This window comes from Dokdonella aquatica, assembly GCF_051987395.1.
GTDB lineage: Bacteria > Pseudomonadota > Gammaproteobacteria > Xanthomonadales > Rhodanobacteraceae > Dokdonella.
In genome coordinates, this window is record NZ_CP197094.1 from 1656486 (window position 1) to 1714156 (window position 57671).

General features: G+C 68.3%; 36 protein-coding genes and 1 CRISPR repeat array (2 of these 37 cut by a window edge). Of the genes, 16 read left to right on the forward strand and 20 right to left on the reverse strand.

The window, feature by feature from the left end; all coding sequences use genetic code 11:
* Positions 1-1102, reverse strand: partial view of a hypothetical protein gene (locus ACQQ2N_RS07475; RefSeq protein WP_440225077.1) — the 5' portion only. 143 nt of this gene lie to the left of the window's left edge; the window shows 1102 of its 1245 coding nt (coding positions 1-1102); it begins with the start codon at positions 1100-1102; its stop codon lies beyond the left edge, outside the window.
* A 168-nt stretch (positions 1103-1270) separates the two neighbouring features.
* Here ACQQ2N_RS07475 and ACQQ2N_RS07480 point away from each other — a divergent pair, with 168 nt between their 5' ends.
* Positions 1271-2092, forward strand: a complete 822-nt coding sequence (locus ACQQ2N_RS07480) for a rhodanese-like domain-containing protein (protein WP_440225078.1) — start codon at positions 1271-1273, stop codon at positions 2090-2092.
* 7 nt (positions 2093-2099) lie between these two features.
* On the opposite strand, the gene ACQQ2N_RS07485 is transcribed toward ACQQ2N_RS07480, so the two are convergent.
* On the reverse strand, positions 2100-4460 hold the full coding sequence (locus ACQQ2N_RS07485; RefSeq protein WP_440225079.1) for a protein kinase domain-containing protein: 2361 nt from the start codon (positions 4458-4460) through the stop codon (positions 2100-2102).
* Positions 4461-4660: 200 nt separating this feature from the next.
* Between ACQQ2N_RS07485 and ACQQ2N_RS07490 the strand changes: the two genes are divergently transcribed.
* Positions 4661-5233: a sigma-70 family RNA polymerase sigma factor gene (locus ACQQ2N_RS07490; RefSeq protein ID WP_440225080.1), complete on the forward strand. Its 573-nt coding sequence runs from the start codon at positions 4661-4663 to the stop codon at positions 5231-5233.
* Here the strand turns inward: ACQQ2N_RS07490 and ACQQ2N_RS07495 are convergent, their stop codons facing one another.
* On the reverse strand, positions 5234-6565 hold the full coding sequence (locus tag ACQQ2N_RS07495) for an APC family permease (RefSeq protein WP_440225081.1): 1332 nt from the start codon (positions 6563-6565) through the stop codon (positions 5234-5236).
* Positions 6566-6758: 193 nt separating this feature from the next.
* Here ACQQ2N_RS07495 and ACQQ2N_RS07500 point away from each other — a divergent pair, with 193 nt between their 5' ends.
* Positions 6759-7127: a GFA family protein gene (locus ACQQ2N_RS07500; RefSeq protein WP_440225082.1), complete on the forward strand. Its 369-nt coding sequence runs from the start codon at positions 6759-6761 to the stop codon at positions 7125-7127.
* A 118-nt stretch (positions 7128-7245) separates the two neighbouring features.
* A complete protein-coding gene (locus ACQQ2N_RS07505) occupies positions 7246-9096 on the forward strand; it encodes a diguanylate cyclase domain-containing protein (protein ID WP_440225083.1) in 1851 nt (616 codons plus the stop codon).
* A gap of 31 nt (positions 9097-9127) precedes the next feature.
* Here the strand turns inward: ACQQ2N_RS07505 and ACQQ2N_RS07510 are convergent, their stop codons facing one another.
* Together ACQQ2N_RS07510 and ACQQ2N_RS07515 are read right to left on the reverse strand one after the other, a co-directional pair.
* Positions 9128-10144 carry a GAF domain-containing protein gene (locus ACQQ2N_RS07510; RefSeq protein WP_440225084.1) on the reverse strand — a complete coding sequence of 339 codons (1017 nt, stop codon included), beginning with the start codon at positions 10142-10144 and terminating at the stop codon, positions 9128-9130.
* A gap of 738 nt (positions 10145-10882) precedes the next feature.
* Positions 10883-11239, reverse strand: a complete 357-nt coding sequence (locus ACQQ2N_RS07515) for an ADP-ribosylation/crystallin J1 (RefSeq protein ID WP_440225085.1) — start codon at positions 11237-11239, stop codon at positions 10883-10885.
* Positions 11240-11389: 150 nt separating this feature from the next.
* Between ACQQ2N_RS07515 and ACQQ2N_RS07520 the strand changes: the two genes are divergently transcribed.
* On the forward strand, positions 11390-12133 hold the full coding sequence (locus tag ACQQ2N_RS07520; protein WP_440225086.1) for a histidine phosphatase family protein: 744 nt from the start codon (positions 11390-11392) through the stop codon (positions 12131-12133).
* 89 nt (positions 12134-12222) lie between these two features.
* On the opposite strand, the gene ACQQ2N_RS07525 is transcribed toward ACQQ2N_RS07520, so the two are convergent.
* From ACQQ2N_RS07525 to ACQQ2N_RS07545, 5 genes are read right to left on the reverse strand one after another with little or no spacing between them, the layout of a single operon-like run.
* The gene (locus ACQQ2N_RS07525) at positions 12223-13143 is read right to left on the reverse strand and encodes a DUF6999 family protein (protein WP_440225087.1); all 921 of its coding nucleotides are present in this window, start codon (positions 13141-13143) and stop codon (positions 12223-12225) included.
* Positions 13140-15026, reverse strand: coding sequence for an iron-containing redox enzyme family protein (locus ACQQ2N_RS07530; protein WP_440225088.1), 1887 nt, complete (start codon positions 15024-15026; stop codon positions 13140-13142). Before ACQQ2N_RS07530 ends, ACQQ2N_RS07525 begins: the two co-directional genes overlap by 4 nt.
* A gap of 2 nt (positions 15027-15028) precedes the next feature.
* Complete coding sequence (locus tag ACQQ2N_RS07535) at positions 15029-15934, reverse strand: fatty acid desaturase (RefSeq protein ID WP_440225726.1); 906 nt, start codon at positions 15932-15934, stop codon at positions 15029-15031.
* Between the two features lie 39 nt (positions 15935-15973).
* On the reverse strand, positions 15974-16744 hold the full coding sequence (locus ACQQ2N_RS07540; RefSeq protein ID WP_440225089.1) for a sterol desaturase family protein: 771 nt from the start codon (positions 16742-16744) through the stop codon (positions 15974-15976).
* Positions 16741-17721 carry a LysR family transcriptional regulator gene (locus tag ACQQ2N_RS07545; protein ID WP_440225090.1) on the reverse strand — a complete coding sequence of 327 codons (981 nt, stop codon included), beginning with the start codon at positions 17719-17721 and terminating at the stop codon, positions 16741-16743. The genes ACQQ2N_RS07540 and ACQQ2N_RS07545 overlap by 4 nt, the downstream gene beginning before the upstream one ends.
* Positions 17722-18153: 432 nt before the next feature.
* On the opposite strand from ACQQ2N_RS07545, the gene ACQQ2N_RS07550 reads away from it, so the two are divergent.
* From ACQQ2N_RS07550 to ACQQ2N_RS07580, 7 genes are all read left to right on the forward strand, one after another.
* On the forward strand, positions 18154-19140 hold the full coding sequence (locus tag ACQQ2N_RS07550) for an aldo/keto reductase (RefSeq protein ID WP_440225091.1): 987 nt from the start codon (positions 18154-18156) through the stop codon (positions 19138-19140).
* A gap of 154 nt (positions 19141-19294) precedes the next feature.
* Positions 19295-20842, forward strand: coding sequence for an efflux transporter outer membrane subunit (locus ACQQ2N_RS07555; protein WP_440225092.1), 1548 nt, complete (start codon positions 19295-19297; stop codon positions 20840-20842).
* 162 nt (positions 20843-21004) lie between these two features.
* A complete protein-coding gene (locus tag ACQQ2N_RS07560) occupies positions 21005-22171 on the forward strand; it encodes an efflux RND transporter periplasmic adaptor subunit (protein ID WP_440225094.1) in 1167 nt (388 codons plus the stop codon).
* A 96-nt stretch (positions 22172-22267) separates the two neighbouring features.
* Positions 22268-25387: an efflux RND transporter permease subunit gene (locus tag ACQQ2N_RS07565; protein ID WP_440225095.1), complete on the forward strand. Its 3120-nt coding sequence runs from the start codon at positions 22268-22270 to the stop codon at positions 25385-25387.
* Between the two features lie 51 nt (positions 25388-25438).
* Positions 25439-26266, forward strand: coding sequence for an NADPH-dependent 7-cyano-7-deazaguanine reductase QueF (gene queF, locus ACQQ2N_RS07570; protein WP_440225096.1), 828 nt, complete (start codon positions 25439-25441; stop codon positions 26264-26266).
* Between the two features lie 124 nt (positions 26267-26390).
* The gene (locus ACQQ2N_RS07575) at positions 26391-26693 is read left to right on the forward strand and encodes a LysM peptidoglycan-binding domain-containing protein (protein WP_440225097.1); all 303 of its coding nucleotides are present in this window, start codon (positions 26391-26393) and stop codon (positions 26691-26693) included.
* A 13-nt stretch (positions 26694-26706) separates the two neighbouring features.
* Positions 26707-27195 (forward strand): hypothetical protein, encoded by a 489-nt coding sequence (locus ACQQ2N_RS07580; RefSeq protein WP_440225098.1) that lies wholly within the window; start codon positions 26707-26709, stop codon positions 27193-27195.
* 169 nt (positions 27196-27364) lie between these two features.
* Positions 27365-37726: a CRISPR direct-repeat array (repeat unit 28 nt; unit sequence TTTCTGAGCTGCCTGCGCGGCAGCGAAC).
* A 129-nt stretch (positions 37727-37855) separates the two neighbouring features.
* Here the strand turns inward: ACQQ2N_RS07580 and cas6f are convergent.
* The 4 genes from cas6f to csy1 are packed head-to-tail and all read right to left on the reverse strand — an operon-like array spanning position 37856 to position 41842.
* The gene (gene cas6f, locus ACQQ2N_RS07585; protein WP_440225099.1) at positions 37856-38422 is read right to left on the reverse strand and encodes a type I-F CRISPR-associated endoribonuclease Cas6/Csy4; all 567 of its coding nucleotides are present in this window, start codon (positions 38420-38422) and stop codon (positions 37856-37858) included.
* Positions 38423-38426: 4 nt separating this feature from the next.
* Positions 38427-39455 carry a type I-F CRISPR-associated protein Csy3 gene (gene csy3 / locus ACQQ2N_RS07590; protein ID WP_440225100.1) on the reverse strand — a complete coding sequence of 343 codons (1029 nt, stop codon included), beginning with the start codon at positions 39453-39455 and terminating at the stop codon, positions 38427-38429.
* 45 nt (positions 39456-39500) lie between these two features.
* Positions 39501-40484: a type I-F CRISPR-associated protein Csy2 gene (gene csy2, locus ACQQ2N_RS07595; RefSeq protein WP_440225102.1), complete on the reverse strand. Its 984-nt coding sequence runs from the start codon at positions 40482-40484 to the stop codon at positions 39501-39503.
* Positions 40481-41842: a type I-F CRISPR-associated protein Csy1 gene (gene csy1 / locus ACQQ2N_RS07600; RefSeq protein WP_440225103.1), complete on the reverse strand. Its 1362-nt coding sequence runs from the start codon at positions 41840-41842 to the stop codon at positions 40481-40483. Before csy1 ends, csy2 begins: the two co-directional genes overlap by 4 nt.
* A gap of 472 nt (positions 41843-42314) precedes the next feature.
* Here csy1 and ACQQ2N_RS07605 point away from each other — a divergent pair, with 472 nt between their 5' ends.
* Together ACQQ2N_RS07605 and ACQQ2N_RS07610 are read left to right on the forward strand one after the other, a co-directional pair.
* Positions 42315-42596 (forward strand): FitA-like ribbon-helix-helix domain-containing protein, encoded by a 282-nt coding sequence (locus tag ACQQ2N_RS07605; protein ID WP_440225104.1) that lies wholly within the window; start codon positions 42315-42317, stop codon positions 42594-42596.
* Positions 42593-43009, forward strand: a complete 417-nt coding sequence (locus tag ACQQ2N_RS07610) for a type II toxin-antitoxin system VapC family toxin (RefSeq protein ID WP_440225105.1) — start codon at positions 42593-42595, stop codon at positions 43007-43009. Before ACQQ2N_RS07605 ends, ACQQ2N_RS07610 begins: the two co-directional genes overlap by 4 nt.
* A 9-nt stretch (positions 43010-43018) precedes the next feature.
* Here the strand turns inward: ACQQ2N_RS07610 and cas3f are convergent, their stop codons facing one another.
* Both cas3f and cas1f read right to left on the reverse strand, forming a co-directional pair.
* Positions 43019-46483: a type I-F CRISPR-associated helicase Cas3f gene (gene cas3f, locus ACQQ2N_RS07615; RefSeq protein WP_440225106.1), complete on the reverse strand. Its 3465-nt coding sequence runs from the start codon at positions 46481-46483 to the stop codon at positions 43019-43021.
* Positions 46480-47457, reverse strand: coding sequence for a type I-F CRISPR-associated endonuclease Cas1f (cas1f, locus tag ACQQ2N_RS07620; RefSeq protein WP_440225107.1), 978 nt, complete (start codon positions 47455-47457; stop codon positions 46480-46482). Before cas1f ends, cas3f begins: the two co-directional genes overlap by 4 nt.
* A gap of 384 nt (positions 47458-47841) precedes the next feature.
* Here cas1f and icd point away from each other — a divergent pair, with 384 nt between their 5' ends.
* Positions 47842-49095: an NADP-dependent isocitrate dehydrogenase gene (icd, locus tag ACQQ2N_RS07625; RefSeq protein ID WP_440225108.1), complete on the forward strand. Its 1254-nt coding sequence runs from the start codon at positions 47842-47844 to the stop codon at positions 49093-49095.
* A gap of 97 nt (positions 49096-49192) precedes the next feature.
* Here the strand turns inward: icd and ACQQ2N_RS07630 are convergent, their stop codons facing one another.
* From ACQQ2N_RS07630 to ACQQ2N_RS07645, 4 genes are all read right to left on the reverse strand, one after another.
* Positions 49193-50584 (reverse strand): hypothetical protein, encoded by a 1392-nt coding sequence (locus tag ACQQ2N_RS07630; protein ID WP_440225110.1) that lies wholly within the window; start codon positions 50582-50584, stop codon positions 49193-49195.
* Between the two features lie 155 nt (positions 50585-50739).
* Positions 50740-52143: a hypothetical protein gene (locus tag ACQQ2N_RS07635; protein ID WP_440225111.1), complete on the reverse strand. Its 1404-nt coding sequence runs from the start codon at positions 52141-52143 to the stop codon at positions 50740-50742.
* 149 nt (positions 52144-52292) lie between these two features.
* Entirely contained in the window at positions 52293-53708 is a 1416-nt protein-coding gene (locus tag ACQQ2N_RS07640; RefSeq protein WP_440225112.1) for a hypothetical protein, read from the reverse strand.
* Positions 53709-53824: 116 nt separating this feature from the next.
* Positions 53825-56593, reverse strand: a complete 2769-nt coding sequence (locus ACQQ2N_RS07645) for a protein kinase domain-containing protein (protein ID WP_440225113.1) — start codon at positions 56591-56593, stop codon at positions 53825-53827.
* Between the two features lie 343 nt (positions 56594-56936).
* Between ACQQ2N_RS07645 and ACQQ2N_RS07650 the strand changes: the two genes are divergently transcribed.
* A protein-coding gene (locus ACQQ2N_RS07650; protein ID WP_440225114.1) for a hypothetical protein crosses the window boundary here: on the forward strand, positions 56937-57671 show its 5' portion. The gene runs 900 nt beyond the window's last position; 735 of the gene's 1635 nt are visible here — the first part of the coding sequence; the start codon lies at positions 56937-56939; its stop codon lies beyond the right edge, outside the window.

Here is a 57671-nt window from a genome sequence, read left to right on the forward strand (position 1 = left end):
TGGTCGGGTCGCGCCACGGCTGCACTTCCTGGATCGTGTCGATCGTCGCGGCGTGGATGCCCGCGTTCGTCGCCTGGCGGTTCGCGAAGCCCTGGTCGTTGAGGCGGCCGATCGCCTGGATCGTGTCCATGCGGATGCGGCCGCGCTCGAGGATGCCCTGCATCGTGATCTCGTTCATGCGACGCTGGTGCCAGGCCTGGATCGAGGCGACCTGGCGCTGCGAGACGGCTTCGACATGCTGGCGCGAGCGCGCGATCATGCGCTCGCCCCAGGCACGCTCGTAGCGCATCGAGAGACGGAGCTTCTCCAGCAGCGCGAAGTCGAGCGAGCCGTCCGGCGCGCGCAACGCGATGAGGTCCTGCGACATGCCGTTGACCGATCGGCCGATCATCGGGTCGGTGATCTGCGAGAACGTCACCGCCGCGACGAAGGCCTCGCGCATCTCGATGCCCTGCAGCGCGTAGCCGACGAGGATCTCGCCCGCCTCGTGGCGCATGCGTGAGCCGTTGGCCGGTGCCTGCGCGTTCGCGGTCATCGCCGTGACGATGTCGGCACGTTCGCGGTAGGCGAGCACGCGCGCCTGCGGGCGCGCGCTGCGCACGACCGACTCGAGGTAGGCGCGTGCAGTCTGGATCGGCGCGGCCGGGCACGGGTTCATCGGCACGACCGTGCCGTCGACCTGCCACGCGAGGCGCGGCATCAGCGACACGGCCTGCAGGCCGTCGGACGAGGTCGCGGCCCATTCGAAACCGACCGTGTTGCCGACGCACTCGACGTCCGCACGCCAGCGCACGCCGCCTTGCGCGACCCAGCCGGCCGGCACCTCGATCGTGGCGGCGTCGAGCGGCTGGCCGAAACCTTCGCGATCGACGATCGCGATGCGTTGCAGCGTCGCGGGTGCCTTCACGGGCACCGATGTCGATGGCCCGCGCATGCCGGCCGGCGCGGGCTCGACGAACGCACCGTGCGGCGTCTCGCGCAGCACGGTCCTCGGCGCCTGCGCGGCGATCGCCTCGCCCGAACCTGGAGGCGCCGCTCCACCGCACGCGGCGAGCAGGGCAAGCACGGCGGTCGCCGGCCAGCGGAAGGTGGGGGCATGCATCGCGGTGTCCTCGGGTGCGACGCGCGGCGTCGCTTCGATCGATGGAGGCGCAACACGGCGTGCGACCGGCTCATCGCCGCCGATGCGCCCGACGTGAGCCGCTCGCGCACCATGCTGCGCCTTCTGGAGCACGCGGCCATCCCGCCGCGATCCCGAACGAGGATTCCCATGCGCCCGCTCCGTTTCGTGTCTCCCCTGCCCGCGGCCCGCGGCCGCGCGCTCCTGTGCCTCGTGCTCGGCTTCGCGGGCGCGACCACGGCGCTGGCACAGCAGGACTTCGGTGCGCCGCCTCCCGGCGGAATGCCGAATGCGCCACCCGCCTCGGCGTATCCGCCGCCACAGGGCAACACGGGTTGGCCGCCGGCGGGACAGGTCCCGTCGCAGAACCCGAACGCCTGGCCTTCGACGCCCGCACCGCCGAACACGTCTTCCGGCTACGGCCAGGCGCCTCCGCAGCAAGGCGGCGGCATGCCTGCGCTGCAAGGCCTGCTGCAGGCCGAGATGCAGGACTTCGGCGTGCCACCGCGCAACGAGCTGCAGACGACGCTGCACGGCCCGACGCCGACGAGCATCCCGGGCGGGCAGGTCATCACGACCGACCGCCTGCTGCCGATGCTGCAGCAAGGCCAGGCCAGCGTGTTCCACGTGCTCGGTCCGGGTGGCGAGATGCTGCCCGGCGCGCTCGCCGCGGCGCCGGCCTCGCAGGCGGGATCGTTCGACGATCGCACCCAGCAGGAGTTCGGCGCATTCCTGCAGCAGACCACGCAGGGCAACCGCGCCAGGCCGCTGGTGTTCTACTGCATGAACCCGCAGTGCTGGATGTCGTACAACGCGGCGCTGCGCGCGATCCGCATGGGCTACACGCAGGTGTACTGGTACCGCGGCGGCCTCGAAGCCTGGCAGCAGGCACGCCAGCTCGCTGCGGGCATGTCGCCCCAGGGCGTGCCGCAGCAGGGCATGCAGGGACAGATCCCGACGGGTTACCGCTGAGCGCGCGTCACGGCGCCGGTGCGGGACAGCCAGCACCGCCGAACGCCGCGCAGGCGCGCGTGCGTACCTCGCCGAGGTAGCCCGCCGCGGGCGCGTTCGGCTCGGGCAGCGCGGCGAGCATGGCCTCGGCGCGCGCGAGCGTCGCCATCGCCGCGGCGTCGCCGGCGAGGCGTTGCGCATCGGCGAGCGTCGCGAGGGCGAGCACGTGGTGGGCGTGCGGTTCGGGGAACGCGCGCGTCGCGACGTCGACCGCATCACGCGCGGCTTCGAGCGCGAGCGGGCCACGCTCGAGCTCGAGCGCCTGGCGCGCGACGTTGGTGAGTCCGCGCACGAGCAGCGGATGGTCGGCGCGCAGCACGCGTCGGCGCATCGCGGCGGATTCCTGCAGCAGCGCGAGCGAGCGTTCGCGGTCGCCGAGATTGCGCTGCAGCAGCGCGAGGTTGTTGAGCAGGATCGCGCCGTTCGGGCTGCCGTCGGGGAAGAGCGCGCGTTCGATCGCGATCGCGCGCTCGTACGGCGCGATCGCCTCGCGCGGCCGGCCGAGGCCGTCGATCGCCTGCGCGTGGTTGCTCAGGATCGAGGCGCGATCGGCCGCGGGCACGTCGACGCCGTGCTCGTCGAACAGCGCGAGCGCCTCGCCGGTCAGGCGCAGCGCGGTGGGGTAGTCCTCCTCGTAGAGGTGGACGTGGGCGAGGTCGTTGAGCGCGATCGCGTGGAACGGCTCGCGGGTCGCGCCACTCGCGCGCAGGCGCGCGAGCACGTCCTCGAAGGCCGCGATCGCCTCGTGCGTGCGGCCTTCGTACGAGCGCAGCAGCGCGATCGCCTCGCGCACGCGCAAGCTGCGCAGGTCGTCGGCGCCGAACGCGGCTTCGCTGTCGGCGAGCGCGCGCGCGAGCTGCACGTCGGCGACGTCGAAGCGGAACCGGTTGGCGAGGCTGTTGCCAATCGCGAGGCGCACGCCCGCGGCGAGGTCGGGGCGGCCCGCGAAGCGCGCGTCGATGCGTGCGGCCGCTTCGTCGAGCGTCTCGTTGACGGTCAGTTCGCGACCGGCCGAGTACGCGTCAGAACTGGTCAGCGCATCGGTGAGGTAGGCGTTGATGAGCTCGGCATCGGCGACGGCGCGACGTGCCGTCGCGGCCTGCACGAACGCGACCGCGCTCGCGGCGAGGATCGCGACGAGCGCGAACGCGGCCGCGGCCGTCGCGACGCGGTGGCGTCCGACGAAGCGGCGCAGGCGGTAACCGGCCGTGTCGGGTTGCGCGCTGACCGGGCGACCGGCGAGATGCGCGCGCAGGTCGTCGGCGAAGGCCTGCGCCGAGGCGTAGCGACGCGACGGTTCGCGGTGCAAGGCCTTGGCGACGATGCGTTCGAGGTCGCTGCCGATGCGCTGGCGGCGTGCGCGGCGTTCGGGTTCGGGCAGCCCGGCCTCGTCGAGGCGTCGCCGCAGCGTCGGCGGCGTGGTCTCGCAGACCAGGCGTTCGCCCTGCGCCGGGCTGAGCCCTTCGAGCCGGTATGGCCGCACGCCGGCGAGCAGCTCGTAGAGCACGACACCGAGCGAGTAGATGTCGGAAGCCGTCGTCACGGGCGCGTTCGCGAGCTGCTCGGGACTCGCGTAGGCCGGTGTCATCGGCGCGAGCGCGGTGCGCGTGGCCTCGCCGTCGTCGAGCTCGCGCGCGATGCCGAAATCGAGCAGGCGCGGCTCGCCGTCGGGGCCGACGAGGATGTTCTGCGGCTTGAGGTCGCGATGCACGACGAGGTGGCGATGCGCGGCCTGCACGCCGTCGCAGACCTTCGCGAACAGTGCGACGCGTTCGGGCACGCCGAGCCGTTCGCGTTCGCAGTACGTGGTCAGCGACGGACCGTCGACGTAGGCCATGACGAGGTAGGGCGCGCCGTCGGGCGTGCTGCCGCCGTCGAGCACGCGTGCCACGTTCGGGTGCTCGATGCGCGCCAGCACGCGGCGCTCGCGTTCGAAGCGCGCGAGCAGTCCGGCGCGCCGCGTACCGCGCGCGAGCACGTCGCCGTGCACGAACTTGATCGCGGCCTGCTGGGCGTAGGCGCCGTCGGCACGTTCGGCGAGGAACACGATGCCCATGCCGCCCGCGTCGAGCGGACGCAGGATGCGCCACGCGCCGATGCGGTCGCCCGGTGACGGCGATGCCGCATCGCGCGCAGGTGCCATCGCGGCGAGCGCCGGGGCCTCGAGGAAACCCTCCGCCGAGGCGCCGACACCGAGCAGCTCGAGCACGCGGGCGTGCACGGGCGGCGCGACCGGCTGGCGCAGCAGCCACGCGACGCGCTCGTCGTCGGGCAGTGCGAGTGCCGCGTCGAGCAGACGCAAGGCCTCGGTTTCGATCGTGAGCCGCATCGCGGTTCCCCCTCCCGTGCAGTGTAGTGCGCCACGGCGCGCGGCGACGCGCAGCGTGACCTTGGCGAAGAAGGCGCAGGACGCCGTCCGACTGGCGCAGCCGGCGGGTTGACCGGGCAGGGCGGTCGGCCCACGCGGTGGCCCGCACGTCGCGGCCGCCCGCGTGGAGCGCCGCCCGCGACCCGTTTAGACTGCGCGCGATGGACGAGACTCCGGTCACGCAGCTGCTCGAGGACTGGCGCGCCGGCGACGCGGGCGCGCGCGACCGCCTCGTCGCCGTGCTGTATCCCGAGCTGCGCCGCCTCGCCGAGCAGCTGTTCCGGCGCGAACGCCGCGACCACACGCTGCAGCCGACCGCACTGGTCAACGAAGCCTGGATGCGCCTGACCGGCCTCGACGGCATCGTCGGCGAAAGCCGTGGCCACCTGCTCGCGGTCGCCGCGCGGCTCATGCGCGAGGTGCTCATCGACCACGCGCGCCGGCGCGGTGCGGCCAAGCGCGACGGCGGCGAGCGCGTCACGCTGAGCGGGCTCGACGTGGCCGCCGGCGGCGGTGACGTCGACCTCGCCGATCTCGACACGGCGCTGCAGGCGCTCGAGAAGGTCGATGCGGGCAAGGCGCGCATCGTCGAGCTGCGCTACTTCGGCGGGCTCACCGTCGACGAGGTCGCCGCAGCGACCGGGCAGTCACCGGCGACGGTCAAGCGGCACTGGGAGGCCGCGCGCCTATGGCTGTTCCATGCGCTGTCGACGCGCGGCCCGACGCCGGAGTGATCAGCGCGCGGGTGAACCGCGTCGCAGCTGCCGCAGCACGGCATAGAGCGCGACGAGCGCGAGCAGCGCGACACCGATCGCGAGCCATTCCGCACGCGTGAGCGTGACGAGCACCGCCGCCATCGCCACGGCCGCGAGCAGCGGCACGACGGGTCCACCGGGCAGCACGAACGGCGCGCCGGTGCCGCGCAGGCCTTGTCGCTGCGCTTGCCACGCGGCGAGCGCGACGCCGAGGAAGATCAGGCAGTTCGCGCCGCCCGAGACCAGGGCCAGCGCCTCGAAGTTGCCGAGCAGCGCGAGCGTGCAGCCGAGCGCGCCGTGCGTGGCGATCGCGAGCAGCGGCACGCGATGGCGCGCGGTGACGCGACCGAATGCGTGCGGCAGGTAGCCGTCGCGGCCCAGCGCGTAGAGCAGCCGCGACGAACCGAGCAGGTTGCCCATCAAAAAGCCCGTCATCGACACCCCCGCGGTCAACAGCAGCAGCGTCGTGCCGGGCGCCCACAGCACACCGGCCGCATCGGCGATCGGCGTGGCGCTGCCGGGAAGGGCGGTGCCGAGCAGACCCTGGCAGGCGACCTGCAGCGACACGTACAGCAGCACCACGACGAGCACGGCCGCGAACGTCGCACGCGGCACGTCGCGCGACGGATCGCGCAGCTCGCCGGACGGGATCAGCGCGGTCTCCATGCCCGAGTACGCGAACATCACGAGCACCATCGCGGTGCCGAGCGTGCCCCACGACGGCAGGTCGAACGAGACGGCTTCGCCGAGGTCGATCACGAACAGGCCGACCACGGCCAGCACGAACAGCGGCGTCAGCTTGAGCGTCGCGAGCACGCCGATCGCGCGCGCGCCGAGGCGGACGCCGAACGCGTTGAGCAGCACGAGTGCGGTGTAGACCGCGACGAGGAAGGCCGCGCGTGGTGCGCCGTCAGCGAACATCGGTTCGGCCTTGGCCAGCTGCGAGACCAGCGCCGCGGCGACGCCGCCGCTCGAGGCCACGTTGCAGATCCACATCAGCGCGCCGGCGACGAAACCCGGGAACGGTCCGAACGTCGCGCCGACGTAGGTGTACGGCCCGCCCGTCGCCGCGGTGCGGCTGCCGACCGCGGCGAAGCACATTGCGATCGGCACGATCACGAGCGCGCCGGCGAGGAACGCCAGCGGCGCGGCCGAACCCATGCGCGTGGCGAGCAGGGCCGGCAGCATGAAGATGCCGGCGCCGACGATGACGTTGACGATCGCCGCGGCGAGCGCAGCGCTGCCGACCGCGCGCACGAGCGCGGCCTCGCCCTCGAGTGGTCGGTCGCTGCCGGGAGCCGGCGTGGTCATGGGCACCTCCGTGGCGGATCGGATCGCGTCATCGGTCGTCGCGCCTGGTGGGAGTGAGGCGAGCATCGCATGCACGCGGGGTCGCGGGAATGCGGCGCCGGCGGTCTTCATCTCGACCAGAGCGAAAGCCGCTTCAGCCCGCGTCGCGCTCGCAGGTCCAGACTGGTGCCGTCATCGACCCGAGGAGACCGCCATGGCCATCACCGGCCGCTGCCACTGCGGCGGCGTCACGTTCACCGCCCAGATGCTGCCGCCGATCAGCCTCACCGCGTGCACGTGCTCGTACTGTGCCGCGCGTGGCGCGCTGTACGCCTACCTGGCACCGGACGCGTTCGTGCCCGATGCGAAGACCGACGCCGTCTACCGCTGGAACACGCGCCTCGTCGAGCATCACTTTTGCGCCACCTGTGGCTGCGCGACCTGGAGCGACAGCCCCGCGTTCGCACGCGACGGCGCCTGGGACGGCGTCACGCGCCGCATCGGTCTCAACGCGCGCCTGATCGACGGCTACGATGCGGACAAGGCCATCGTCGAGACGATCGACGGTCGCAACCTGTGGTGATCGGCCCATCCGGATTGGCCGTCCGTCGCGGTTTCTGGCACATTGGCGTGGCTGCGGCGGGGAGCCGCGGCGCGCCGGCGACAGGGGGCCGGTCCAGATGCGTGCAGCCATCGCCATCGTGTCGATCGCTTTCGCGGTGCCGCCCTTCGCGGCGGCCGATACCACGCGCCTGCCGCTGACCGTCGAAGAGCGCACTGCCGCCTGCCTCGAGGTCGAGGACGACGATTCGCCGCGTGCGATCGCGCTCGCCGACAGCGTGCTCGCCGAAGCCGTGCCGCCGCCCGTGCTGCAGGTCGCCGAAGCGCACGGCTGCCGCGGCTGGGCACTGGCCTCGCTCGGTCGCCGCGACGACGCGCGGCGCGACGCCCACGCCCTGCACGAGCTCGCCCTCACGTTGCCGGCCGGTGCGGACCGCGTGCGCCTGCTGCGCCGCGCCGGCGGCATCCTGCACCGCTCGGCGGATCGCGTCGGCGCGGTCGACCTCTACGCCCAGGCGGTCGCCGACGCCGAGGCCCAGGGCCTCGAAGCGCAGCGCATCCCGCTGCTGGTCAACCTCGGCGTGCTGCATTCGGAGTTCGAGGAGCACGAGCGCGCGCGCGTGAACTACGAGCAGGCGCTCGCGCTCATGCAGCGCCTCGGCGATCTGCGCTACGAGGCGCCCGTGCGCTTCAACCTCGCGCTCAACCTCAACGGCCAGGAGCGCTTCGCCGACGCCGTCCCGCACCTGCGTCGCGCGATCGAGCTCATGGAAAGCTCGGGTTTCGGTGGTCCCGCGCAGCTGCTCAAGGCACGCCTCGCGCTGGCCACGGCCCTGCTCGAGACCGGCGACAGGGAGGAATCCACGCGTCTGCTCGCCATGATCCGTGCCGCCGACCGGGCTCAGCTCGATCCGTCCACGGCATCGGAACTCGCACTCGTCGAGGCGGCGCGGCTGTCGCGTGAAGGCAGGGCCGCGCAGGCGCTCGCGATCCTCGACGCGATCGAGACCGACACCTTGCAGGATTTCCAGCAGTGGACCGTGCTCAACCGTCGCGCGACGCTGCTCGAGCGGCTCGGCCGCCATGCCGAGGCGAACGTGCTGTTGCGCCGCGCTGCGACGATGCGCGAGGCTTATCTGCGCCACCAGAACCACGAGCGCCTCGCCGCGCTCGACACCCACCTGCGCGATCGCGAGCAGCGCGCCGAACTCGAGCGCCTGAAGAGCGAGAGCGAGCGGCAGGAGCGCGAGATGCTGGCCAGCGAGCGCCAGCAGATGATCATGGCGAGTGTCGGCGGCGCGCTGATCCTGCTCGCGATCGGCCTGCTGGTCTGGCAGCGGCGCATGAACCGCCGGCTCTACGAAGCCAGCCACACCGATCCGCTGACCGGCCTCTCCAACCCCCGTGCCATGGCGCTCGAGCTTCGCACGCTCGCGCGTGAGGCGAGCGGCACCGCGCTCATGCTCATCGACATCGATCATTTCAAGCGCATCAACGACGAGCACGGCCACGACATCGGCGACGAGGTGCTCGTCGCGTTTGCGCGCCGTTTGCGTGAGCACGCCGGCAAGAAGGCGCTCGTCGCGCGCTGGGGCGGCGAGGAGTTCCTCGTCGTGCTGCCACGCAGTGGTGCGGAGGCCGCCGTGGCCCAAGCGGATGCGCTGCGTGCGGCGCTCGCGCAACCGGTCGGGACGCACGCGGGCGAACTCGTCGCGCACGCCTCGATCGGCATCGCCAACCTGCCGCTGCCCGGCGCGTCGCCGGGCGGGATCGAACCGTGGCACGTGAGCCTGCAGCTCGCCGACCATGCGCTCTACCTCGCCAAGCGCGCGGGGCGCGACGGCTGGGTACGCTACTGGATCGAACGTCCCATACCGGACTGGCCGGCCGAACGCATCGGCCGCGAGCCGGCTCTCGCGCGTTCGCTCGGCCTCATCGAGCCGACCTCGTCACGTCCGTTGCGCGAACCGCTTGCGGCGGTCGGCGCCTGAGTCGAACCCGGGCGCCTCGGAGCCGATCCGATCAGGCGGCCTTCGAAGCGCGCCAGGCGGTCTTGGCGTCGCTGAGCGAGTCGTCCGCACGCAGGAACACGCGGCTCGTCGATTCCGACGCCGAGGTCGCCTCGGCATCGCCGACCAGCACGCAGACGTCGCTGGCACGGCATTGCGCGTCTACGACGGCGCGCAGCGCCGCGAGCGTCTCGGCGGCCGGCGTGCCGTGCAGCACGGCAACGAGCTCGGTGCTGCCGGTCACGCGGTTGATCGAGTCGCCGAGATCGTGGCGCAGCGCGCCGTCGAGGGCGTGCTCGAGCTGCTGCAGCGCGCGTTCGACGCCGCGCTCGCCGAGCGCCTTGACGCGGTCGGCATGGTCCTGCAGCTCGAACACCGCGATGCGGTAACCACCGCCCGCGGCGGGTGCCGGTGCGCTGGGCGCCGCGGGCGATGCCGGCACGGCAGGCGGCGTGGCCGACGACACCTCCACCGTGGCGGCGGACTGGGCCGCTGCGACCCCGGCCTCGAGCGCATGCAGGCGCTGCGCTTCGTGCTCGCGGTGGCGGTTCTCGAACAGGTTCATCGTGATGCGCGCGAGCGCCTGCAGCGCCTCGCGCTGGCCTTCGTGCAGCTCGCGCGGCGAGACGTCGACCACGCACACGGTACCGATCGCGGCGCCCTGCGGCGTCACCAGCGGCATGCCCGCGTAGAAGCGCGCACCGAGCTCGCCGGTCACGGCCGGAAAATCGGCGAAGCGCGGATCGCCGGCGAGATCGGGGATCTCCATGAGCTCGCGCGGGTCGCGGATCGCCTGGTCGCACACCGCGACGTCGCGCGGCGTCTCGGTCGCGTCGAGTCCCAGCCGCGCCTTGAACCACTGGCGGTCACGGTCGATCAGCGAGACCAGCGCGATCGGCGTGTCGCAGATCGCCGCGGCGACGCGCACGACATCGTCGTAGACGCCTTCGGGCAAGCTGTCGACGAGCCGGTAACGGTCGAGCACTCGCTGGCGTTCGGTCTCGTCGAGCGCGGGCGTCGCATCGGCCATGGAGATCTCCTCGTCGGGGCAGGTCCCGGGCCGGAAATCCTAGCAGCCGCGCGCGAAGGTTGCCGCCTTGGTGGTGTCGTCGGTTAAGGGGGCTTAAAGGAGGCGCGCAGACGACGTTCGATAACCCTCATGACGCCACTGGCACAACGCCTCGCAACGGGTGTGACCCGCTCGTGGGTCGGCAACCTCGACGAGGCATCACTCGTGTCGTCGATCCGGAGGAGGCCCACTACTGTCCGGGGAAAGTTCGATCGAAGGCAGGAGAGCGTTGCCGCGTCAGGATTCAGGCGATGAATGCCGGGATGCCGACTCGCTCTCGCGGCAGACGCACGCGGCGCGATCTTTATCCCTTCTCCCTCCGGGAGAAGGTGGCCCGCAGGGCCGGATGAGGGTCCGGGATCGCGACGATGATCGGATCTGGTCTCGATCCCGCACCCTCTCCCCAACCCCTCTCCCGGTGGGAGAGGGGCTCAAGCGCAAGTCCACTGCGGGAAGGGGTCGGACCTGTGAAGTCGCGCAACGCCGAGCGCCGGGAACCACCACGCGACTGCTCCGCTGACGACGCGACGCGGTGTGCGGACTTTCCCGGAACCAGTGGGCTTCCGCCGGGATGACGGTGTCTCGAGTCCCAGGCTTCTACCGCATCGTCGATGCTCGGGAAGGCAGGAAGGCATTCTCCGCGTACAAGTCGCATGCGCGACATTAGGGAACGAGCTTCCCCGGCCGGTTGCGTCGCCTTTAGTGCCGAAATTCGCCGATGATCTCGATCACGCCGACGATCGCATCGTTGAGGGCTTCGAGGTCCTCGGCGGGAATCCACCATTCGGTGTGCTCCGCGCCACCGCCCTGCCGGACCGCGTAGCGACGCATGAAATCGCTGCGTACCCTGAAGCGCGTCACGCAGCCGTAGCCGCTCGCCGGCACGTTCCAGTCGCGCGCGATCTGGGCGGCGTAGGCTTCGTTCGTGACCGGGTAGAAGATCGGTTGGTCCGGCAGTCGTGGTGGCCAGCGACGGAAACCGCTGGCACGCACGAGCTCGATCTCCTCGGGGCCGGTCGGGCGGTACAACGTGGTGGTTTCGGGGTCGGCATCCATGGCATATCGGGAATCGAGGCAGGACAGGCGCCGGGTTCGCCGACGGTATGGGCGCGCATCATCGCAATCCATCGCAGCGGTGACCATGGTCGAGCGTGATGACTGCCCGCGTCCGGTGCGGGCCCGGGCCTCGTGCGCGATACTGCATCGATGACACGTCGACCGCTCGCGTTCGTTCTCCTGCTGACGGCTGGCGTCGCCGCTGCCGCCGAGCCCGCCTCTCCCGCCGCGCGCACGATCGTGCTCGTGCGCCACGGGCATTACACGGCCGATGCGTCGATCGACGAGGCGATCGGACCGGGCCTGTCGCCGATCGGAGTCGCGCAGGCGCATCTCGCCGGCAGCCGCCTCGCCGGCGACGGCACGCGCTTCGATGCGTGGTATGTGAGCCCCATGCAGCGCGCTCGTGATACGGCGGCGGCGATCGGATCGGCGTTGCCGACCGCGGCGTACACGGTCGTCGACGATCTGCACGAGTGCACGCCGCCGACGCGGCGCCGCGAGATCATGAAGGACGGCAAGCCCGAGTCGTTCACGGCCTGCAAGGCCCAGCTCGATCGCGTGTTCGAGGCCTACTTCCGTCCTGCGGCCGGCGCCGAGCGCAGCGAGCTGTTCGTCTGCCACGGCAACGTGATCCGTTACCTCGTCACGCGTGCGCTCGGCGTCGACAGCGAGGCCTGGCTCGAGATGTCGGTCGGGCATGCGAGCGTGACGCGCATCCGCGTCGAGCCCGACGGGCGCTTCAAGGTGCTCGGCGTCGGCGAGGTCGGCCATCTGCCGGCGACGCTGCGCACGGGCGCGAGCGGCGACCCGGAACGCAGCCTCGCGGTGCCCGCGTTGCGCACCGCACCGGCCGCAGCGGCGCCGAAGCCCGCGCCCGCATCGGGATCCTGAGGTTCCGCGCGGGCGTCCCCGTGGCATGCCGGTGATGCGGGCCGTGTCGGCCCCGCCCGGCAAGCAATGCTGCCGGCGCAGACCCCACGTCACGCCGTCGCGGTGTCGACGTCCTCGCGCGTATCCGGCGTGGCATCGGCGCTCGCGGCCTGTTTCTCCTTCTGCTCGGCGAGGAACGCGTGCAGCATCTCGGTCGACAAGCCGTGCAGCACGAGGCGGAAGCCTGCGCGCAGCGTCGACTGCGGCACCAGCGGGTGGCGGTTGTTGACGAGGATCAGGTGGTCGCGCGCGCCCATGAGCGTGGCGACGTAGATGCCGATCGTCTCGTCGAGCTGCAGCGAGTTGGTCGCGCGCCAGAAGTCGCTGTCGGTCAGCAGGAGCTGGTAGATCGGCGTGAACAGCTCGATCGAGCTCTGCAGGTCCAGGAAGTTGCGGCGCTTGTTCGGCATGTCGGCGAGGCGCAGCGGCGGCTCGACGATCATCGAGAAATCCGGATGCGCGACCGGTGCGAGTTCACGGTCGTTCTCGCGCAGCGCCTTGTTGAGGCGGATCACGAAGTTGAACAGGTTCAGGTCGTGGATGAGGAACAGGTCCTCGCACACGTCGTCGATCTTTTCCGGCTTGAGCGGATTGGTCGCGACCGGCACCGGCGAGTTGCGCGCGATGAACTCGAGTGCCTGCGAGCCGAGGTGGAAGTGGCGCAGGATCAGCCAGTTCGCCTCGGGGCGGATGAAGTTGGCCATGCCCCAGGCGAGCAGGCGATGCAGGGCGCGCGAGAACGCGACCTTCGGCATGAACAGCTTGACCACCTGGAACAGCACGATCAGCGTGCGCGCGAATGGCCGCACGAACGGCAGCACGAACTGGCGCGAGCGCGAACTCGAATCCGACAGCCACGCGCGCTTGACCTCCTCGGCGATCGGCGTGCTCTGGTCGAGGTACATCGCGAGCCACGGATCGGGATCGCGCGGGTCGTAGTCGCGGGCGAGGAAATCCGGCGTGTGCTTCATGGCGTCGTCACGTGGTAGAACTGCATGAGGTAGAGGTCGGCGACGCGGCGCGCGGTGTCGACGATCGCCTGCGCGCCGTGGCCGTCGGCATCATGCGCGAGCACGATCTCGACCGCGCTGAGCCAGCGTGCGAGGTGATGCTCGTCGTTCGCGCCATGGTAGTCGAGGAAACGGAACGCGTCGGCGGGCAGGTCGAGGCTCGCCTTCATGAGCGGCAGCAGTGCCGGGATGATGCGCTGGCCGGTGCCTTCGATGATGTAGATCGCACCGAGCAGGCCGAGCGGATTCGGCGTCGCCGCGAGCGCGTGCAGGTAACTGTTGAGTGCTTCGCCACCCGGATTGCGGCGCAGCGCATCGATGTCGTCGATCGTGCCGCCGGCCTTGCGGTAGTCGTCGAACAGGATCATGAAATCGTCCTGCTCGTCGCCGGCGTGCGTCTCGATGAGCGCGGACAGCGCCTCGTACGGTGCGCGCACCGAGGCTGCACCTTCGCGCATCCACTTGCTGCCCTCGCGCACCTGCGGGATCCAGTGCTGCATCCACTGCACGTAGTCGGGCGTCGTGAAGCGGCGGTCGCGCAGGCGCCGCACGACCGGCGTGCGCCACACGCGCGAGCGGTAGCCGTGCCAGATCGTCGCGAGTTCGCCGAGCACGTGGCGCAGCGCGGCCGGCGCATCGGCGGGATCGTGCGGTGGTGCAACGGTGCCGTCGTCGCTGCTCGACGCGACAGGCACGGATCGCGAAGTCGACTCGACGGGCGCATCGGCCGCCTCGACCTCGATCAGCACGAACGCCACCGTGAATCGTCCCGACTCGGGGATGAAACACAGGATGCGCTGGCCCGGCACGAGCGTGTGCGTGCGCACGAACTCGTCGAGCATGATGAAGATCGACGCCGCGCCCGTGTTGCCGCGCGTGACGAGGTTGCTGTACCAGCGCTCGCGCGGGATCGCGAGGCCGGCCTTGCTCATGAGCTCGTCGACGACCGGCGCGAACCGCTCCGACGAGTAGTGGCACAGGAAGTGGTCGATCGAGGCCGGCTCGATCCAGCCGTCGTGGGCGAGGCGCGCGTACTCGTGCACGCCGACGTCGAACAGGTGCGGCAGCAGGCGGATGTCCTGGCGCAGGAACAGCGCGCCGTCGGCTTCGGCGTCCTGCCACGACGCATAGTCCAGATGCGACCGCGAGCGGTCGTGCGTGAGGCCGAGCTGCATGCACACCGGGTAATCGCCCGAGAACGAGCGCTGGTGCATCCAGCGCAGGCGCAGGCGCACGCCGTCGCGCGCGGCCGGCGTGTTCGACAGCAGCAGCGCACCGGCACCGTCGGAGAGCATCCAGCGCAGGAAGTGCGCGTCGAAATCGGCGTCGTAATCCTTGGCGGCGTAGCGCGAGCGCTTGAACAGGCGCGACGGCATCTCGGCCGCGGCGACCAGCGCGCGCGGCGTGCCGAGCTCGACCGCCTGCGCGGCGGCCTTCCATGCGCCGACGCCCGAGGCGCAGATGCCGTGGCTCGACAGCGTCTCCATCGGCGGCGCGCCGAGTTCGCCTTGCAACATGCTCGCGAAGCCGGGCATCAGTGCATCGCCACCCGAGGTGCCCGCGGCGAGCAGGTCGATCGCGTCGAGGCGCGTGCGCGCGGCCTCGAGGCAGTCGTGCACGGCGCGCGCGGCCATCGCCGCGTTCGAGAACAGCGTGGTGCCTTCGGCATCGACGGCGTAGTGGCGCGTGCGGATGCCGTTCTCGCCGAGGATGCGCTTCTTGATGCGCGACGAGACGCGGTTGAGCGGTGCGATGTAGGCATCCATCGCGTCGTTGTCGATCGGCTCGCCGGGCAGGAAGCGGCCGGTCGCGGCGAGGTACACGTGGTCGAATCGGGTCGGCATGCTCACCTTGAAGTGTCGGGAACGGGAATCGCGCCCGCGGGATCGGGCGCAGCGGGCGCGATGGGCATCAGCGGCCGCGAACGGAAGCGCGCGACGAACGTGCCGAGCACGAACACGCGCCATGCATAACGGAAGAAACCGGCTTCGAGCAGGCGCGCGTCGAGGCGCGGTGCGAGTGCACGGTGCAGGGCAGGGAGCGTGCTCCAGTGCGCGCGGGCGTGCTCGTGGTGCGCCGTGTGCAGGCCGATGTTGAACAGCAGCGGATTGACGATCCCGCCGAAGTTGCGCGCGTAGTCGACGCGCGAGAGGCCGTCCGCGTGCGCATGCTGCAGGTAGTTCGCGCCGAGCAGCCAGTGCAGGCCGAACAGCTGCGGTCCGATCACGAACACGAAGGCCTTGAACGGATCAAGGGCGACCAGCGCGACCCACAAGCCGAGCCACAGCGCGTATTGCGCGACGCAGGCGCGGAACAGCGCCGGCGAACGCGTGCGCAGGCGGATCAGCCAACCAAGAATCGACGGGTACAGCGCGACCACGGCCTGCGGCGGATGCAGCAGCCAGCCGGTCAGGTCGTTGTGGTCGCCGCCGAAGCGGTAGGTGCGCGCGAGGTCGTGCTCGCCGTGGCGGTGGCGATGGTGGTTGGCGACGTGCGCGGGGATGAACACGCAGGTCGGATGGCCTTGCAGCAGCGTGATCGCGAGATCGGTCGCGCGGTTCGCGCGGCGCCCGTGCCAGAGCGGCAGGTGGGCGTGGTTGTGATGGACCACGCCCACGCCCACCATGAGGAACAGCAGCAGCGCGTAGGCCGGCAGCGAGAGGCCCGCCTGCCATTGCCAGGCCATCAGTGCTGGCGCCGCGGTGAGGTAGGCGAGGCTCTGCAGGTCGCGCACGTGGCGCAGGCGCGGCATCACGCGCGGTATCCCCACTTGACGTCGCACGCCTGGACCTCAGGCATCACGTCGTCCCGCGCGGGCGAGGCGCGCATCGGCCGCGTCGAGCGGCAGCGCGGTGCCGAACATGCGATCGAACGTGCCGATCAGGAAACCGTAGTTGCCGTGGTAGCAGGCGTGGTGCAGGTGATGGCGGCGGCTCGCGCCACGCCAGCCGCGCGCCGGCGCCTCACGCGAGAACTCGTAGTTCGCATGGCCGAGGTTGTTGAGCACGATGCTCATGAGCGGCAGCGACAGCAGCGCGGCGAAGCTGAAATCGTGCAGCATCATCGGGATCAGCGGCACGCTGCCGAGCAGGATCGCCTCGACCGGATGGAAGCTGTAGGTCGAGAACGGCGTGGCCACGTGCGAACGGTGGTGCGGTGCGTGGAAGCGTCGCAGGCGCGACGTGTGCAGCAGGCGGTGGTTCGCGTAGAAGTGGGCCTCGTTCCAGACGAACAGCACGACGACCTCGATCGCGACGCGCAACCATGCGGGATCGGGCGTGAGCGTCGCCCAGCCCAGCTGCAGCAGCCCCCACGGGAACACGAGGCCGGCGCCGAAGATCAGGATCGACACGGCCGACGCGCCGATCTCGCGGCGCAGCTGGCCGGGTTCGAGTGCGCGCGTGTCGATGCGGCGGCCGTAGCGCAGACGCGGCATGACGACCTGCGTGAGCGTCCACGTCACGAGTCCGGTCACGCCGTACAGCAGCGCGAAGAACACGATGCCGACACCCATGACCTGCAGCACGCCGAGCGCGGCGAACGCCTCGCCGAGTGACGTCACGCGATCGCCTCGACGGCCTCGCTGTCGAGCTGGCGCGCGGCCTTGCGCGGACGTTGCGTGCGGATGATCGCCGGCGTCGCGGTGTCGACGCGCGCGGTGAGGAAATCGATGAACACGCGCAGCTTGGTCGGCAGCTGCTGGCGCGTCGGGAAATACAGGAAGAAGCCCGGGAACGGATCGGACCACTCCTCGAGCACGGGCACGAGCTCGCCGCGTGCGACCTCGTCGCGCACGGCCTCGGCGAACACCTGCGCGAAACCCAGCCCGGCCCTGGCCATCGCGACGAGCTGGCGGCCGTCGTTGGTGATGAGCGGGCTCTCGAGCTCGATGTCGAACTCGTGGCCGTCGCGCGAGAACTCCCAGCGGTAGACGTTGCCGCTGTGCATGAAGCGCTTGCCGAGCGTCGCGTGCGCGTGCAGGTCCTGCGGCGTGGCCGGGATGCCGCGACGCTCGATGTAGTCCGGGCTCGCGACGACCTGCATGCGCTGCATGCCGCTGACGCGCACTGCGGTGACGTCCTGGGCGAGGCATTCGCCGAGGCGGATACCGGCGTCGAAACCGCCCGCGACGAGATCGGCGAGGCCGTCGTCGAGGAACAGCTCGATGCGCAGGTCCGGGTACATCGCGTGGAACTCGGCGAGCACGGGCGCGATGATGAGGTCGTTCGCGGTGCGCCCCACGTTGATGCGCAGCAGGCCGGTCGGCTTGCCGCGCAGCGCGTCGACGACGCCGAACGCACCGTCGATCTGTTCAAGAGCGGGCACGACCTCGGCGAGGAAGCGCGCACCGACCTCGGTGAGGCCGACGCGTCGCGTCGTGCGCTGCAGGAGACGCACGCCCATGCGCTGCTCGAGGCCGCGGATCGTCTGCGACAGCGCCGACGCGCTGACGCCGAGCTCGCGTGCCGCCTGGGTGAAGCTGCCGTGATGGGCCACGCGCGAGAACACGACGATCGCCGGCAGTTCGCTCGTTCTCATTGGTTAGCTCACCTTCAAGACCTGATGCGATCTTGCGGGTTTTTCGCGAATGCCGCAATGCGGAAGATGGACGGGTGGCTGCCGCAAGGTGCGTCGAAAGACGCTGGATCCCGGCCTGCGCCGGGATGACCATGCTTCATGGTGGGACGTCGCATGCCTGGGAGCGCTGGAATGCCGATAGAGCGACACACGTGTCCAGAACGGGCGTCGAGCTGATAGACCAGCGCACTCCTTCGGAATGCCTCTTTGTTCAAGAATCGCGAATGCTGATAGGCGCCTCGGGTAACACTCCCGATGAATCATCCCGGCGAAGGCCGGGATCCAGTGCCTTTCCGAGTAGCGTGATGCACACACGTCATCGCGCACCGGCATCGGCATCATCTTCCAGACTCCGCGCGTTGAGACCGAAATCCCCAACAAGAGGAAACCCCCATGCAGATGCGACAGCTCGGCCGCGACGGCCCCCGTGTTTCGGCGATCGGCCTCGGCTGCATGGGCATGAGCGAGTTCTACGGACCGCGCGACGATGTCGAATCGATCGCGACGATCCACCATGCGCTCGATCAGGGACTGAACTTCCTCGACACGGCCGACATGTACGGTCCGCACACCAACGAGGAGCTCGTCGGCCGTGCGATCGCGGGGCGGCGCGACGAGGTCGTGCTCGCGACGAAGTTCGGCTTCGTGCGCGATCCCGGCGATCCCGGTCGGCGCGTCATCGATGGCCGTCCCGCGCGCGTGCGCGAGGCCTGCGAAGCGAGCCTGCGCCGGCTCGGCGTCGAGACGATCGATCTCTACTACCTGCATCGTGTCGATGCGAACGTGCCGATCGAGGACACGGTGGGTGCGATGGCCGAGCTCGTGCGCGAGGGCAAGGTGCGCTGGATCGGATTGTCCGAAGTCGGCCCCGAGACGCTCGCGCGTGCGCACGCCGTGCATCCGTTGAGCGCGCTGCAGAGCGAGTACTCGCTGTGGACGCGCGATCCCGAGGACGGCGTGCTCGCCGCGTGCCGCGAGCTCGGCATCGGTTTCGTCGCCTACAGCCCGCTCGGCCGCGGCTTCCTGAGCGGCGAGATCCGCCGCGTCGAGGATTTCGCCGAGGACGACTACCGTCGCCACCATCCGCGTTTCATGGGCGAGAACTTCACGCGCAACCTCGCGCTCGCCGATCGCGTGCGCGAGCTCGCTTCCGCGCGCGGCGTCACCGCGGCACAGCTCGCGCTCGCATGGGTGCTCGCACAGGGCGACGACATCGTGCCGATCCCGGGCACGCGCCGGCGCGCACGCCTCGACGAGAACCTCGCCGCGACGACGTTGCGCCTCGATGCGTCGGAACAGCAGGCCCTCGCGGCGGTGTTCGCAGGGGGTGCGGCGGGTGAGCGCTACCCGCCCGGCATGTCGAAGCTGCTAGCGCGCTGAAAAATGTAGTAATACCAGTGACTTCCGGCGCATGGACGCGCCGGATCGCCTCGTTACGATAGGTCGCCCAGCGGAATTCCGTCCGGAGGTGCTTGCAGCCCACCGGACTGCCCGGCTAATATTGAACCGGTCAGTATTGAATTATGGAACCCGCATGCCTTCCGCATTCGCCGGGCGCACGGATCGTGCGCGTGCCCAAGCTCCCCATTCCCCGTCGTGGCCGCAGGCCTCGCGCCTCGGCATGGGCATCCTCCTCGCGCTGGCCCTCGCGGGTTGTGCGGCAGGTCCCGATTTCCGCGAGCCGGCCGTGTCGGCCGACGCCGGATACCGCGTCGACGCGCTGCCTGCCGCGACGGTCAAGGCCGACGGCGTGCCGACCGGCGACGCGCAGCGTTTCCTCGAATCGGCCTCGGTGCCGGCGCAGTGGTGGACGACGTTCGGCAATGCCGAGCTGACGCGCCGCGTCGAGCAGGCGCTCGCGAACAGCCCGACGATCGCCTCGGCCCAGGCCGCGCTGCGCCAGGCGCAGGAAGGCGTCAACGCGGCACGCGGTTCGCTGTTCCCGTCGATCGACGCGAACGCGGGTGCGACGCGCCAGAACGGCCTCGCCGCCGGCAGCGCGGGCGCATCGCCGTTCACGGTCTACAACGCCGGCGTCGGCGTGAGCTACACGCTCGACCTTTTCGGCGGCGTGCGCCGCGGTGTCGAGGCGCAGTTGGCACTCGCCGACCTGCAGCTTTATCAGCTCGAAGGCACCTACCTCGCGCTGGCCGCCAACGTGACCACGACGAGCTTCCTCGAGGCCTCGCTGCGCGAGCAGATCCGCGCGACCGAAGAGATCGTCGGCGTCTACCAGGAGCAGCTCGACCTCATCAACCGCCAGTACGAGAGCGGCGCCAAGTCGCAGGGCGACGTGCTGATCGGCGAGAGCCAGGTCGCCACGGCGCGCGCGCAGCTGCCGGCGCTGCAGAAGGCGCTCGCGCAGACGCAGACGCAGCTCGCGGTCTACCTCGGCCGTTTCCCGTCGCAGGGTGAACTCGCCGCGCTCGATCTCGAATCGATCGCGCTGCCGACCGACATCCCGGTCAGCCTGCCGTCGACGCTGGTACGCGAGCGTCCGGACATCCGCGCCGCCGAGGCCCAGCTGCATCAGGCCACGGCGCAGGTCGGCATCGCCACCGCGAACCTGTTCCCGACGATCACGCTGAGCGGCAACTACGGTTCGCAGGCACTCAGCGGCGGCGACCTGTTCGGCAGCGGCACCGAGGCGTGGAGCCTCGGCCTCAACCTGCTGCAGCCGATCTTCCGCGGCGGCACGCTGCGTGCGCAGAAGCGCGCGTCGGAAGCCGGCCTCGACAAGGCCTCGGCCGACTACCGCAACACGGTGCTGACGGCGTTCCAGAACGTCGCCGACAGCCTGCGTGCACTCGAGCTCGATGCGCAGAGCCTCGCCTCGCAGGCGAAGGCCGAGCAGGCGACCGCGCAGAGCCTCGAGCTCGTGCGCAAGCAGTACGCCGATGGCTCGGTGGCCTACCTGCAGGTGCTCGACGCGACGCGGCTCTACCAGCAGGCGCGCCTGTCGGTGATCGAGGCGCGCGCGACGCGCCTGAGCGACACGGCGGCGCTGTACGCGGCGCTCGGCGGCGGGTTGCGCGACAACCCGGTGCCGACCGGCCAGGTCGAGGCGGCGTCCGCGCCGTAACGTTCATCACGAGAGACGCATCGTCGTGACGCACGCACGTGGTCACGGCGGTCCGAAGAACAGCAAGGCAGGCCCTTCATCGAAGATGGACCTGCGAACACCCTCAGCGATGCGCCGTGACGGCGCATCGCACCCGATCCAGAACCTTCGAGAGGAATGCGCATGACCACGCGCAGCACACGCAAGCCCAGCACCACCAAGCGCATGATCATCATGATCCTGATCGTCGGCATCCTGCTGTTCGTCCTGATCGGCTGGAACGTCATGGGCAACATCATGATGCAGCAGGCCGCGCAGAACATGCCGGTACCGCCGCAGACGGTGTCCTCGACGAAGGCCGGCATGCAGCCCTGGCAGCCCGAGCAGGGCAGCGTCGGCTCGCTGCGCGCGGTGCGCGGCGCCGATCTCGCGTTCGACGTTGGCGGCATCGTCACCAAGGTCAACGTGAAGTCCGGCGAGGTGGTCAAGGAAGGCCAGCTGCTCGTCGAGCTCAACGCCGAGGACATCGTCGCCCAGCAGCGCCAGCTCGAAGCCAACACGGCCCTGCTCAAGACCGAGCTGGACCGCGCCAAGCAGCAGCTCGCCTACAAGGGCATCAGCCAGGCCGAGTACGACAGCGCCGCCGCCAACCTCAAGGCCGCGCAGGCCGGTGTGGCGCAGCAGCAGGCCCTCGTCGGCAAGCGTCAGCTGCGTGCGCCGTTCAGTGGCCGTGCCGGCATCGTCACGCTGACGCCGGGTACCTACCTCAACGCCGGCACCGCGGTGGTCACCGTGCAGCAGCTCGATCCCGTGTTCGTCGACTTCACGGTGCCGCAGCGCAACCTCGGCGAACTCCAGGTCGGCCAGAAGCTCATGCTCACGCTCGATGCGTTCCCGGACCGCACGTTCGAGGGCCAGGTCAGCGCGATCAGCCCGAAGCTCGAGACGGCGACGCGCAACGCGCAGGTCGAGGCGAGCGTGCCGAACCCCGATGAAGCACTCAAGCCCGGCATGTTCGCCAACGTCGCCGTGCAGGTCGGCAGCGAGGAGAGCTTCCTCACGCTGCCGCAGACGGCGGTCACGTTCAATCCCTACGGCGAGACCGTGTTCCTCGTGAAGGCGTCGGACAAGAAGAACGACAACGGCGAAGCGGAGAAGCCGACCGCGCAGTCCGTGTTCGTCACGACGGGTTCGCGCCGCGGCGACCAGATCGCGATCCTGAGCGGCATCAAGGAAGGCGACGAGGTCGTGACCAGCGGCCAGCTCAAGCTCAAGAACGGCACGCCGCTCATCATCGACAACAGCAAGCAGCCGGCCAACGAAGCGAAGCCGACGCCGCAGGAACAATGATCGTGATCCATCCCTTGGCCATCCAGGCGCGACCCCTGCGGTCGCCGCCGGCCGGCGCACGGCGCCGGGCCATCATCGCGAACGAAGCGAGACGCCATGAAATTCACTGATTCCTTCATCAACAAACCGGTCTGGGCGATCGTCGTCAGCCTCATGATCCTGGTGCTCGGACTGCGCTCGGTGGTCGACATGACCGTGCGCCAGTTCCCGAAGACCGAGAACGCGCTGGTCACCGTGACCACCGCGTACTACGGCGCCGACGCGGACACCGTCGCGGGCTTCATCACGCAGCCGCTCGAGTCGGCGATCGCACAGGCGCAGGGCATCGACTACCTGTCGTCGTCGAGCCTCACCGGCGTGTCGACGATCACCGCGACGCTGCAGCTCAACTACGACTCCAACCGCGCGCTGACCGAGATCCAGACCCAGATCAGCTCGGTCACGAACCAGCTGCCGCCGCAGGCCCAGCAGCCGGTCATCACGGTGCAGGTCGGCGAGACGACGGCTTCGATGTACCTCGGCTTCTACAGCGAGACGCTGCCGACCAACAACATCACCGACTACCTGCTGCGCGTGGTCAAGCCGCAGCTCGACGCGGTGGACGGCGTGCAGACCGCCGAGATCCTCGGCGCGCGCCGCTTCGCGCTGCGTGCGTGGATGGACCCGGTGCGCATGGCCGCGCAGAACGTCACGGCGTCGGACGTCTCGGCCGCGCTCGCGGCGAACAACTACCTCGCCGCGGTCGGCGCGACCAAGGGCGACGCGGTCACGGTCGCGCTGACGGCCGGCACCGACCTGCACTCGGTCGACGAGTTCCGCAAGCTCGCGGTGCGCAGCCAGGACGGCACGATCGTGCGCCTCGAGGACGTCGCCAACGTCGTGCTCGGTGCCGAGGACTACGACACCTTCGTCGCGTTCGACGGCAAGCAGTCGGTGTTCATCGGCGTCAAGACCTCGCCCGATGCCAACGTGCTCGACGTCGCCGAGCGCGTGCGCAACGCGTTTCCCGAGATCCAGGCGCAGCTGCCGACCGGCCTCACCGCGAACATCGCCTACGACTCGACCGACTTCATCAACACCTCGATCGAGGAAGTGATCAAGACGCTGGTCGAGGCGCTGCTCATCGTGACGGTCGTGATCTTCCTGTTCATGGGCAGCTTCCGCGCCGTGATGATCCCGGTCATCGCGATGCCGCTGTCGCTGATCGGCGCGTTCTTCATCATGTTGATGCTCGGCTACACGATCAACCTGATCACGCTGCTCGCGCTCGTGCTCGCGATCGGCCTCGTCGTCGACGACGCGATCATCGTCGTCGAGAACGTCGATCGCCACATCAAGGAAGACGGCAAGAGCCCGCTCGAGGCCTCGCTTATCGCCGCGCGCGAGCTGACCGGACCGATCATCGCGATGACGATCGTGCTCGTCGCCGTGTTCGTGCCGATCGGTTTCCAGGGCGGCCTCACCGGTGCGCTGTTCACCGAGTTCGCGTTCACGCTCGCCGGCGCCGTGACGGTCTCGGCTGTCATCGCACTGACGCTGAGCCCGATGCTGTCCTCGCGCTTCCTCAAGGCCGAGCACGGCGGCAACCGCTTCGTGAACTTCATCGACCGCCGCTTCGACGCGCTGCACTCGAGCTACGAGCGCCGCCTGCACGGCACGCTCGATACGTGGATCGTGCCGGTCGTGATGGGCGTGCTGCTGCTGTTCGGCACCATCTACCTGTTCACGGCCTCGAAGTCCGAGCTCGCGCCGCAGGAAGACCAGGGCTTCGTCGCGGGCATCGCGACCGGTGCGCCGAATGCCTCGCCGACCCAGGTCAGCGAGTACATGAAGGAGATGCAGGCCGTCGCCAAGACCGTGCCGGAGGTCAAGCAGACCTTCCAGCTCAGCGGCATCGCGGGCCCGAACTCGGTGCTGACCGGCGTCATGCTCAAGGATTGGGGCGACCGCGACCGCAACGCCAACGAGATCCAGAACGACTTCCAGGCCAAGTGGGGCGCGATGGCCGGCACCAACGCGTTCGCGTTCCAGTTCCCGTCGCTGCCCGGTGCGCAGGGTCAGCCCGTGGAAGTGGTGCTGTCGACGACCGAGCCGTTCGAGAACCTCTACACGGTCGCGCAGAGCGTGCTCGAGAAGCTGCAGAAGAGCGGCAAGTTCTGGTTCGTCGACATGAACCTCAAGATCGACAAGCCGCAGAGCACCGTGGAAGTCGACCGCGACATGATCTCGGCGCTCGGCCTGACCCAGCAGGATGTCGGCTCCGCGCTCGGCGCGGCGCTCGGTGGCGGCTACGTCAACTACTTCTCGATCGCGGGCCGCTCCTACCGTGTGATCCCGCAGGTGCTGCAGAAGGATCGCCTCAACCCGGACCAGGTGCTGGACTACTACATCCGCGCCGGTGACGGCTCGGTGATCCCGGCATCCACGGTGGCCTCGATCAAGAACTCGGTCGTGCCGCAGTCGCTGACGCGATTCCAGCAGCTCAACGCGGTGACGTTCCAGGGCGTGCCGAGCGTGACCCAGGGCGACGGCATCGCGGAGGTCGTCAACGCGATCAAGGAGATCGCACCGGCCGGCTACACGATCGACTACTCGGGCCAGGCTCGCCAGTTCATCAACGAATCGGGCGGCTTCGCGCTGACGCTGCTGTTCGCGGTGATCATCGTCTACCTCGCGCTCGCGGCGCAGTTCAACAGTCTGCGCGACCCGATCGTGATCCTCGTGTCGGTGCCGATGGCGCTGTTCGGCGCGATGATCTTCATCAACCTGATCCCGGGTTTCGTCGGCATGGGGGCGATCTCCACGCGCTGGGCGACCTCGCTCAACATCTACACGCAGGTCGGCCTGGTCACGCTGATGGGCCTGATCTCCAAGCACGGCATCCTGATCGTGGAGTTCGCCAATGAGCTGCAGCGCGCTGGCAAGACCAAGCGCGAGGCGATCGAGCAGGCGTCGGCCACGCGACTGCGCCCGATCCTCATGACCACCGCGGCGATGGTGCTCGGCGTGCTGCCGCTGGTCATCGCGAGCGGCGCCGGTGCGGCGGGCCGCTTCAACATGGGCCTCGTCATCACCACGGGCCTCACGATCGGCACGATCTTCACGCTGTTCGTGGTGCCGGCGTTCTACATGCTGCTCGCCGAGGATCATCACGGCGAAGCCGCCAAGCGGATCGAGAACGGAGACGAAGGCACGGGCCACCACGCCCACGCCTGATCCACCGATCGGCTGCGCCGCCTCGCGCGGCGCAGCCGATACACTGCGCGCATGACCACCGCACACGATTCACCGCTGGGCCGCACCGTCGCGGCCAGCGCCGACTACGATCCCGGCCTGCTGTTCCCGATCCCGCGCGCGGCCAAGCGCGCCGAACTCGGCCTCGGCGACACGGTGCCGTTCCACGGTGTCGACCTCTGGAACGCCTACGAGCTCTCCTGGCTCGATCCACGCGGCAAGCCACGCGTCGCGCTCGGCACGTTCCGCGTTCCGGCCGACTCGCCGAACCTGATCGAGTCGAAGTCGCTCAAGCTCTACCTCAACAGCCTCAACCAGGCACGCCTCGCCGATCTCGACGAGGCTGCCTTGCGCATCGCACGCGACCTCTCGCACGCCGCCGGCGCGACGGTCGAGGTGTCGCTCGCGCCACCGTCGGCATTCGATGGCGAGAAGCTCGAAAGCCCGATCGGCGAGTCGATCGACGAGCTGCCCGTCACGATCGACCGTTACGGCGAACCCGATGCCGCCCTGCTGCGCGCCGATCCCGGCGACGTCGTCACCGAGACGCTCGTCTCCGACCTGCTCAAATCGAACTGCCCCGTCACCGGCCAGCCGGACTGGGCCAGCATCGCGATCGCGTACCGTGGTCCGCGCCTCGATCGCGAAGCGCTGCTGGGCTACCTCGTCGCGTTCCGCACGCACGACGATTTCCACGAGCAGTGCGTCGAACGCGTGTTCTGCGACCTGCTGCGCGCGTGTGCGCCGCAATCGCTCACCGTGCACGCGCGCTACACGCGCCGCGGCGGCCTCGACATCAATCCGTGGCGCAGCACCGAGTCCGGCCTCGCGCCGTCCAACCTGCGCGCGCCGCGCCAATGAGCGCCCGGGCGTCGGGGCGGTGAACTCGCGGTAACGCTTGTTTGCACCGTCATCGGCTGACAACGGCTTCTTAACCTGAACACGGTGTACCTTGGCGGTCCCTTCGCCACGCGACGGTGCACCCATGGCCTCCGATCCGAGCAAGCCGGATTTCTCGAACGTGAAGAGCGGGTCGTCGTCGACCGCCCCCGATGCCCCCGCCAAGCCCGATTTCAGCAACGTGAAGAGCGGTGTCGAGTCGACCGCTCCCCTGGCGGGTGAGACCTACACCGTCGCCAAGGGCGACAACCTCTCGAAGATCGCCAAGAAGTTCTACGGCAACGCCAACCAGTGGCGCGCGATCTTCGAGGCCAACACCGACCAGCTCGACAACCCGGACCTCATCAAGCCCGGGCAAGTCCTCAAGATCCCCGCCGCCAAGTCCTGACCGGAGACCCGCCATGACGTCGATCCGCCTGCCGTCCCTGTTGCTCGCCACAGCCGTCGCCTTCACGCTCGCCGCGTGCGGCAAGAAGGAAGAGCCCGCACCCGTCGTCGCACCGGCCCCCGCGCCCGCGCCGGCACCTGTGCAGACGCCGCCACCGCCGCCCGAGCCCGTCGGCGTCACGTTCGCCTCGGTCACCGTCGGCAACGCGATCGACGAAGCGACCAAGACCGTCACGCTCGCCGATGGCGTGCTCAAGGCCAAGGACACGATCTACGCCGCCGTCGCCACGAACGGCGCATCCCCGAACGCGACCATCGCCGCGCGCTGGACCTTCAACGACGGCCAGCTCGTCGACGAGAGCAGCCAGTCGATCGCCCCGACCGGCCCCGCCGTCACGACCTTCCACATCGCCAAGCCCGACGGCTTCCCGACCGGCAAGTACAAGGTCGACATCACCCTCGACGGCCAGCCCGTGGGGAGTCAGGATTTCGAGGTGCAGTAAGGCATCCCGACCTCGCGTGCATGTCGAAAGGCGCGGAGCGATCCGCGCCTTTCTTCATTTCGTTCCAAAGCCGTCGTCGTAGTGATCGGAGTGACGTGTCAGGTGGTGATTGGCGAGCTGTCTGCTCGGCGGCAAACTTCCAACGTTGGAAGCTCGGGAAGTAAGCCGATTTCTGAGCTGCCTGCGCGGCAGCGAACCCGGACGTCGCGAGCATCTACGCGCAGGGCATTTTCTGAGCTGCCTGCGCGGCAGCGAAAACGTCCGCGCTGATCGATGTCGACGGGCCCGTTTTCTGAGCTGCCTGCGCGGCAGCGAACGACTACGTGCGCGAGACGTACTGGCCGATCAATTTCTGAGCTGCCTGCGCGGCAGCGAACGAGAGGTGGCAGGACGGTCGAGTTCTCTACGCTTTCTGAGCTGCCTGCGCGGCAGCGAACACGATCACGCTGTCGGTTCGGGGATCCGTCGCATTTCTGAGCTGCCTGCGCGGCAGCGAACCCGACCCGCAGCAGTGCGAGGGCAACGGTGACTTTCTGAGCTGCCTGCGCGGCAGCGAACTCGAAGAAGGCGATGAGTCGTCCGAGCTCTACTTTCTGAGCTGCCTGCGCGGCAGCGAACGCGGTGGATCCGGCGGCGCCGGTGGCGGTGGATTTCTGAGCTGCCTGCGCGGCAGCGAACTGATGACGCCGATGCGCGCCGCGTGCCATTCTTTTCTGAGCTGCCTGCGCGGCAGCGAACACGCAGCCATGCAGCGCGGCATCGAGTTGGAATTTCTGAGCTGCCTGCGCGGCAGCGAACGTTGAGCGCGTACGTCGTGCCGCCCGCGGCGTTTTTCTGAGCTGCCTGCGCGGCAGCGAACGTCCTCCGGGCGGCGGTGACGGCGGTGGCGACTTTCTGAGCTGCCTGCGCGGCAGCGAACCTCGGGCATGGCGCCGATCACGCCGTCGACCATTTCTGAGCTGCCTGCGCGGCAGCGAACGTCGAGAAGCCGCCCATCTGCGTCTCGATGATTTTCTGAGCTGCCTGCGCGGCAGCGAACCTGATCGGCGACCTGATCCGCGCTGACCGCCCTTTCTGAGCTGCCTGCGCGGCAGCGAACGAAAGTCTACGGGCTCGCGGATGCCCGTGGGATTTCTGAGCTGCCTGCGCGGCAGCGAACATCAACGACCTCGGCGGCCGTGGAGCCGTCAATTTCTGAGCTGCCTGCGCGGCAGCGAACGCGCCAGCGCAGCGTGATTGCGCGGCGTTCGTTTTCTGAGCTGCCTGCGCGGCAGCGAACGAGGCACCGCGCGAGCGCGCCGACGTGATGACTTTCTGAGCTGCCTGCGCGGCAGCGAACGATCGGCCGGTGTACCTGGCGTTCGTCGACGATTTCTGAGCTGCCTGCGCGGCAGCGAACGCGGGGCTGTCCATCTACTCGCCCAGGCATTGTTTCTGAGCTGCCTGCGCGGCAGCGAACGACCGCCCAGGCTGTGGAGCGGCACGCGTCGTTTTCTGAGCTGCCTGCGCGGCAGCGAACGACGTGCAGGAGTTCATCGCACTGCGACAGCATTTCTGAGCTGCCTGCGCGGCAGCGAACCGAGCAGCATCTCGACGAACTGGATGACGTAATTTCTGAGCTGCCTGCGCGGCAGCGAACGACGGCATCCACCTGACCGATATCGGCCAGTGTTTCTGAGCTGCCTGCGCGGCAGCGAACATTGAAGATGGTGAAATCGGAACCTACGTTGTATTTCTGAGCTGCCTGCGCGGCAGCGAACCAGTTCCGGGGTCGGAAGGCGCGAACACGATTTTCTGAGCTGCCTGCGCGGCAGCGAACCTGATCGTGATGCAGGCGCAGCGATGGGGTATTTTCTGAGCTGCCTGCGCGGCAGCGAACCCGGCCTTCATGCGCTCGGGAGGGATGATCCATTTCTGAGCTGCCTGCGCGGCAGCGAACATCATCGCGCGCTACAACGCCGAGATCCAGATTTTCTGAGCTGCCTGCGCGGCAGCGAACGCGGTAGAGCTCGTGCGGCTTGAGCATGCGCATTTCTGAGCTGCCTGCGCGGCAGCGAACAGGACGCGAATCTGATTCAGCAGCGGCTCCACTTTCTGAGCTGCCTGCGCGGCAGCGAACATGGCAACTGCCAGGGCCAGGTCACGTGCCCATTTCTGAGCTGCCTGCGCGGCAGCGAACCGTCGGGATGTGCGCGAATCCGTTGCCGTAGATTTCTGAGCTGCCTGCGCGGCAGCGAACGCGAAAGTTCTGCGGCATCACGCCGACGAGTGCTTTCTGAGCTGCCTGCGCGGCAGCGAACACGGACTGCGGTGTGTGCTCGCATTGTGCTGTTTTCTGAGCTGCCTGCGCGGCAGCGAACGCGTCAACTTCACGAACCAGGCTCTCGCGGACTTTCTGAGCTGCCTGCGCGGCAGCGAACCGCAGCGGATCGCCGTGGATGCGCGCCCAGACTTTCTGAGCTGCCTGCGCGGCAGCGAACCCCCTTGCCGTGCTTCGAGTAGCACGGGATCATTTCTGAGCTGCCTGCGCGGCAGCGAACAGGATCTGTCGGGCGAGACCGACAAGGCCGAGTTTCTGAGCTGCCTGCGCGGCAGCGAACGATCGTGCGCAACGGCGTCGCGTGCACCGAGTTTTCTGAGCTGCCTGCGCGGCAGCGAACCTCGTGGGCAGCAACACCGCGCCCGCGGGCCATTTCTGAGCTGCCTGCGCGGCAGCGAACCACGCCGGCCTTGCGGATGCGATATTCCCAGCTTTCTGAGCTGCCTGCGCGGCAGCGAACGGCCAATCGTGCGCACGTGGCTGTGGCGGGGGATTTCTGAGCTGCCTGCGCGGCAGCGAACACTCTCACCGCGTGAGACGTGACGGCCAAAATTTTCTGAGCTGCCTGCGCGGCAGCGAACGGATGTTTCGGGCTCTGCGGGCCGCGTTGCGCTTTCTGAGCTGCCTGCGCGGCAGCGAACAAGTCGTCGCCGATGACGTAGCCGGGCGGCAATTTCTGAGCTGCCTGCGCGGCAGCGAACGTGGCAGATAGGGCTTTTCGGGTGGCGAACGGGTTTCTGAGCTGCCTGCGCGGCAGCGAACAAGGCGTACCGCGACAGCGCCACGGCGCACGTTTTCTGAGCTGCCTGCGCGGCAGCGAACAGGCGACGGAAGCCGTCGCCGCACTCGGTGATTTTCTGAGCTGCCTGCGCGGCAGCGAACTTCGTCAGATGGACGTCCGCGACAACGGAGCGTTTCTGAGCTGCCTGCGCGGCAGCGAACCGGGTGCCGTGGCCGTCGAAGTGCGTCTGTTCTTTCTGAGCTGCCTGCGCGGCAGCGAACAACACGATGCTCTGCAACTACTACGTGCGGGATTTCTGAGCTGCCTGCGCGGCAGCGAACTACGATGCTCCGCCGCCACCGCAGCCCGGGTATTTCTGAGCTGCCTGCGCGGCAGCGAACCTCCTGCGATCGGATGGCGGGCTGTGCCTCTTTTTCTGAGCTGCCTGCGCGGCAGCGAACCTCGCTTCGCGCGCGAGGCCTTGCCCTGCGTTGTTTCTGAGCTGCCTGCGCGGCAGCGAACGCCGCGCTGCTCTCGCGCATCGTCATGCTCAATTTCTGAGCTGCCTGCGCGGCAGCGAACGAGCCACCAGCGCCGCCAGCGCCGACCACTACTTTCTGAGCTGCCTGCGCGGCAGCGAACAGACCGGCAGCAACGGCCCGGGTGGCGGTGGTTTTCTGAGCTGCCTGCGCGGCAGCGAACGCGATCGCGGCGACGAATGCGAGAGGCAGCCATTTCTGAGCTGCCTGCGCGGCAGCGAACGCCATGCGAAGTAGCAAGCCGCCGGACCGAACTTTCTGAGCTGCCTGCGCGGCAGCGAACTGCGCATCCACGGCGGTGCGGAGCAAGCGGCCTTTCTGAGCTGCCTGCGCGGCAGCGAACAATTACACGAGCGGCGTCGGCTCGCTCGAAGTTTTCTGAGCTGCCTGCGCGGCAGCGAACTCGCGCGCACGGTGAAGCTTCCGGCACGCAACTTTCTGAGCTGCCTGCGCGGCAGCGAACGTCGCAAGCTCACGTTGCAGAGCCGCATGGAGTTTCTGAGCTGCCTGCGCGGCAGCGAACGTCCAGGCTGCGCACTACCCGCCACGAGCAGCTTTCTGAGCTGCCTGCGCGGCAGCGAACATGGCGACGACGACAGCGGCGGAAGCTCGGGCTTTCTGAGCTGCCTGCGCGGCAGCGAACACGGCCCCCCCGGCAACGGCGGCAATCCCGGTTTTCTGAGCTGCCTGCGCGGCAGCGAACATCGTGCCGATGCGCACGCAGCCGTTCACCGGCTTTCTGAGCTGCCTGCGCGGCAGCGAACATGCGATCGCGCACGACGAGCGGCAGCGTGTATTTCTGAGCTGCCTGCGCGGCAGCGAACGGATAGCCCGGCCAGAACAGAAACGGCGCGACTTTCTGAGCTGCCTGCGCGGCAGCGAACACACGGAAGGTGGGCAGCAATCGCCGGACCCTTTTCTGAGCTGCCTGCGCGGCAGCGAACCGACGCGTCGATGAACGCGTCGATCTCCTCCTTTTCTGAGCTGCATGCGCGGCAGCGAACCGCTCGATGACGCGTGAACTCGCGTTGTCGACTTTCTGAGCTGCCTGCGCGGCAGCGAACGGGATGGCGGCGGCGACGGCGGCGGTGATGGTTTTCTGAGCTGCCTGCGCGGCAGCGAACGCGGCGGTGGTGGCGGTGACGGCGGCGATGGCTTTCTGAGCTGCCTGCGCGGCAGCGAACTTGAGCGTCTGGACGTCGGTGCCGTTGCGCTTTTTCTGAGCTGCCTGCGCGGCAGCGAACGACCCCGACCAGCGCGAGATGTTCGGCGTGAATTTCTGAGCTGCCTGCGCGGCAGCGAACAACAGCGCCTTGCGCTCGACGCGGCCGCGAACTTTCTGAGCTGCCTGCGCGGCAGCGAACTGTTCATCTCGGGGCATTCGAAGAACGGCTTCTTTCTGAGCTGCCTGCGCGGCAGCGAACCACTCGGCGAGGCGTTGCGTGCGGCACATCGCTTTCTGAGCTGCCTGCGCGGCAGCGAACAGCGTCGCACCCGCCGTGGGTGACGGCACGGCTTTCTGAGCTGCCTGCGCGGCAGCGAACGATCGAACGTGCAGCGGTGACGGCTGCCAGCCTTTCTGAGCTGCCTGCGCGGCAGCGAACGACGTGATCGGATCGATCCACTCGATCGACATTTTCTGAGCTGCCTGCGCGGCAGCGAACCGCGTAGTTCGCGCGGCCGGTGATCTGGATCATTTCTGAGCTGCCTGCGCGGCAGCGAACCTGTACGATGAGTCACTCGGCGATCGCATCCATTTCTGAGCTGCCTGCGCGGCAGCGAACTCGGGCAGGTTCAGAACACCGACGCCGGTGATTTTCTGAGCTGCCTGCGCGGCAGCGAACGTCGACGAGCGGTTCCGCGGGCGGGTCCGTGAGTTTCTGAGCTGCCTGCGCGGCAGCGAACCCCGGACGGACAGGGACGAGGGGATCCGAGATTTTCTGAGCTGCCTGCGCGGCAGCGAACGAGGTAAGCGGCATAGTTCGCGTCGGGGCGCTTTTCTGAGCTGCCTGCGCGGCAGCGAACCGCTCTCGCTGCCACGCGATGCGCTGTACGGCTTTCTGAGCTGCCTGCGCGGCAGCGAACCCGAGCCTCGGCAAGCAGATCGCGCTCGCGCTTTTCTGAGCTGCCTGCGCGGCAGCGAACGCCGCGTTGCAGGAGCAGCTCCGCCTGGCGCATTTCTGAGCTGCCTGCGCGGCAGCGAACGACTGCGCCGCCCGAGCTGCGCAGCCGCTGGTTTTCTGAGCTGCCTGCGCGGCAGCGAACAGACCGCCCTGCGCGAGCTCGTGCGCATCCACTTTCTGAGCTGCCTGCGCGGCAGCGAACCGCTTCCGGTCTTCGCTGCGCAGCTTCCTCAGTTTCTGAGCTGCCTGCGCGGCAGCGAACGCCAAGCGCGAGCTGCGCGAGGAGCTGGCCGAATTTCTGAGCTGCCTGCGCGGCAGCGAACTACCCGCTGCTGCGCCTCGCGGCGCTCGACGATTTCTGAGCTGCCTGCGCGGCAGCGAACTTCGAAACCGTCCGATTTCGGACGGTCGTTCATTTCTGAGCTGCCTGCGCGGCAGCGAACCGTGGCGTCACGACGAACCTGCTCGCGTGCAATTTCTGAGCTGCCTGCGCGGCAGCGAACCCCCACAGGTAGGACTGCATGCCGAAGTTGATTTTCTGAGCTGCCTGCGCGGCAGCGAAGCCTTCTTCGGATCGTCGTGGAGCACGTCGAAGTTTCTGAGCTGCCTGCGCGGCAGCGAACGCAGTCCCCGCCTGAGGGCGTCGGGTCATCGATTTCTGAGCTGCCTGCGCGGCAGCGAACGTCTATACGTCCATGCTTCCAGGGCGATCGGATTTCTGAGCTGCCTGCGCGGCAGCGAACGAGATCAGAGCATTGCCCGACGGTCGCCGGGATTTCTGAGCTGCCTGCGCGGCAGCGAACTACGGAACTCGCCGACAACCCACATGACCGTGTTTCTGAGCTGCCTGCGCGGCAGCGAACGTGGACGGCGCGACCGCCCGAAGATTGCGACGATTTCTGAGCTGCCTGCGCGGCAGCGAACCTCCGAAAGCTGCAGCACTGTGAGCTCGGAAATTTCTGAGCTGCCTGCGCGGCAGCGAACTGGCCTCGCCGGATACCCGCCGAAGTCCTTGATTTCTGAGCTGCCTGCGCGGCAGCGAACTCGAAGGGCCCGTGGTCAACAGCCAGATGCCGTTTCTGAGCTGCCTGCGCGGCAGCGAACCTGGATGCCCCTCCCCTCCCCGCCAGCATCCGATTTCTGAGCTGCCTGCGCGGCAGCGAACCGCAGCGGCGGTGCTGCCGACCAGCGCGTCCATTTCTGAGCTGCCTGCGCGGCAGCGAACGAGCTCGAACAGCTTCATCACCTGCTCGCGCATTTCTGAGCTGCCTGCGCGGCAGCGAACCCGCTGCAACAGGTGACCGACGGCGCGAACCATTTCTGAGCTGCCTGCGCGGCAGCGAACGCCGGCGACTACACGCCGCCGGCTGGGCACCATTTCTGAGCTGCCTGCGCGGCAGCGAACCGCAACGATGTCCATTGGATCCCCTGATCATTTTTCTGAGCTGCCTGCGCGGCAGCGAACCCTCGGAGAGCTTCATCCGATGGCCTCGCGTTTTTCTGAGCTGCCTGCGCGGCAGCGAACTTCGCGCCGTTCAACGCGGACGGCAGCGAGCATTTCTGAGCTGCCTGCGCGGCAGCGAACCCGGCTTGGTAGGCGTGTCCGACTTTCGGCCATTTCTGAGCTGCCTGCGCGGCAGCGAACGCGCCAGCGGCGGGAGCTTCGTCTCGTCCGCGTTTCTGAGCTGCCTGCGCGGCAGCGAACGTGGCCATCGACACGTTCAACGCGGCGCGGCATTTCTGAGCTGCCTGCGCGGCAGCGAACTACCTCCACCGCAACGTCAACGGGTTCGCGTTTTTCTGAGCTGCCTGCGCGGCAGCGAACGCGTGTTCCGTCAGATGGACGTCCGCGATAACTTTCTGAGCTGCCTGCGCGGCAGCGAACCAGCGGCGCCATTGCCGAGGTAGATGCGGATGTTTCTGAGCTGCCTGCGCGGCAGCGAACGGCCTGACGCTGCCCGCCGGCACCCGCATCGTTTTCTGAGCTGCCTGCGCGGCAGCGAACTTGATCAGCCGGGAGACTCGGGAGGTACGCGATTTCTGAGCTGCCTGCGCGGCAGCGAACGTGACGGTCGAGCAGCGCATCGTGCAGCGCCATTTCTGAGCTGCCTGCGCGGCAGCGAACCTTATACGGTCTGCGTCACCCCCGGCAGGCTCTTTCTGAGCTGCCTGCGCGGCAGCGAACAAGGCGTACCGCGACAGCGCCACGGCGCACGTTTTCTGAGCTGCCTGCGCGGCAGCGAACGAAAGAAGCTGCTCGTGATGCCGGGATCGTTGTTTCTGAGCTGCCTGCGCGGCAGCGAACATTGCTTCCGGCGCCGTAGGCCGTGAGCGTGGCTTTCTGAGCTGCCTGCGCGGCAGCGAACGCGTTGACGTTCCACGCGGACGCCGAAGACCATTTCTGAGCTGCCTGCGCGGCAGCGAACGCGTCGGTCAGTGCCGCCTTGGTCTGGACAAATTTCTGAGCTGCCTGCGCGGCAGCGAACTCGGCATGCTCAACTTCGGCGCACGCTGGGGCTTTCTGAGCTGCCTGCGCGGCAGCGAACCATGATCAGCTGCGTCTCGGTGAGGTCCGGGTTTTCTGAGCTGCCTGCGCGGCAGCGAACTCCCCCACCTTCGCCACGTCGATGACCTCGACTTTCTGAGCTGCCTGCGCGGCAGCGAACTCCTCGCGTCGCCCTGGCACGTGTTCATCGATTTTCTGAGCTGCCTGCGCGGCAGCGAACCAGACCAGCGAGGTACGACACGACCGCGAGCATTTCTGAGCTGCCTGCGCGGCAGCGAACCATAGCGCCGCAGGTCTCACCGCCGCTCGCATTTTCTGAGCTGCCTGCGCGGCAGCGAACTCCACGCTGGCTGACTTATCCAGCTGGATCTATTTCTGAGCTGCCTGCGCGGCAGCGAACCTGTACTGCTCGCAGGCGATAAATCCACATGTTTTCTGAGCTGCCTGCGCGGCAGCGAACAGAGCATGAAGCCGCCGCCGTGTCATGAGGTCTTTCTGAGCTGCCTGCGCGGCAGCGAACATTGCACGCATCAATGGCGAGCGTGCGAAGAATTTCTGAGCTGCCTGCGCGGCAGCGAACCACCTCGTCATGAGCGGGGACATGGGGTCGTGTTTCTGAGCTGCCTGCGCGGCAGCGAACCGCTTCCGGCTGTTCAGGAATCAGCTCGAGCTTTTCTGAGCTGCCTGCGCGGCAGCGAACGAAGGGACGCGGGAAGTCGTCGCCCTGAGCCATTTCTGAGCTGCCTGCGCGGCAGCGAACGTCCAACGAATCGGCGGATCCGGGTCGGGATCCTTTCTGAGCTGCCTGCGCGGCAGCGAACGGGATCGATGCCGATGATGTCCGGGTCTGCAGTTTCTGAGCTGCCTGCGCGGCAGCGAACGACTGGGAGACCGGCCTCGTGCGCCTGGTGTTCTTTCTGAGCTGCCTGCGCGGCAGCGAACACCTGGCGCGCGAACGCGTGGGCGCGCTTCACTTTCTGAGCTGCCTGCGCGGCAGCGAACAGCCCCCGCGGCGTACTCGGTTCGCGCGGGCTTTTCTGAGCTGCCTGCGCGGCAGCGAACTGCTCGAGACGTCGGCCGTCAGCTTGCCGACCTTTCTGAGCTGCCTGCGCGGCAGCGAACGAGCCGCTGCGCACTCAGTGCGCGCAGGTGAATTTCTGAGCTGCCTGCGCGGCAGCGAACCCGACTTCCGAGATCGCTGCTGGTGACGGTGTTTTCTGAGCTGCCTGCGCGGCAGCGAACGTCGCCGTTCACCACGGGGCCGGGGTCGAACATTTCTGAGCTGCCTGCGCGGCAGCGAACAGGAGCGTGGCCGCCAGCGCGACAACGCGGCTTTTCTGAGCTGCCTGCGCGGCAGCGAACGAGCGGCTGGCCGTTGCCGTAGTAGTTCACGATTTCTGAGCTGCCTGCGCGGCAGCGAACTTCGTCGCGGCGCTGCGTGGCCTCGGCTATGTTTTCTGAGCTGCCTGCGCGGCAGCGAACGTACGAGAATCCCGGGGACGGCGCGCGCACAATTTCTGAGCTGCCTGCGCGGCAGCGAACTTCGGGTGGGGCGGTGCCTGGTGCCCTGAGATTTTCTGAGCTGCCTGCGCGGCAGCGAACTCGATCTCGCGTGCGCCGGGCACGGTGTTGACTTTCTGAGCTGCCTGCGCGGCAGCGAATTAAACTTAGGTTCTTTCGGCGGCGCCGCACCTTTTCTGAGCTGCCTGCGCGGCAGCGAACGATGGCTTCGCGGAACGTGCGGAGCGCGTCCATTTCTGAGCTGCCTGCGCGGCAGCGAACGTGGAAATTCGGGCGCGGGTGCCCCGGGTGGATTTCTGAGCTGCCTGCGCGGCAGCGAACGGTCGCCGGCTTCTTCGGCTGATCACGGATCGTTTCTGAGCTGCCTGCGCGGCAGCGAACTGCGGCGGCGATGCGGCCCGATGGAAGTGCGATTTCTGAGCTGCCTGCGCGGCAGCGAACCTCCACCATCGCCGCCGCCGTCACCGCCGCCCTTTCTGAGCTGCCTGCGCGGCAGCGAACCCGATCAGAGCGCGCAGGAGCGGCTTCCGGGATTTCTGAGCTGCCTGCGCGGCAGCGAACCGGTGCTCACGCACCTCGTGCCGGCGGTCAAGTTTCTGAGCTGCCTGCGCGGCAGCGAACAACGCGGTTGGTCACAACTTGCCGGCCCTTGTTTTCTGAGCTGCCTGCGCGGCAGCGAACAAGAAGCTCGCGACCTTCTTCGTGGCCCAACGTTTCTGAGCTGCCTGCGCGGCAGCGAACGAGGCTTTATGGATTTCGGTGACATCCTCACGTTTCTGAGCTGCCTGCGCGGCAGCGAACTAGAGCGATTTCCGGCCAACTCACTCTAACCTAAGCGGAAACCGGACGAGACGAAGCCGGCACCCTTGTGAGGGTGCCGGCTGCGATGGCCTGATTTTCAAGGAGCTCGGGAATGCCCTGGAAAAAGGGTCAGAACCACGGAACCGTTGCGGTTCCACCAAGGCCGTAGGTGTTGAAGCTGCCAGCCGTCGGTTCCCGTTGGACGGGACCCAGTGCGATGAACAGGCAAAACGTCTGGCCGGTGCTCGCGCTGCGGACGTGCACGTAAGGGAGGGTAGGCGTGCGTGCGACCGAATCAGGGATGGCGCGGGCAGCCTGCTCGGCGGTCTCGCCTTTCCTCTTCATGCGGCGACGACGCAGGCGCTCGACATTGCTCTTGAACTGGCGGCGCTGCAACGTGCGGTGCTGGACCTCAGCCGGAACGAGGGCAATCTGCGAGGTACGAATGTGGTCACGTACGCCACGCAGCCAGTCGCCCGCCAGGAGTTCACGCAGTGAACCCTCGCTGCCGTGCAGCCTCAACGTGTCCCCGAGATGGCGAGGTATCACGGTGTAGAGCGGGAAGCTGACGCCGATGGTGTCGATGCGGTGCTGCACGAAGGTGCGATGAAGGCGGTCGTACAGCGCCCCCAGCAAAGGGGGCACTCCCGTTTCCGGATCAGGCACGACGGTGAGGTCGACGTAGTGCGAGGTCATGACATCAACCCGCTTCGCCGAACACGCCGCCACGGACGAGCGTGGCGATGACGAAGTGCTGCTGGTCGATGTCCGGCACCTTGTCCTTGATGATCCAGCCGTCGAGCAGGTTGTAGAAGTCGAGCTTGTCCTTGGGCTGTCGCCACGCCTTGCCTTGCGTGGTGACAGAGCCGTAAGGCTCCACGGCGATCGGACCGTGCTCGTCGGCACCGAGGTACCAGGTGTCGATGGTGCGCACCGCGTTGCCGATCTTCTGCGAGTGGATGGCGGCGACATCGTTCACGTCGTAGAGCGTCTTGCTCTTGTCGCCACGTCCGCGGTCGAGGATCAGTTCCTGGGAAGGGAACACCTCCTGGCCCGCGCCGATGCGCACGAACGCCGTGATCTGCAGCAGCACGTGCGAACGGCCTGCGAGACCGTTGGCGATGACGTCGCCAAGCTCGGCCACCGCGGTCGTATCGCCAGACGGGGCCGAGAGATCGCGAAGCGAGTGACCCAGCGCATCGAAGCGCCACGATGCAATCGCCTTTCCGTCCTTGAGGTGGGCGACATGCACGTCCACCTGCTCGGCACCAATACGATTGCGCCACAGGAAGCGGCCGCTGGCGAGGTTGCCGGCATAGCGTCGAGCGAGCTCGGTGAAGCCGTTGGACTGCACGTAGGCGCCAACCGTCGTTACCAGCTTGGTGCGATAGGCCGCGTCGTTGCATGCGGAAGGCTCGCCCGTTCCACCGAGCACGCGCAGCGAGAACTGCACCTTGAGGGTGTCTGCATCGGCAGGAAGTGCAGCGACGTCGACCGTCTGCAGATTCGGGTTCTGGATCGCGGCATCGAGCTTGGCGGGATCCTGGCCGCTCGTCTTGAGGCGGTTGGAGATGGTGCCGCGCACGGACTTCTCGCGGATCTTCACCGCGGCCCACGCAGCGGAATCTTCACGCGTGCTCCAGTCGCCGGCGAAGAACAGCGCGTCGGAGGGGTCGAGCTTGCGTTCGAAGGCGAGGACGGAAGCGGTCTTGATGACGTGAGCGTTCATGTCTGAATTCCTTTTGATCAATCGTGAAGTTCTATGGTGTTCGGCTCAGTCTTGCGTTTCGGAACGCGGCGGCGTGTAGTCGTTGCGGCAGCGGTACAGGCCGTCGTCGGGACGGCTATCTGCGTACCAGAGCAGTTGGCTCGGCGAGCGCAGGCGGTGTAGGCCTATCCACTCGCCCATGGAGTACAGGCTTTCGACGAACCGGAACGGTGTGCTCGCATCGCGCGCGTTGGGAACGGAGCCGGGGGCTTGAAGCGGCGACAGCGCGCCGTAACCCACCGGGATGGGCACGATCCAGCCGTCGCCTTTGCTTCGATCGCTTTGCCATGCACCCTGGCCCTTGTTCGCGCCTTCGTCGTAGCGCCATTCGATGCGTGACAGGGACAGCCATGCGTCGAGGCGCGTCGCGCTCGCGTTGCCCAACTTCAATACATCGAGGCGCTGATCGAGCAGATCATCTCGGCTGACCAGTGCGGACCCGGGGAGAAGACGTACGCACGCATCGCGGAATTTGTTCCGGCGTACTTCACTGTCCCCGGTCAGATCCACCAGCCAAGGCTTGCGGCGTCGTTGCACCACATGGTCGGACGGCATCACAGTGCCTCCCGCCACGCGCATGCCGGCAACCAGTTCGGCGATCGCGGCCACGTCGGCCTCTCGTCGTTCCGCGCTCCAATCATCGGCACTCAACGCAAGCACAAGGCTCACATCGAGGTGGATGCGACCCTCCTCGACGATCGCGGCTGTGCTGCCGTCCTTGTCGACCGGATTGCGAGTCAGCCGGAATGCCTTGACGAATCCGCCTTCCGTCGTCTGCTCCTGCCAGCCATGGCTGACCGCACCGATCGCGTTGAAGGAGATGCAGTCGATGCCGGCCGCCACCGCCTTGCGTTCCAGAGCCCACATCAAGCCGAGGAAGGCGCTCATCGACGGAAAGCCGTGTGTCAGCGGACTGGAGATGGCATTGGCGTTCTGCACGCGCAGTCGCGGCAGCACCAGCAGATGCGTGGGGTGAGCGTCGGCCTTCATCCGGCACCCCCTGCTGCACGTCGCTTCATCGGCACGGGCCATGCGACATCGATGATCGCCGTGCCAGCCCAATGTCGGCGCTCGGGATGCGACACCTCGACGAGCCCCGCGGCATGCAAGCGGGCATTGAGCCAGTCGCCGTATGCTCCTGCGATCTCGTCCGCCCAGTCGCCTCGCTGATAGGCGGCATTGAATTCGAGATCGTCTGCACTCGATTGCGGATGCAATGGGTCGTCACGCACCGGCAGTTCAGTACGATCCGGATCGAGCCAGAGCTGCTGGGACAGATGCAGGGTGCACTGCGGATCGCGTGTCCAACCGGGTTCGTACTGTCCACGCACGGCCGCACCGAACATCGCCATCTCCTGTGCAATGGCTTGTTCGAGCATCTCGCGATGCTGGTGCCTTGGCATGGTGGGATCGGGATCGCTGCCCAGGAAGTCGCTCAGCACCCGCACGAGCTCACGCATCCCGCCGAACCAGATCAATCCCTCGAACGCGGACTCCTGCTTGAGCAGGTTCATGCCGCTGGGCTGCCATGCCGGTGGAGGCAACGAAGCGAGCAGATAGTTGATACCACCGCGCTCGCTGTTGAGCTGGCTGATGTTCTGCGGTTTGGTGCCGCCAAGCTTGCGAGCGACCAGGTTGCGATAGTCGCGATACGGCGTTTTGAATGGCTTCTTCTCGCGAAAGGCCTGACGCGCTTCCTTGTTGGCGTCGCCGAAGCGCGCATCCTGGATGTCGCCGTGCACCGCGTGAGCCAGCGTGCTGGAGAACAGCGGCTGCAGCAGCTGATACTGCGCGTCGTCCAGAGGATCGTCGCCCACCAGCCAGTACACCTGCTTGGCCATCGGGTGCGTCGTAGGCGCTGCGTTCGGGCGCACCAGCGACGCGAAGGCCGACATCCATTCGCTCGCCGTGGCTTCGTCATCACTCAGCGCGGACTTCAGGTCGGCATCGTCGGCCTGCATCCACGCCAGCAGCTTGCGGCCATCGACCTCGATCTTGAGGAACTTGAAGACGTCCAACGCCGCTGCGTTGCCGACCACATCCTCGGCGAAGTCCTCGCCCAGCAGATGGCTGCCGATTTCGTTGTGCCGTGGCAACGCAGTCGGCGACACGTACAAGCTGCTGCCGCGCGCGTCGGGATGCGTGGCCTTGAGCACGTGGGTGACAGCCTGGATCTGGCCGACGCGGCGGGCGGCATCGGCCAGCCAAGTGCCGTACTCATACTTCGATGCTGCTTCGGGATCGTCGTCGCTGCCTTTCCGCTTGGCGTCGCGCCGGGTTTCTATGAAGGTGGTGATGGCCGAGCGGAAAAGCCCGACCCGAGGTTGGGTTTGCTGATCTTCACTCATCAGAAATGTCCCTTGGTCACTCACCCCGCAAGGGGGCGCGCCTCTTGGAGTCCTTGTGGCCGTTGGCCACGGCGGGAGCTGTTGCGAGTTTCCTCAGTCGGCTCTTCTGTTGAAGAGCGGTTGGAATGGATCGTCCATTTGCCGCACTCCCTGCACCCTCCTCATCGCGTGACAAACCCCACGCATGGGTCCGGGTTCCCAATCCGGTAACTCCTGCCGCCCCGAGTTCACCTGCCACTCATTGCTCAGGTCTTCTTCCATATGTACTAGGGGCTGAGTTCAATTATGATAGCGCCTCAAGGAGGAGTCTACACTTGTTCTCAACGTATACAACTCGCTGCCGCGCAGGCAGCTCAGAAAATCTGCACTAGTGGCTGGGTTCTCTCGCTTCACTTCGCTGCCGTAGAGGCAGCTTTCCAGTCCGCCAGTGACTACAATGCATGCATTGCAGTCACTGGCGGAGGGCCGCCCCATGGCCACCATGACCATCCGTAACCTTGGCGACGACGTGAAGGCACGTCTGCGCGTCCGCGCTGCGCAGCACGGCCGTTCGATGGAGGAAGAGGCGCGCAGCATCCTGCGCGCCGCGCTGATCAGCGAATCAAAGCCCGCAGCTACCGGCTCAGCGTTGGTGGCCGACATCCGCGCGCTGGTGGAACCGTTCGGCGGGATCGAGCTGGAGCTGCCTGCGCGCACGCCGATGCGTGAGCCGCCCGATTTCAGCGGTCCCGAGTACGGTGGGGAGGCCACGTGATCGTGCTCGATACCAATGTCATCTCCGAGCTGTTCCGGCCCCGGCCGGATCCGGCTGTCATGACATGGTTGGCGGCATGTCCGGCCGATGATCTGTTCACGTCGGCCGTCACCCGTGGCGAGCTGCTGTACGGCGCCCACATCCTTCCTGCCGGGCAGCGCAAGGATGCGTTGCTGGCCGGACTGCTCCGCATCTTCGGGGAGCGCTTTCCGAACCGGGTGTTGCCCTACGACGAAGCCGCCGCCGATGCGCACGCCGGGATCGCGGCGCAGCGTAGCCTCCAGGGACGACCGGGCAGTCATGCCGATCTGATGATCGCCGGCATCGCACAATCGCAGGGTGCGGCGCTGGCGACCCGCAACGTGCGTGACTTCGCGGACTGCGGCATCGCCCTGATCGATCCCTGGCATTGACGGAGGCGCTCAGCGCCGTGACGTGAAGCCGAACCAGGAATGCCAGTTCCACGCGAGCGTCTCCTTGCTGTCGGGCACTTCGACGGCCGTGAACTTTCGCGCGGCTTCGCGCAACGGCAGGTTTTCGGCCTCGGCCAGTTCACGCACGCGTTCGAGCAACTGCGCAAGGTCCATCGCCGCCCAGGGTTCGACGCCGGGTGATGGTTCGAACGGAATCGGGTAGTGCGTGGCTTGCACGTGCGGATCCTTTCCCGCCTTCTCGAGGCTGTCCTCGACGCGATGCAGGATGAGGGCTTCCTCGTCGTCGTCAGGCAGGAACAGCAGCGTCCTGTCGGGCAGCGTGTCTTCGCGAAACGCCTGCTGCTGCGCCAGTACACCCAGTAGCGTGGCCTGCGGGAACTGCCAGCCCGGTGCGGCGAGGTCACGCTGCCATCGCCACGTCGGTGCACCCGGGCGCGATCGGCTGCGTCCGGATGTGGATGCTGGCGCGGGGGCCGCCGTCGATGCGGAAACCGCCACCGGTTGCATCGCCGCTTCCATGCGCGCGTGCTCGAGATCGATCCAGTTCCTGTTCGGTTCCCGCTCCGCCGTGGGGCGCGGGCGTATGCGGGGCAGGGCATCGATGCGCTGATCGTCTGCACCGGGCCAGAGCGTTCCGAGGCGATGCGTGGCGAGCAGGAAACGATCCCCATCCTCGAAGCCGGGACGGCGGAAAGCGGGCTTGCCCGGATCCGGATCTTCCAGTGCCTTCAGATTGGTATCGAACACGACGAGGTTGGGCGATGACGGCGGCTTGCGCCGATGCCGCTGCACGCGCCCGGCGAGCTGGATCAGCGACCGCATCGATGAGGGCTCGGCCACGGCCCAGTCCGCGCACCAGTCCCGGCCCACTTCGCAGACGGGCGAGGCCAGCACGACGAACATGTGCTCGTCATGCGGCGCGGCATCGATCGCGGCACGGATCGACGGTTGGCGCCAGAGGGTTTCCGGCTTGCGTCGGTCGAAGGCGGCATCGAGCATGCCCTCGATCGAAGAGCGCTGCGCGAGCGGGAAGCGGGCGTGGTAGACGCACACGTGGATGCGCAGTCCCTCCTGTCCGCCCAGTCGATGCAACTCGCGGGCGACATCGATGATCCGATCGACATGGGCCATGCGCACGATGCCGAGGCTGACACGCGTGCCCGTTTCAGAGTCGACATCGGCGTGCGCCGCATGAAGCTGCAGACTCGCGGCTCGTACCTGTCCGGCGAAGGCGGCACGCACGGCTTCGCGCTTCTGCCCCGAGGCCATCGGCAGAGGCCACAGTCGAACGATGCGCAAGGCCGGTTCTGCTTCGAGCCGTACGCAGCGCCGTTCCACGAACTGCGCATGCGATTCGGCAAAGATGGCCGCATCGGCGCATTCCCTGACCAGCGGCACACCGAACTCGTCGATCCAGAGGCACGGCACCTCGATGGCAGCATCGTCACGCCCGCCGTCGACGCCGCGGTTGCGTCGATGAAGCCGTCGTCCCGCCTGATAGGCGCGGAACATCCCTTCGACCAGTGCAGGCGGAAGCGTCGCAGACGACAGGATCACGCGCGTACCCAGCATGCCCGCGAAGTGAACCAGGCGCGTCAGCGCCGGCAGATCGTCGAGGTCGTAGTCATCCAGCTCGTCGAGCACGAGGTCGCTGCTCATCAGCCGCAGCAACGGCGCGATCTGGCGGCCCGCGCGCAGAGACTCGGTCGCGGGCGCGAGATGATCGACGGTGCACACCAGCATCGGCGCGGACAGCAGTTTGCGGATGTCGGGATTGGCGAGCGCCCGCGACAGCAACGGATGGTCCGCCATCACCCCTTCGTACAGCACGTGGCTGTCTTCTTCGAGCAGGGACTGCTGCGAAGCCGATCCGCTGGACTCCGCCTGACGCTCGTGGAACGCGAACAGCGCGCGATTGGCGGAACCTCCCACGAGGACGGCCAGCTCGTCATCGTTCAGATGCAGGTCGCGGCGGTAGCTGCGGCCGGTCTGGAGCGTGAGCGTGCGCAGTCCCAGCGCGTAGCTGGCTCGCAGTCCCCGTTGCGGATCGGCGAGCGCGTAGAGGATGCGTGCATTGGCCAGTGTCTTGCCGCAGCCGGTGGACGCCATGTTGACCACGAATGCGCCGTGTTCACGTGCTGCATTGCGAATCGCCACAGCAGCGTCGTAGGCCTTGTCCTGCCAGGAGAATCGCGAGTCGGCGCTGCGCTTGCGCAGGCCGCGATGGTTGGCGAGACGAGGCAGGTGGCGCTCGAAACCCGGCAGTGCGTGGGCGATCAGCCCGGCATCGTGACCGACGCCGAGCAGATGCTCGAGCAGCGACTGCTTCGGCAGCGTGCGTCCGAGGGCATCCTTGCCGGTGTTGGCGAACAGTGTCTGTCCGTCCTGCAGGAATGACAGGCGCGCCTGCACGGGGCGGCCCTCGCGATCGACGCCCAGGCTGGAGTAATGATGATCCGCGAGCATCAGGCACAGCCGCGCCAGATGCATGACGTAGGCGTTGTCGAGCCAGTCGTCGCGACGGCGCTCGCGCAATTGCAGGAGTCGTCCGGCCACGCGCGAGGCATGCTTCCACCAGGCGGGATCGCCCACCGGCAGCTGTGCCGCCATCCGCCAGTACGGATCGAACGCCGCCGAATCCAGCGTCTCCTTGATCTCGTTCCAGTTGTGCGCGACGTTGGCCAACGGCCGCTCCAGCCACGCGTGCTCGAATCCGATGGCTTTTGCACCGATCCAGGCCTGAGTGCCGTCATCCTTCCACGCCGGAGCGACCGGAAGTCGATGATGGCTGACGATCAGCCAGCCGATGGCGGCCGCCATCGGCGCGCGTTCCGTCAGGCCCCGGAACGGATGAGGGTCGATGCCGGAATCCTGGCCGTCGCGCATGTAGCGTTCCGCCGTTGTCCAGGTCGCGGCATCGACAGCGGACGCATCTGCCAGACGTGTCAGCCAGCCGATGTCGTCGTCATCGCCGACGAAAGCGAGGAACAATCGCAGCGAGACCCATTCGTGGCGGATCAGGTTGCGTTCGGTGCGCTTGCCCTGCAACCGCTCCTGAAACGCGATGCTGGCCTTGCCGAGGTCGTGCAGCAGCGCGGCCAGCTGCGCCAGGAGCCGAATGTCTTCGGCGCTGTGCCAATCGTTCTCGTCCTCCCGCCGCAGCACGTTGCGTTCGGTCGTGTTCGTGGGAACTGCGCCCTCGGCGTTGAAGCGTCGCGCATCGCCGACGACCCACAGCAGTTCGCTGTGGTCGAGTCCGCGGATCCAGTGGCAGGCCACGGCGGTGTTCTTGCGGGCGGTCTTGCGAAGCAGCTTGCGCAGCGTGTCGAGGCCGGCCTGTGTGATCGGCGTCTGCCACGTGCGGTCGCCGCGGCGTTCGGCGAACTGGTCGATGATGCGGCGCGTCTCGACGAGGGCGCGCTTGTCGCATTGGGAAACGAGAAGGATGTTCAAGGGGCGACCTTGCCGGCGGTGTCGAGGGCGACGTCCTTGAGCGTGTCGATCATGAAGTCGAGTGACTCGCTGCGCGTGAGCGCTTCGATGCAGTTGCGGCGGAACTGCTGCTCGTCGTCGCCGCGCATCGCCGACAGGAAGGCCTGCGGCAGGATGCTCGCGTCCTTGACGAGATCGGCGGCATCGAAGACGAGGCCGCCGCGGCGCGTCTTGCCGTGCAGCACGGCGAGTCCGTGCGGCAGGCCGAGCACCCAGCAGGCGGTCGCGCCGAGGCCGTAGGCCAGGTAGTTGCCGTGATCGAGGAAGCGGTTCGCGGGATCCGTTCCGCTGCCGCGCTTGGCGCGCGTGAAGTCGCCGTACTTGACCGTGTCGACGGCGAGCTTGAACAGGGCCTTGGTCAGGCGTGCTTCCTCGGTCAGCAGGAAGGTTCCGTCCTGTGCCGTGTCGATCTGACGGGTCGTGCGCGCGAGGAGCTCGTCGAGGCGCGCGGCATCGACGGCGAAACCGGCGTCGCGCAGGTGGCGGTGCGACCATTGCTTGCGGAGCTGGTCGACGCGGGCGTGCTGGATCGCCTTGGCGGCGGCGAGGCGGAGATCGTCGTCGAACCAGAAGCGCACCCAGGCCTGCAGGTACTCGGTGGGGCGGTACTCGCTCTGCGGCGACATCCAGGCGACGTCGACATCGACTTCGTTGGCCGTGAACAACGGCGTCCCACCGCCGCCGCAGAAGCCGACGAGGACGCCGGCCTTGGCGAGTTCGCGCATCGCGGCCTGCGTGATCGACGTGCCCGTGCCGAGCAGGATCGAGGTCGTGTTGGCGATCGGGATGTTCCAGTACAGCGAGCGCTTGCCGGCATCGGTCACGTACTCGACGCGGCCACCGTTGACGAGCACGCGGCAGTGCTCGAGGTGGTAAAGGTTCGCGCGTTTGGAGTGAAGGATCGTCTTGAGATCCGACGGCGTGAAATCATCCATGCATCACCATCCCCTGATGAGCCGCAGCATCCAGCGGCAAGCATCCTGCCATGAAGTCTCAGTGTCTGAGATGGCGCGGACCTCGGCGGATCTGCGGATGTAACGACGACCGTCATCGTGCAACGCAGCAGTGATCCCTGTCGTCGCGCTGTCACCCGGTGCCGGAATGCCGGACGGCACGTAGCCTTCGCCCCCGCTTTCCGCGAAAATAGGCGGCCATGGAAGCCGTCGGCGGCGTTTGCCAGGTGACATCCGCCGATCGATCCCCATGTCGCTGTCGGGCACTGGATCCCGCGCGACGACGCCAGCCGGTCCGGCGGTTTCCCTTCACCCGCATCCCCTGGCACCACGCGGGAGCTCGCTCCTTCCTTTCCGGAGATCCACATGACCGCATCCAGCACCGCGCCCGCAGGCGCGAAGATCACCATCGCCGACGGCAAGCTCAACGTCCCCGACCATCCGGTCATCCCGTTCATCGAGGGTGACGGCACCGGTCCGGACATCTGGAACGCTTCCGTGCGCGTGTTCGACGCGGTGGTCGAGAAGACCTACGGCGGCAAGCGCAAGATCCAGTGGCTCGAAGTGCTGGCCGGCGAGAAGGCGTTCAACGAGACCGGCAACTGGCTGCCCGACGCGACCGTCGACGCCTGTCGCGAGTACCTCGTCTCGATCAAGGGTCCGCTGACGACGCCGGTCGGCGGCGGCATCCGTTCGCTCAACGTCGCGCTGCGCCAGATGCTGGACCTGTACGCCTGCGTGCGCCCGGTGCGCTGGTTCAAGGGCGTGCCGTCGCCGGTGCGTGATCCGTCGAAGGTCGACATGACGATCTATCGCGAGAACACCGAGGACATCTACGCCGGCATCGAATTCCAGCAGGGCACCGACGATGCGCAGAAGTTCGCCGCGCTGATCAAGGAGCACTTCCCGGAGCGCTACAAGAAGATCCGCTTCCCGGAGACCTCGGGCTTCGGCATCAAGCCGGTGTCGAAGGAAGGCACCGAGCGCCTCGTGCGCGCGGCGATGGAGTACGCGATCGACAACGATCGCTCGTCCGTCACGCTCGTGCACAAGGGCAACATCATGAAGTTCACGGAAGGCGGCTTCCGTGACTGGGGCTACGCGCTCGCGCAGCGCGAGTACGGTGCGGTCGAGCTCGACGGCGGCCCGTGGATGACGTTCAAGAACCCGAAGACGGGCAAGACCATCACGGTCAAGGACGCGATCGCCGATGCGTTCCTGCAGCAGATCCTGCTGCGCCCGGCCGAGTACGACGTGGTCGCCACGCTCAACCTCAACGGCGACTACCTGTCCGACGCGCTGGCCGCGCAGGTCGGCGGCATCGGCATCGCGCCGGGTGGCAACATCAACTACGTCACGGGCCACGCCGTGTTCGAGGCCACGCACGGCACCGCGCCGAAGTACGCGGGCCTCGACAAGGTGAACCCGGGTTCGGTGATCCTGTCGGGCGAGATGATGCTGCGCTACATGGGCTGGCACGAAGCGGCCGACGCGATCATCGCGGCGATGGACAAGGCCATCGGTTCGAAGTTCGTGACCTACGACTTCGCGCGCCTCATGGAGGGTGCCACCGAAGTGAAGTGCTCGGAGTTCGCGGACAAGCTCATCGCCGCGCTCTGATCCTTCGCGTCACGCGGTACGGAAGAGGGCGCTTCGGCGCCCTTTTTCGTGCGTGGGAATCTTTACCCTGCGCCGCGCAAGGCACGCGACACGTTACTCAGCGCACGGGCCCGCTGCGTGGCGACGCCGGCGGCGCTGCGGACGAACGCGGCGGCGTGCACGCGATCTGCGCGCCGGGCACCCGCGGCTCTGCGGTCGACGGACGCGGCATCGACGCGACCGCCGGGCGCAGGGGTCCCGCGCAAGGCCCGGGCATCGACACATCGAAACGGGCGATCGCAGGACCACGGACGTTGCCGGCGTCGATCATGTCCGACACGCCGTAGACGATGCCGCTGTCGAGCATGCGCCACATGCCGGGCGTGACGTCGCCTGCCGTCGCGCGCGCACTTCCGATCAACCTGAAACGCGCGAGGGTCGCGAGATCCGTCGTCGACAGCAGCTCGGCGTCGGCGTCGCGCGTGTCCTCGTCGGTGGCGAGCATGCCGAGGGCCGAGGTCACGATGTGCGCGGAGCTGCCGGTGTCGAAGGCGCGCGACGAGGCGACACGGCCGCGACGATCGACGACGGCGAGATGGCCTGTTCCTGCCGATCGGTACGCCGCGACCTGGCGGCCGCCCATGAACGGCGACACGGCTTTCAGTTCGATGTCGAGAGGAAGCGCAGGCACCGCGACTTCAGCGGAGGCGTAACCGAGCAGGTCGATGGATTCGCGGCGCGCGCCGCGGCCCGGTGACGTGACCAGCGCGCTCGCCGTGCCATCGGGCTCGATGGCGATGACGGCGTGCTCGCCGTCGCCCGGCGCGTACCAGCCGGAAAGGGCGCCATGGCGGTCGATGCGCTTGAGGTCGGTGCGGCCCGAGTCGGCGCTGCGCGTCACGTAGGACACGCCACCATCCGGCAGGATGCGCATCGCTTCCAGCACCGGACGCAGCGAGGCGTCCTGCGCGGCGCCGTTGAGGGGTTGGCCGTCGCGGTCGTATCGCTCGTAGCTCATCACGAGCGAAAAATTGCCCGGCTGGGTCGACAACACGACGACGCCATCGTCAGGCGAGGGCAGGAGCCTGCCCTGTTCTTCGGGCCGTCCATAAGGCGTCGTCCCGAGCGGGCGGCGTTCACGCGTGGTGCCGTCCGGTCCGATCCGATGGAGCAACATGGCCCATCGAGAAGGAACTCCGGCGGAAGGCTCGCTCGCGACCTCGAGGACCCAGGCGCCGCCATCCTGGCGCAGGACCGCGTCGCGCCACTGCGACCCGGCGGGAGCGGCATGTCCCCAGCGCGACGAGCCCTGCGGGGTGAACGCTTCGAGCCATGACCCGGTGGCCACGAGCGCGCCGACATCCTCGCGTGCATCGAGCGCGACGACAGTCGCTTCGGCTTCGAGCCCGACCTGCCACGTGGGCATGATCGGCGTGATCTGGGCGAGGGCTGGGCCGGTCGCCATGGCGAATGCCGCGAGGAGGGCGATGAGGCGTGCGTGCTTTCGCATGGTGGCGACGTGTCCCTGTGGCCGCTGGTGGCGCCACTCTATCGTGACGGTGTGTTTCGGGATATCGAGGGGGCGCCTCGTGCATCACACCACCATCGCTTCGACGGGATCGGCGCAGCGGACGTTGCAGGGCCTGCCGTGCCGGACGCACCGCTTCAGCGCTCGCGGCCTCCCGATGGGAGTGTCCCGGTGGCCCTGACCGGACGTGTCGGGGTGCATGCTGAGGGTGTTGCCGTTCCACTGCGTGGTGTCGGTGCGCCGGTAGCCGAGCGGACGGGCGCACAGATCGAGGTGCCCGCGAGGGGCAGATCGAACCGCGCCACGACCAGCTGGCGGCTGCCGTCGTCGCGCGTCACCGCACCGGCGCCGTACACGATGCCGCTGTCGAGGATGCGCCACGCGCTTCCGGCATTCGGATCGGGTGCCGCGTCGCCTTCGAAGTGAAAACGGACCATCGTCGCGAGTGTCGATGGCGACAGCAGCTCGGCGTCCGCCGTGGCATCCCCGAGGCCGGATCCGATGTAGCCGAAGGCGCTCGGTGCCGGATAGGGCCAGCTGTAGGGAACGTCGCGTTGCGCACCCAGATGGCCCTGGCGATCCATCAGGCCGAGGCGCGTGGTCGACGCGTTGCGCTCGGCGTACATGACGAGTTGGCGGCCTCCCATGCGGGGTGCCAGTCCGTAGAAGAATGCGTCGACGAATCCATGTGCGAGCGTGTCTCCGTGCGCGACGCCCTCGGGCGTGATCGAGCGAACCGCGGCGATGCCATCGAGTCGCGTGATCAGCGCGCTGGCGCCACCGTGTGTGTCCAGCGCGACCCTCGGCAGCACATGCGGCTCGAAATCGTAGCGCCACGCCAGCGTGCCCGCCGGCCGGATGCGCAGGATGCCGGTGCGGGGCAGGTCGCATCCGAGGAAGCACAGGTCGTTCTCGCCGAGTTCAACGACCACGTCACCATCGGACAGCACGCGCGAATCCATGAGCCGGTTGCCACGCTCCCAGCCCGCATGGGTACCTCGCCCGACCTCGGCCCCGTCGCGGTCGAGCCGGATGTAGTCGAGCGTGGCGGTGTCGGGACGCCAGGCATCGAGCACCACGGCGAAACCATCGGCGGCGTCGACGTTGCCGAGCACGCCATCGAAGAAGTCGTCGTCGAGCAAGGTCTCGCCACGTACGCGGCCATCGGGTCCGGTGCGCACGGCGAACAAGCTGCTGCGGCTGGCGGCGCTGTTGCCGTTCTGCACGCTGCGGATCGCCCAGGCACCGCCGTCTCCACGCAGGATGGCGAGGCGCCACATCGCGTAGCCGGTCGTCCATGGCACGCAGTTGGTACATGCATCGAGCTGCCACCGTCGGGTGCCGTCAGGTGCGTAGGCGGCGAGTCGACTCGACGTTCTCGCCAGCGCACCGACACCTTCGCGCGCATCGACGCTGTAGATGCGCTCGTCGGGGCCGGCGGTGTGCTGCCACGTCGGCCAGAGATCGGCCGTTTCCGCCTGCGCGATCGGCATGGCGGCGCACGAGGCCATCGCGAGCATCGCCGTGATGCGGAATCCCATGTCGCGCCTCCTGCAGCGGTTCGCCGTAGTCCGGGCACGTGGCGATTCCCGGTCGGCATGAGCGTGGTGGCTGTGTGAAACGTTCGTCCTTCGCGACGGCGTGGCGGGGACGCGCGGCTCCGTGACCTGACGCGGACGGCCGAGCGCGCTCAGCGTACCGGCGATCCTGCCTGTGGGGCGGCATGCAGCCGGATCGGGCGTCGTGGCGCGCAGCCGTCGACGGATGACGCCGTGGCGCGAGGAGACGCAGCCACGGGTCCGTCCTGCGGACGAGGATCCCTCGTGCAGGACGATGCGCCCGTCGCCACGAGATCGAATCGGGCCAGCGCGAAGTGGCGGGCTCCACTGTCTTCGGTGACCTCGCCGAAGCCGTAGACGATGCCGTTCTCCAGCACATGCCACGTGTTCCTCGTCCAGGGCTCGGCCGCGCCTGGCGTGTCGAGGTGGAAGCGCGCGAGCGTCTCGAGCGTCGAGGCGGACATGAGTTCCGCGTCGGCTTCGCCGAAGCCATCGTCGCCGATGAAGCCGAACGCGGTCGGCGTCGGATTGATCCAGCCGCTGGAGTGGAAGCTGCGTGGGGCGACGAGCGTGCCGCGCCGGTCGAGAAGCGCGATGCCCGTGAATATCTCGGGTTCCCGCTCCAGGTACTCGACAAGCTGGCGTCCACCGATGGACGGCGAGACCACGTAGATTGCGGCGCGGACGAATGCGGGCACCGATCCGCCGATCCGCACGACGCCGTCGGCGCCCACGAAACGGCGCTCGACACCTGCCCACGAATGGACGAAGCCGCTCGCAGACCCGTCGGCTTCGAGCGAAAGCACGGCTTCGGCGTAGGGATCGTCGAAGTCCTGGCGCCAGACGACGGCACCGGTGGGGCGCAGGCGCAGCAAGGCCGATCGTGGCTCCTCGCAGCCGAGGAAGCACAAGACCATTTCGCGCACGGCGACGACGATGTCTCCCCCGGGAAGCAGGCGCATGGAGAGTTGCACGTCAGCGAATTCCCATGTCGTCAGGCGGGCATCGCCGGTCCGCACGCCCGAGCCATCGAAGCTCGCGAAGGCGACGTGGGTACTTCCGGGGACGCGGTCGTCGACCAGCACCACCAGTCCGTTGCCGGGCGCGGCGATGGCGAGCGAACTCCGGTAGGAGGACTCGAGCAGCGGATATTCGTCGCGCACGATGCCGGCGGCGTCGATGCGCACGACCGACACCCTCCTGTAGACGCCGTGGAAGGGCTCGGTGCGCACCTTGCGGACCGCCCAGGCACCACCGTCCGCGCGCAGTACGCCGTGATCCCATGTGGTGTGTCCGGTGCTGCCGGAAGGCGCGCACGACGACGTGCAGGCATCGACCTGCCAGCGCGGCGTGCCGTCTTGCGCATGCGCAACGAGGAGGTCCGGTGTCGTCACGAGCGTGCCGACGCCGTCGCGCACGTCGAGGCGGGCGCCGTAGCCGGAGTGCGGGATCGTGCGTTGCCAGGTCGGGTGGAGATCGAGGGGCTGCGCCACGACGCTCGACACCATGGCGCACGAAGCGCCCACCACGGCCACGAGCGTCGCCATCCATTGCCGGATTCCCATGACATGCCTCCTGCGTCGGGGTCGGCGGAGTCTAAACCCGTGAAGGGTTTCGTGCAGGGCCGCCGATGCTGCGGTGCGTCAGGCATGCACGGGCGGTATCAGCGTGGAGGCGCGGCCCCTTCATCAGGCGGCGCCGCACCGCCCCCGAGTGCGACCGACGCAGCCCGTGCGCGCACAAGGAAGCGGTCGTCGTCCTCGACGTCGCCTTGGGCGAAGCCGTCGAGTGCCTCGCGCAGGAGCGGTTGCGCGGCGTCGCGATCGCCGCGCGCGATCGCATCCTGCGCGCGCAGCGTGGCGAGGCGGTAAGGCCACAGGCCGTTCGGGATGATCGCCTCGAGCGGCGCGACCGCGAGTGCGTCCAGCAGCGGGCGCACCTCGTCGACCGCACCGTGCTCGAGTCCGACCGCGGCGAACCAGAACGCGGCGAGCTGGCGCTGCGGATTGTCGGCGGGCAACTGCGCGGCGAGCTTCGTCGCGGCCGAGCGCAAGTGGCCGAGTGCGGTCGTGGCATCGCCGCTCTCGTACAGCGCGAGGCCCCAGTTGAGTTCGGTGACGTGGGTGACCGTGTGCTCGGGGCCGAAGTGCGCGGCGAAGCCTTCGTGGACGCGGCGTGCGTATTCGAGTGCGCGCGGCCAGTCCTTGCGGTCGACGGCGATCGCGTAGAGGTCGTTGGTCAGCGACAGGTTGCGGCTGTGGCGCTCGCCGAGCAGCGCGAGGATCGTCACCTGCGCGTCGAGCAGCAACGCCTCGGCACGCGCGACATCGCCGTCGAGCATCCACGAGCGGCCGATCGCCGCTTTCGCGAACGCGGCGACGAGGCCGTTGTCGTCCTCGCGCATGGCGACTTCGTCGATGATCGCCTGGGCGACCTCGCGCGCCTCCTCGCGCGCGCCCGTCTGTGCGAGCATCGCGACGAGGTCGATGCGCAGCGAATCGAGCATCGTCGTGTCGCTCGGGTCGGTGATGCGCAAGGCGTCGATCGCCGTGCGGAAACGGGTCACCGCATCGGCGTATTCGCCGCGGTTCATCGCGTACACCGCCCAGGCCGCGCTGGCGAGATAGCGGCGCAGGGCATCGCCGGGATGCGCGGCGACCGCGGCGTCGAGCGCGTCGAGCTGGACGTGCGCCTCGTCGTACTTGGCCGTGCGCACGAGCAGGCGCGCGAACGTCGAGCGCGCGCGCAGGGTGTCGAGGTGGTCGGGGCCGCGCTCGCGCTCGAACAGTTCGAGCGCACGGCGTGCCTCGCCCTCGGCCTCGGGCATGCGTTCGATCATGTTGAGCAGCATCGCGAGGCTCGAACGGATCGTCGCCTCGGTGCCGGGCTCGGAGGCGAAGCGACGCCCTGCGCGCTCGCGTGCGACCAGCAGCATGTCCTCGAGCGACGCATCCTTGCCCTTCGCGAGCACGAGCGGATTGGCGCGGCCGATCAGGTCGTCGTTGAGGAAGCGGTTGAGCGCGTTCGCACGGGCGAGCTCGCGGCGTGCATCGTTGCGCGCCTCGAGCGCCGTCGCGTAGAGCCAGAACGCGAGCGCGGCGCCGACCCCGAACAGCACGGCGAGGGCGACGAGGTAGGGGCGCTGGGCGCGGCTGCGCGACAACGCCTCGCGCTCGCGGCGCGCCTGTTCGACGGCCTCGCGCTCGCGGCGTGCCTGTTCGCGGCGCGCCTCGCGCGTGCGCAGGCGCGAGGCGAGTTCGGCCGTGCTGCCGAGGCGGCGCGCGGGGTCGCCCTCGGTCGCGGCGCGGATGTCCTCGCACAGCAACGGATCGTCGATGTCCTGCTCCCAGCCCGAGGCCATCGGCTTGCTGAAGCTGCCGGCGAGCATCTGGTAGAGCATGACGCCCAGCGCGTAGACGTCGGCCTGTGCGGTCGGCAGCTGGCCGTCGAAGATCTCGGGCGCGAGGTACAGCGGCGTGCCGCTGCTCGGGTCGCCGACGTCGTTGCGCGTCATGCCGAGGCCGGCGCGCGTGATGCCGAGCGCGTCGAGCGTGTCGGGATCGACGAGGCGTCCGCTGCCGAAGTCTGTGAGCCGGATGCGCCAGCCGCCGTCGTCCTCGCGCGCGATGAGCACGTTGGCGGGCTTGATGTCCTTGTGCAGCACGCCGACGCCGTGCGCCGCGGCGACCGCGTCGGCGACCTGCAGGAACACCGCCACGCGCATCTCGGTATCGAGCGCGGCGAGCTCGCCCGTCGACCACTCGAGCAGATTGTCGCCGCCGTACTCGCACTCGAGGAAGAACGGCGGCGTCTCGAAGTTCCAGTCGATCAGCTCGACGAAGTGGCGGCGCTCGGCGATGCCTTCGCGCAACACGCGGGCGAGCGTCGCCTCGCGCTTGAGCGGGGCGAGGCGGTCGCCGTCGAGGCTGAACTTGTACACGCGCTGCGCGCCGGTGCGCACGTGGCGGGCCAGCCAGACCTCGTTGCCCGCGGTCGCGCCGAGCGTGCGCACGAGCGTGAAATCGGCACGCGCCGGCACGGGCTGGCCCGGTTCGAGCTGGATGCGGCTGGCATGGACGTGCGACAGCGCGGTGCGCGTGACGGGCCCGTCGAGGCGGTAGCCGACCCGCGCCTGGGTGACGATGTGCTCGGCATTGCGTTCGCCGAGCGCACGCCGCAGCTTGGTCACGGCATTCGGCAGCACCTTGTCGACGGTGATGCGACCCGCCCAGACCTCGCGCAGCAACTCGTCCTTGGTCACGACCTCGCCCGCGTGGCGCAGCAGGCAGGCCAGCACCTCGAGTGCGCGGTGCTCTATCTCGACCGGCAGGCCGGCCACGCGCAGCTCGACGCGTGCCTCGTCGTATTCGGCGGTGCCGAAGCGGTAGCTGTAGAGCACGCGTTCGCGCGGATCGGGATCGGGGGTGGTCATGGTGTCGTCGTCGGCCGCTCGGGTGGATCGAAAGAGCGGATCTCGTCAGGACGCTGGGATACGTCGGGGTGTCGCAAGGCTGAGGGCGGCGACGGGCAAGGGTTCCCGGGGCGGTGCGGCAGCCTCGGGGCGCGCCGTTACCGATCCGTTACCGCGGCGGTGCCGGTCCGTGCCGACCCGCGCGCGCGGGGTCGCTAGCATGCCGTCGCCGCACGCATCTGGCGAGTGCCGGTACCGGTTCTTCAGTCCGGACAAGCACTTGCATCGGGAACGACGCCGCGCCGCCTGAACGGCGCGCGTCCCCGACCACGCGCGGCGACTCCCCCGACACGAGATGCCCCCGATGCCTTTCTCCAAGCTTGCCCTCGCCGTGCTCGCCGCCGTCGCGTTGCCGCTTCCCCACGCCTTCGCCCAGACCGTGCCCTGGCAGGTCGTCGCCGGTGCGAACGCCGATCTCGCCATTCCGGGCTTCCCGGCCGGCAACCGCAGCTACACCGATGTCCTGCTCGGTGACGTCGGCGCCGGCCTCGTCGGCGTGCGCATGACCTCGCCGACGTCGGCCGCCGGCTACTGGGCGCGCCGCCAGGGAACCTGGACGCGCTATGCGACCACGGGTGTCGCAGGGGCGACCGAGGGTCCGGGACGTACGGGCGCCGAGGCCGGCCATACCTTCCTGTCGGTCACGTCGGGCGGAAGCGGCGCGGGCGCCGACGGGCAGCGCGTGTTCATCGCGCGCGCAGGCAACGCGGCCGACGTCCAGAACGCGACCTGGGGCCTGTGGCGCTGGAACACGAACACCAACGTCGAGGTGGCGCGTGTGCTCACCGATGGCGTGCTCGGACCTGGACTCGGCGCGGGATGGGTCTTCCCGAACGATTCCGGTTTCGCTTCGGCGCGCATGATGGGCAGCGGCACGATGGTCATCAACGCCGACGCGACGAGTCCGACCGGTGCGACGCGGCGCATGCTCGCCAGGCACGTTCCGGGTCAGGGCAATCTGCCGTGCATGCTGCGGCAGTCGACCGATCCGGCGCTGTCGCCGGGCCTCTCGGCGGGCGACTTCTTCGACGCGGCCTGG

Bases quoted from the DNA above. Each gene is read 5' to 3' on its own strand.
- ACQQ2N_RS07530 (WP_440225088.1), bottom strand. From the start codon at position 15,026: ATGCCGACCCGATTCGACCACGTGTACCTCGCCGCGACCGGCCGCTTC.
- ACQQ2N_RS07560 (WP_440225094.1), top strand. From the start codon at position 21,005: ATGACCACGCGCAGCACACGCAAGCCCAGCACCACCAAGCGCATGATC.
- csy2 (WP_440225102.1), bottom strand. From the start codon at position 40,484: ATGAAGGCCGACGCTCACCCCACGCATCTGCTGGTGCTGCCGCGACTG.
- ACQQ2N_RS07495 (WP_440225081.1), bottom strand. From the start codon at position 6,565: ATGACCACGCCGGCTCCCGGCAGCGACCGACCACTCGAGGGCGAGGCC.
- ACQQ2N_RS07510 (WP_440225084.1), bottom strand. From the start codon at position 10,144: ATGGCCGATGCGACGCCCGCGCTCGACGAGACCGAACGCCAGCGAGTG.
- ACQQ2N_RS07555 (WP_440225092.1), top strand. From the start codon at position 19,295: ATGCCTTCCGCATTCGCCGGGCGCACGGATCGTGCGCGTGCCCAAGCT.
- ACQQ2N_RS07605 (WP_440225104.1), top strand. From the start codon at position 42,315: ATGGCCACCATGACCATCCGTAACCTTGGCGACGACGTGAAGGCACGT.
- cas1f (WP_440225107.1), bottom strand. From the start codon at position 47,457: ATGGATGATTTCACGCCGTCGGATCTCAAGACGATCCTTCACTCCAAA.
- ACQQ2N_RS07575 (WP_440225097.1), top strand. From the start codon at position 26,391: ATGGCCTCCGATCCGAGCAAGCCGGATTTCTCGAACGTGAAGAGCGGG.
- ACQQ2N_RS07535 (WP_440225726.1), bottom strand. From the start codon at position 15,934: ATGCCGCGCCTGCGCCACGTGCGCGACCTGCAGAGCCTCGCCTACCTC.
- ACQQ2N_RS07565 (WP_440225095.1), top strand. From the start codon at position 22,268: ATGAAATTCACTGATTCCTTCATCAACAAACCGGTCTGGGCGATCGTC.
- ACQQ2N_RS07550 (WP_440225091.1), top strand. From the start codon at position 18,154: ATGCAGATGCGACAGCTCGGCCGCGACGGCCCCCGTGTTTCGGCGATC.
- ACQQ2N_RS07515 (WP_440225085.1), bottom strand. From the start codon at position 11,239: ATGGATGCCGACCCCGAAACCACCACGTTGTACCGCCCGACCGGCCCC.
- ACQQ2N_RS07580 (WP_440225098.1), top strand. From the start codon at position 26,707: ATGACGTCGATCCGCCTGCCGTCCCTGTTGCTCGCCACAGCCGTCGCC.
- ACQQ2N_RS07490 (WP_440225080.1), top strand. From the start codon at position 4,661: ATGGACGAGACTCCGGTCACGCAGCTGCTCGAGGACTGGCGCGCCGGC.
- icd (WP_440225108.1), top strand. From the start codon at position 47,842: ATGACCGCATCCAGCACCGCGCCCGCAGGCGCGAAGATCACCATCGCC.
- ACQQ2N_RS07645 (WP_440225113.1), bottom strand. From the start codon at position 56,593: ATGACCACCCCCGATCCCGATCCGCGCGAACGCGTGCTCTACAGCTAC.
- csy1 (WP_440225103.1), bottom strand. From the start codon at position 41,842: ATGAGTGAAGATCAGCAAACCCAACCTCGGGTCGGGCTTTTCCGCTCG.
- cas6f (WP_440225099.1), bottom strand. From the start codon at position 38,422: ATGACCTCGCACTACGTCGACCTCACCGTCGTGCCTGATCCGGAAACG.
- ACQQ2N_RS07520 (WP_440225086.1), top strand. From the start codon at position 11,390: ATGACACGTCGACCGCTCGCGTTCGTTCTCCTGCTGACGGCTGGCGTC.
- ACQQ2N_RS07525 (WP_440225087.1), bottom strand. From the start codon at position 13,143: ATGAAGCACACGCCGGATTTCCTCGCCCGCGACTACGACCCGCGCGAT.
- ACQQ2N_RS07485 (WP_440225079.1), bottom strand. From the start codon at position 4,460: ATGCGGCTCACGATCGAAACCGAGGCCTTGCGTCTGCTCGACGCGGCA.
- ACQQ2N_RS07545 (WP_440225090.1), bottom strand. From the start codon at position 17,721: ATGAGAACGAGCGAACTGCCGGCGATCGTCGTGTTCTCGCGCGTGGCC.
- queF (WP_440225096.1), top strand. From the start codon at position 25,439: ATGACCACCGCACACGATTCACCGCTGGGCCGCACCGTCGCGGCCAGC.
- ACQQ2N_RS07630 (WP_440225110.1), bottom strand. From the start codon at position 50,584: ATGCGAAAGCACGCACGCCTCATCGCCCTCCTCGCGGCATTCGCCATG.
- ACQQ2N_RS07500 (WP_440225082.1), top strand. From the start codon at position 6,759: ATGGCCATCACCGGCCGCTGCCACTGCGGCGGCGTCACGTTCACCGCC.
- ACQQ2N_RS07635 (WP_440225111.1), bottom strand. From the start codon at position 52,143: ATGGGATTCCGCATCACGGCGATGCTCGCGATGGCCTCGTGCGCCGCC.
- ACQQ2N_RS07640 (WP_440225112.1), bottom strand. From the start codon at position 53,708: ATGGCGACGCTCGTGGCCGTGGTGGGCGCTTCGTGCGCCATGGTGTCG.
- ACQQ2N_RS07480 (WP_440225078.1), top strand. From the start codon at position 1,271: ATGCGCCCGCTCCGTTTCGTGTCTCCCCTGCCCGCGGCCCGCGGCCGC.
- csy3 (WP_440225100.1), bottom strand. From the start codon at position 39,455: ATGAACGCTCACGTCATCAAGACCGCTTCCGTCCTCGCCTTCGAACGC.